50 protein-coding genes (2 of these 50 running past the window's edge) are annotated in these 56,866 nt (G+C 66.1%); 15 read left to right on the forward strand and 35 right to left on the reverse strand.

Going from position 1 to position 56,866, the window contains the following annotated elements; genetic code table 11:
* From M4578_RS13035 to secA, 3 genes are all read right to left on the reverse strand, one after another.
* Positions 1-323 carry the 5' end (the start) of a phosphate ABC transporter substrate-binding/OmpA family protein gene (locus M4578_RS13035; protein WP_258093713.1) on the reverse strand. 1,231 nt of this gene lie to the left of the window's left edge, so only the first 323 of its 1,554 coding nucleotides appear in the window; it begins with the start codon at positions 321-323; the stop codon falls past the left edge of the window.
* A gap of 21 nt (positions 324-344) precedes the next feature.
* Positions 345-1,310, reverse strand: coding sequence for a translocase (locus M4578_RS13040; RefSeq protein WP_258093714.1), 966 nt, complete (start codon positions 1,308-1,310; stop codon positions 345-347).
* A gap of 136 nt (positions 1,311-1,446) precedes the next feature.
* Complete coding sequence (gene secA / locus M4578_RS13045; RefSeq protein ID WP_258093788.1) at positions 1,447-4,185, reverse strand: preprotein translocase subunit SecA; 2,739 nt, start codon at positions 4,183-4,185, stop codon at positions 1,447-1,449.
* A gap of 194 nt (positions 4,186-4,379) precedes the next feature.
* Here secA and M4578_RS13050 point away from each other — a divergent pair, with 194 nt between their 5' ends.
* The 4 genes from M4578_RS13050 to M4578_RS13065 all read left to right on the forward strand — a co-directional run bounded on the left by M4578_RS13050 (position 4,380) and on the right by M4578_RS13065 (position 7,233).
* Positions 4,380-5,228: a peptidylprolyl isomerase gene (locus tag M4578_RS13050; RefSeq protein ID WP_258093715.1), complete on the forward strand. Its 849-nt coding sequence runs from the start codon at positions 4,380-4,382 to the stop codon at positions 5,226-5,228.
* The gene (argJ, locus tag M4578_RS13055; RefSeq protein ID WP_258093716.1) at positions 5,229-6,458 is read left to right on the forward strand and encodes a bifunctional glutamate N-acetyltransferase/amino-acid acetyltransferase ArgJ; all 1,230 of its coding nucleotides are present in this window, start codon (positions 5,229-5,231) and stop codon (positions 6,456-6,458) included.
* Between the two features lie 82 nt (positions 6,459-6,540).
* Positions 6,541-6,942, forward strand: coding sequence for an 8-oxo-dGTP diphosphatase MutT (gene mutT, locus M4578_RS13060; protein WP_258093717.1), 402 nt, complete (start codon positions 6,541-6,543; stop codon positions 6,940-6,942).
* A gap of 162 nt (positions 6,943-7,104) precedes the next feature.
* On the forward strand, positions 7,105-7,233 hold the full coding sequence (locus M4578_RS13065; RefSeq protein WP_258093718.1) for a hypothetical protein: 129 nt from the start codon (positions 7,105-7,107) through the stop codon (positions 7,231-7,233).
* Between the two features lie 101 nt (positions 7,234-7,334).
* On the opposite strand, the gene infB is transcribed toward M4578_RS13065, so the two are convergent.
* The 5 genes from infB to M4578_RS13090 all read right to left on the reverse strand — a co-directional run bounded on the left by infB (position 7,335) and on the right by M4578_RS13090 (position 13,381).
* A complete protein-coding gene (infB, locus tag M4578_RS13070; protein WP_258093719.1) occupies positions 7,335-9,845 on the reverse strand; it encodes a translation initiation factor IF-2 in 2,511 nt (836 codons plus the stop codon).
* Between the two features lie 9 nt (positions 9,846-9,854).
* Positions 9,855-10,526 (reverse strand): RNA-binding protein, encoded by a 672-nt coding sequence (locus tag M4578_RS13075; RefSeq protein WP_258093720.1) that lies wholly within the window; start codon positions 10,524-10,526, stop codon positions 9,855-9,857.
* Positions 10,527-10,530: 4 nt separating this feature from the next.
* Positions 10,531-12,153, reverse strand: coding sequence for a transcription termination factor NusA (nusA, locus tag M4578_RS13080; RefSeq protein WP_258093721.1), 1,623 nt, complete (start codon positions 12,151-12,153; stop codon positions 10,531-10,533).
* A 7-nt stretch (positions 12,154-12,160) separates the two neighbouring features.
* Positions 12,161-12,745: a ribosome maturation factor RimP gene (gene rimP / locus M4578_RS13085; protein WP_258093722.1), complete on the reverse strand. Its 585-nt coding sequence runs from the start codon at positions 12,743-12,745 to the stop codon at positions 12,161-12,163.
* A 240-nt stretch (positions 12,746-12,985) separates the two neighbouring features.
* On the reverse strand, positions 12,986-13,381 hold the full coding sequence (locus M4578_RS13090) for a VOC family protein (RefSeq protein ID WP_258093723.1): 396 nt from the start codon (positions 13,379-13,381) through the stop codon (positions 12,986-12,988).
* Positions 13,382-13,478: 97 nt separating this feature from the next.
* Here M4578_RS13090 and dapD point away from each other — a divergent pair, with 97 nt between their 5' ends.
* The gene (gene dapD, locus M4578_RS13095; protein ID WP_258093724.1) at positions 13,479-14,306 is read left to right on the forward strand and encodes a 2,3,4,5-tetrahydropyridine-2,6-dicarboxylate N-succinyltransferase; all 828 of its coding nucleotides are present in this window, start codon (positions 13,479-13,481) and stop codon (positions 14,304-14,306) included.
* Between the two features lie 135 nt (positions 14,307-14,441).
* Here the strand turns inward: dapD and M4578_RS13100 are convergent, their stop codons facing one another.
* Complete coding sequence (locus M4578_RS13100; RefSeq protein WP_258093725.1) at positions 14,442-15,068, reverse strand: hypothetical protein; 627 nt, start codon at positions 15,066-15,068, stop codon at positions 14,442-14,444.
* A gap of 139 nt (positions 15,069-15,207) precedes the next feature.
* Between M4578_RS13100 and M4578_RS13105 the strand changes: the two genes are divergently transcribed.
* Positions 15,208-15,540 (forward strand): hypothetical protein, encoded by a 333-nt coding sequence (locus M4578_RS13105; protein ID WP_258093726.1) that lies wholly within the window; start codon positions 15,208-15,210, stop codon positions 15,538-15,540.
* A 7-nt stretch (positions 15,541-15,547) separates the two neighbouring features.
* On the opposite strand, the gene M4578_RS13110 is transcribed toward M4578_RS13105, so the two are convergent.
* On the reverse strand, positions 15,548-16,621 hold the full coding sequence (locus M4578_RS13110) for a Hint domain-containing protein (RefSeq protein WP_258093727.1): 1,074 nt from the start codon (positions 16,619-16,621) through the stop codon (positions 15,548-15,550).
* Positions 16,622-16,975: 354 nt separating this feature from the next.
* Between M4578_RS13110 and dapE the strand changes: the two genes are divergently transcribed.
* The 3 genes from dapE (at position 16,976) to rnr (ending at position 21,990) form a co-directional block, all read left to right on the forward strand.
* A complete protein-coding gene (gene dapE, locus M4578_RS13115; RefSeq protein ID WP_258093728.1) occupies positions 16,976-18,124 on the forward strand; it encodes a succinyl-diaminopimelate desuccinylase in 1,149 nt (382 codons plus the stop codon).
* Between the two features lie 102 nt (positions 18,125-18,226).
* Positions 18,227-19,585 carry a dihydrolipoyl dehydrogenase gene (locus M4578_RS13120; protein ID WP_258093729.1) on the forward strand — a complete coding sequence of 453 codons (1,359 nt, stop codon included), beginning with the start codon at positions 18,227-18,229 and terminating at the stop codon, positions 19,583-19,585.
* 98 nt (positions 19,586-19,683) lie between these two features.
* Positions 19,684-21,990: a ribonuclease R gene (rnr, locus tag M4578_RS13125; RefSeq protein ID WP_258093730.1), complete on the forward strand. Its 2,307-nt coding sequence runs from the start codon at positions 19,684-19,686 to the stop codon at positions 21,988-21,990.
* Here rnr and M4578_RS13130 read toward each other — a convergent pair.
* Positions 21,962-22,684, reverse strand: coding sequence for a glutathione S-transferase family protein (locus M4578_RS13130; RefSeq protein ID WP_258093731.1), 723 nt, complete (start codon positions 22,682-22,684; stop codon positions 21,962-21,964). The genes rnr and M4578_RS13130 overlap by 29 nt on opposite strands.
* 87 nt (positions 22,685-22,771) lie before the next feature.
* On the opposite strand from M4578_RS13130, the gene M4578_RS13135 reads away from it, so the two are divergent.
* Together M4578_RS13135 and M4578_RS13140 are read left to right on the forward strand one after the other, a co-directional pair.
* The gene (locus M4578_RS13135) at positions 22,772-23,482 is read left to right on the forward strand and encodes a helix-turn-helix transcriptional regulator (RefSeq protein WP_258093732.1); all 711 of its coding nucleotides are present in this window, start codon (positions 22,772-22,774) and stop codon (positions 23,480-23,482) included.
* A gap of 64 nt (positions 23,483-23,546) precedes the next feature.
* On the forward strand, positions 23,547-24,824 hold the full coding sequence (locus tag M4578_RS13140; protein ID WP_258093733.1) for a lytic murein transglycosylase: 1,278 nt from the start codon (positions 23,547-23,549) through the stop codon (positions 24,822-24,824).
* Between the two features lie 36 nt (positions 24,825-24,860).
* Here the strand turns inward: M4578_RS13140 and M4578_RS13145 are convergent, their stop codons facing one another.
* Positions 24,861-25,100, reverse strand: a complete 240-nt coding sequence (locus tag M4578_RS13145) for an Lrp/AsnC ligand binding domain-containing protein (RefSeq protein WP_258093734.1) — start codon at positions 25,098-25,100, stop codon at positions 24,861-24,863.
* A gap of 123 nt (positions 25,101-25,223) precedes the next feature.
* On the opposite strand from M4578_RS13145, the gene hisB reads away from it, so the two are divergent.
* The gene (gene hisB, locus M4578_RS13150; RefSeq protein ID WP_258093735.1) at positions 25,224-25,811 is read left to right on the forward strand and encodes an imidazoleglycerol-phosphate dehydratase HisB; all 588 of its coding nucleotides are present in this window, start codon (positions 25,224-25,226) and stop codon (positions 25,809-25,811) included.
* Positions 25,812-25,831: 20 nt separating this feature from the next.
* On the opposite strand, the gene M4578_RS13155 is transcribed toward hisB, so the two are convergent.
* The 5 genes from M4578_RS13155 to gpmI all read right to left on the reverse strand — a co-directional run bounded on the left by M4578_RS13155 (position 25,832) and on the right by gpmI (position 30,837).
* The gene (locus tag M4578_RS13155) at positions 25,832-26,314 is read right to left on the reverse strand and encodes a hypothetical protein (protein ID WP_258093736.1); all 483 of its coding nucleotides are present in this window, start codon (positions 26,312-26,314) and stop codon (positions 25,832-25,834) included.
* The gene (locus M4578_RS13160) at positions 26,311-26,793 is read right to left on the reverse strand and encodes an RNA pyrophosphohydrolase (protein WP_258093737.1); all 483 of its coding nucleotides are present in this window, start codon (positions 26,791-26,793) and stop codon (positions 26,311-26,313) included. The genes M4578_RS13155 and M4578_RS13160 overlap by 4 nt, the downstream gene beginning before the upstream one ends.
* Positions 26,794-26,856: 63 nt before the next feature.
* Positions 26,857-28,200, reverse strand: coding sequence for a S41 family peptidase (locus M4578_RS13165; protein WP_258093738.1), 1,344 nt, complete (start codon positions 28,198-28,200; stop codon positions 26,857-26,859).
* A gap of 7 nt (positions 28,201-28,207) precedes the next feature.
* On the reverse strand, positions 28,208-29,323 hold the full coding sequence (locus M4578_RS13170) for a murein hydrolase activator EnvC family protein (RefSeq protein WP_258093739.1): 1,116 nt from the start codon (positions 29,321-29,323) through the stop codon (positions 28,208-28,210).
* Positions 29,320-30,837, reverse strand: a complete 1,518-nt coding sequence (gpmI, locus tag M4578_RS13175) for a 2,3-bisphosphoglycerate-independent phosphoglycerate mutase (RefSeq protein ID WP_258093740.1) — start codon at positions 30,835-30,837, stop codon at positions 29,320-29,322. The genes M4578_RS13170 and gpmI overlap by 4 nt, the downstream gene beginning before the upstream one ends.
* 429 nt (positions 30,838-31,266) lie before the next feature.
* On the opposite strand from gpmI, the gene M4578_RS13180 reads away from it, so the two are divergent.
* A complete protein-coding gene (locus tag M4578_RS13180; RefSeq protein WP_258093741.1) occupies positions 31,267-31,572 on the forward strand; it encodes a hypothetical protein in 306 nt (101 codons plus the stop codon).
* A 9-nt stretch (positions 31,573-31,581) separates the two neighbouring features.
* Here M4578_RS13180 and M4578_RS13185 read toward each other — a convergent pair whose 3' ends face one another.
* From M4578_RS13185 to M4578_RS13195, 3 genes are all read right to left on the reverse strand, one after another.
* Complete coding sequence (locus M4578_RS13185; RefSeq protein ID WP_258093742.1) at positions 31,582-32,238, reverse strand: hypothetical protein; 657 nt, start codon at positions 32,236-32,238, stop codon at positions 31,582-31,584.
* Between the two features lie 18 nt (positions 32,239-32,256).
* Positions 32,257-35,589: a carbamoyl-phosphate synthase large subunit gene (gene carB / locus M4578_RS13190; RefSeq protein ID WP_258093743.1), complete on the reverse strand. Its 3,333-nt coding sequence runs from the start codon at positions 35,587-35,589 to the stop codon at positions 32,257-32,259.
* Between the two features lie 209 nt (positions 35,590-35,798).
* Entirely contained in the window at positions 35,799-37,028 is a 1,230-nt protein-coding gene (locus M4578_RS13195; protein ID WP_258093744.1) for an SAM-dependent methyltransferase, read from the reverse strand.
* Positions 37,029-37,211: 183 nt separating this feature from the next.
* Here M4578_RS13195 and aspS point away from each other — a divergent pair, with 183 nt between their 5' ends.
* On the forward strand, positions 37,212-39,098 hold the full coding sequence (gene aspS, locus M4578_RS13200) for an aspartate--tRNA ligase (RefSeq protein ID WP_258093745.1): 1,887 nt from the start codon (positions 37,212-37,214) through the stop codon (positions 39,096-39,098).
* Between the two features lie 186 nt (positions 39,099-39,284).
* On the opposite strand, the gene cueR is transcribed toward aspS, so the two are convergent.
* The 9 genes from cueR to argH form a co-directional block, all read right to left on the reverse strand.
* Entirely contained in the window at positions 39,285-39,677 is a 393-nt protein-coding gene (gene cueR, locus M4578_RS13205) for a Cu(I)-responsive transcriptional regulator (protein WP_258093746.1), read from the reverse strand.
* Entirely contained in the window at positions 39,674-42,175 is a 2,502-nt protein-coding gene (locus M4578_RS13210; protein ID WP_258093747.1) for a heavy metal translocating P-type ATPase, read from the reverse strand. The genes cueR and M4578_RS13210 overlap by 4 nt, the downstream gene beginning before the upstream one ends.
* Before the next feature lie 48 nt (positions 42,176-42,223).
* Positions 42,224-42,655 (reverse strand): hypothetical protein, encoded by a 432-nt coding sequence (locus M4578_RS13215; protein ID WP_258093748.1) that lies wholly within the window; start codon positions 42,653-42,655, stop codon positions 42,224-42,226.
* Positions 42,656-42,750: 95 nt separating this feature from the next.
* Positions 42,751-43,947 (reverse strand): dual-specificity RNA methyltransferase RlmN, encoded by a 1,197-nt coding sequence (gene rlmN / locus M4578_RS13220; RefSeq protein WP_258093749.1) that lies wholly within the window; start codon positions 43,945-43,947, stop codon positions 42,751-42,753.
* 265 nt (positions 43,948-44,212) lie between these two features.
* Positions 44,213-46,810 carry a TIGR02302 family protein gene (locus M4578_RS13225; protein WP_258093750.1) on the reverse strand — a complete coding sequence of 866 codons (2,598 nt, stop codon included), beginning with the start codon at positions 46,808-46,810 and terminating at the stop codon, positions 44,213-44,215.
* 37 nt (positions 46,811-46,847) lie between these two features.
* Positions 46,848-48,113, reverse strand: coding sequence for a diaminopimelate decarboxylase (gene lysA / locus M4578_RS13230; RefSeq protein ID WP_258093751.1), 1,266 nt, complete (start codon positions 48,111-48,113; stop codon positions 46,848-46,850).
* A 209-nt stretch (positions 48,114-48,322) separates the two neighbouring features.
* A complete protein-coding gene (locus tag M4578_RS13235) occupies positions 48,323-48,640 on the reverse strand; it encodes a DUF2834 domain-containing protein (protein ID WP_258093752.1) in 318 nt (105 codons plus the stop codon).
* Positions 48,637-48,783 (reverse strand): argininosuccinate lyase, encoded by a 147-nt coding sequence (locus M4578_RS13240; RefSeq protein WP_258093753.1) that lies wholly within the window; start codon positions 48,781-48,783, stop codon positions 48,637-48,639. The genes M4578_RS13235 and M4578_RS13240 overlap by 4 nt, the downstream gene beginning before the upstream one ends.
* Entirely contained in the window at positions 48,780-50,171 is a 1,392-nt protein-coding gene (argH, locus tag M4578_RS13245; protein WP_258093754.1) for an argininosuccinate lyase, read from the reverse strand. The genes M4578_RS13240 and argH overlap by 4 nt, the downstream gene beginning before the upstream one ends.
* Before the next feature lie 22 nt (positions 50,172-50,193).
* On the opposite strand from argH, the gene M4578_RS13250 reads away from it, so the two are divergent.
* The gene (locus tag M4578_RS13250) at positions 50,194-50,754 is read left to right on the forward strand and encodes a TlpA family protein disulfide reductase (protein ID WP_258093789.1); all 561 of its coding nucleotides are present in this window, start codon (positions 50,194-50,196) and stop codon (positions 50,752-50,754) included.
* A gap of 102 nt (positions 50,755-50,856) precedes the next feature.
* On the opposite strand, the gene M4578_RS13255 is transcribed toward M4578_RS13250, so the two are convergent.
* The 6 genes from M4578_RS13255 to M4578_RS13280 all read right to left on the reverse strand — a co-directional run.
* Positions 50,857-51,399 (reverse strand): hypothetical protein, encoded by a 543-nt coding sequence (locus tag M4578_RS13255; RefSeq protein WP_258093755.1) that lies wholly within the window; start codon positions 51,397-51,399, stop codon positions 50,857-50,859.
* A 239-nt stretch (positions 51,400-51,638) separates the two neighbouring features.
* Complete coding sequence (locus M4578_RS13260; RefSeq protein WP_258093756.1) at positions 51,639-52,691, reverse strand: cytochrome-c peroxidase; 1,053 nt, start codon at positions 52,689-52,691, stop codon at positions 51,639-51,641.
* 279 nt (positions 52,692-52,970) lie between these two features.
* Positions 52,971-53,900, reverse strand: coding sequence for an extensin-like domain-containing protein (locus tag M4578_RS13265; RefSeq protein ID WP_258093790.1), 930 nt, complete (start codon positions 53,898-53,900; stop codon positions 52,971-52,973).
* 2 nt (positions 53,901-53,902) lie between these two features.
* Entirely contained in the window at positions 53,903-54,814 is a 912-nt protein-coding gene (locus M4578_RS13270) for a prephenate/arogenate dehydrogenase family protein (protein ID WP_258093757.1), read from the reverse strand.
* Positions 54,811-55,896, reverse strand: coding sequence for a histidinol-phosphate transaminase (gene hisC / locus M4578_RS13275; protein WP_274705622.1), 1,086 nt, complete (start codon positions 55,894-55,896; stop codon positions 54,811-54,813). Before hisC ends, M4578_RS13270 begins: the two co-directional genes overlap by 4 nt.
* A gap of 164 nt (positions 55,897-56,060) precedes the next feature.
* Positions 56,061-56,866, reverse strand: the 3' portion of a protein-coding gene (locus M4578_RS13280; RefSeq protein WP_258093758.1) for a homospermidine synthase. It continues 616 nt past the right edge of the window; only the last 806 of its 1,422 coding nucleotides appear in the window; the start codon falls outside the window, past its right edge — the gene reads right to left on this strand; the stop codon is at positions 56,061-56,063.

Raw genomic sequence — 56,866 nt, forward strand, 5'->3', positions numbered from 1 at the left:
GCCGTCAGCCCGTTGCGCAGCGCAAACCCCTCGACCAGCGCCGGCATCAGAACCTCACCGATCGTCGCCGACCCGGAGACCTGCAGCTCGGCCACAAAATCGGTCAGCGACGGGCAACCGACCCCGTCGCACAGCACTCCGGAGCTGTCCACCGTCAGCTCGCCGAAGCGCGTCTCGATACGGTAGAATTCGCCGTCGAAGCCCAGCAGCGTGCCGGTCAGTTCGATCCCGCCGTCGCGCGACCGCAGGGTGATGTCCTGCGCCCAGAGCGGACCCGCCACAAAGAAAAGTGCGGCGAAGACCGCCGCACGGAACGCGCGCATGAAAGACCCCGGTTGATCCTGTCAGTTGCCGGCGATCTTCAGGTCTTCGATCAGGTTTTTCAACACCAGAAAGTCGCCGATGCTGTCGCAGGCCGGCATGTCGAGCGTCAGGTCGCGTGCCCTCAGCCCCGTGTCGCCATGCCGCTCCAGGGTCTGCGCCTCGACGTCGCTGCCGCAATTGGCCTCGGTCACCTCGGCTTCGACCGACACCGCAACCCGGCCACTGCGATGCGTCGTCGCCACAGGGAAGCTGTAGACCTCGGCCATCAGCGGCTCGGGCGCCTCGGCATTGCCCAGCCGCGAGAGGAACCCGCCTTCGCCCCTGGCCGTGCGCTCCATATCGCCGGCGGAGGCCGCCCAGACATGGCCCTCGGTGAAATAGGCCGCGTCGAACTCGCGCGCGTGAAGCTGGAGCCCGGTCTGGCCTTTCCATTGCAACACGACCCGGTCGTAAAACGGCAGCGCAGGCACTTCGGTGCTGGCGGTTCCGCCGGTGCCATTGTCGAAGGCCACGATGAAAAGCGCATGTTCGGACAGCGCCGGAACACGGACCCGCAGCGTGCCGTCGGGCTGGGTGATCTCGGTGAACATCAGCCCGTGGTGATGGATCGTCACACGTTCGGACGCATGGCAGGGCGCGACAATCGACAGATCGACCATCGCCCCGGCATTCGCCATCGCGCTGACGTCGAGCGCGCAGTCGAAGCCGGGCGCCGCATGGTCTTGCGGCATCGGCTCCGCCACCTGCGGCGCGCTGTCAGCGGCGGCCAGCACGACCCGTGCGTCCGGAAGCCCTGCCACGGCCGCCTCGACCGGCAGTCGCGGCGTGAGCGCCGAAGAAGTATCGGTGATGCCGCTCACCACCAACTCGGCAGGCTGCGCCCGCGACGCCTGTGTCGGCACGCTGCCATTCTGCATGACATAGCCGATCGCCAGCGCGGTGAAGATCGTCACCACCGCCAGAAGATATGTTTTGAGACGTGCCATCGCGGCCTCCGCGCAGTTCGATTCATTGCCGACAGGAAACAATCTGAGGGCAAAAAGAGGCGCTGTTGCGGCACAAGCGGGGAGTCATTCTGACGCCGGAGGGCGTCATCGCACCCTCCGAAACAAGATGTAGATGTCAGGCCAGACGGCCGTGGCAATGCTTGAATTTCTTGCCCGAACCGCAGGGGCAGAGATCGTTTCGACTGGGGTTGCCCCAGGTCGCGGGATCGGATTCGTCGAACCCGGCCACCAGCGGTTCTGCCGCACCCGGCGCCGGCGCTGCGGCGGGCGACTCGGGCGCGCCGGGATGGGCGGCGGAAGCGGCCTCGGCCTGCTGGCGAAGCTGCGCCTGCTGCTGCGCGAGCTGCGTCATCATCGCCTGCTGCTCTTCCTCGGTCATCGGGCGGATGCGCGCCAGCTGCTCGGTTACCGTCTCGCGCAGCGATTCCAGCATGGATTCGAAAAGCTGGAATGCCTCGGTCTTGTATTCGTTCAGCGGGTCGCGCTGCGCATAGCCGCGAAAGCCCACAACCGAGCGCAGGTGTTCCAGCGTCAGAAGATGCTCGCGCCATTTGGTGTCGATGGTCTGAAGCAGCACCTGCTTTTCGATCTGCCGCATGGTCTCGGGACCGAAAGCCTCGGCCTTTTCGGCCATATAGGCGTCGGAGGCCTCTTCCATGCGTTCGCGGATGACCTCGGCATCGACGCCCTCTTCCTCGCCCCATTTGATCACCGGCACATCAATGCCAAGCTTTTCGAGCGCCGCGGCATAGAGCCCCTGGGTGTCCCATTGATCCGCATAGGTCTTGGGCGGCACATAGGCATCGACCAGCTCGTCGATCACCTCGTGGCGCATGTCCTGCACGATCTCGGATAGATCCTCGGCTTCCATGATTTCCAGACGCTGCGCAAAGATCACCTTGCGCTGGTCGTTCATCACGTCGTCGAATTTCAGAAGCTGCTTGCGGATGTCGAAGTTGCGCCCCTCGACCTTGGCCTGGGCGCGTTCAAGCGACTTGTTCACCCAGGGGTGAATGATCGCCTCGCCCTCTTTCATACCGAGCTTGGACAGCATCCGGTCGAGCCGCTCCGAGCCGAAGATGCGCATCAGATCGTCTTCGAGCGAGAGGTAGAAGGAGCTGCGCCCCGGGTCGCCCTGACGACCGGACCGACCGCGCAACTGGTTGTCGATGCGGCGGCTCTCGTGGCGCTCGGTGGCCAGCACGAAGAGCCCGCCCGCGTCCTTGACCTTCTGCTCGTCGGCGGCGTGCTCCTCCTCGATCCGTGTCCGGATCTCCTCGGGATCGGCATCGGGGTTCGCGGCGATGGCCTCCATCACCTTGAAATCCACATTGCCGCCGAGCTTGATGTCGGTGCCGCGGCCGGCCATGTTTGTCGCAATGGTGATCGCGCCCAGCTTGCCCGCGTCGGCAACGATCTGCGCCTCCTGCTCGTGCTGGCGCGCGTTCAGCACATTGTGCTTCAGCCCCGCCTGGCTGAGAAGCTGCGACAGCATCTCGGATTTCTCGATCGAGGTGGTGCCCACCAGCACGGGCTGGCCCTTCTCGTGCGCCTCCTTGATCTCGTCGACGATGGCCGCGTATTTCTCCTGCGCGGTGCGGTAGACCTTGTCGTCGTCGTCGATCCGCGCGATGGGCCGGTTGGTCGGCACCTCGACCACGCCCAGCCCGTAGATTTCCATGAATTCCTCGGCCTCGGTGACCGCTGTGCCGGTCATGCCCGACAGTTTATCGTAAAGCCGGAAGTAGTTCTGGAAGGTCACCTGCGCCAGCGTCACGTTCTCGGGCTGGATGTCGCAGCCCTCCTTGGCCTCGATGGCCTGGTGCAGCCCGTCCGACAGCCGCCGGCCCAGCATCATGCGGCCGGTGAACTCGTCGATCAGCACCACCTGCCCGTCGCGGACGATATAGTCCTTGTCGCGGGTATAGAGCTTGTGCGCCCGCAGCCCCTGGTTCACATGGTGCACCACGGTGGTGCTTTCGGGGTCGTAAAGCGACTGGCCCTCGGGGAGAATCCCGCGCGCCAGAAGCATCTCTTCCAGCGCCTCGTTGCCCTCGTCGGTGAAGGTGACGTTGCGGGTCTTCTCGTCGAGCGTATAGGCATCGTCCGACAGTTCGGGGATCAGCTTGTCGATCGCCATATAGAGATCGGAACGGTCCTGCGACGGGCCCGAGATGATCAGCGGCGTCCGCGCCTCGTCGATCAGGATCGAGTCGACCTCATCGACGATTGCGAAGAAATGCCCGCGCTGCATCATCTGCGCGAGCTCGGATTTCATATTGTCGCGCAGATAGTCGAAGCCCAGCTCGTTATTCGTCGCGTAGGTGACATCGGCGGCATAGGCCTGCTTCTTCTCGGCCTCGCCCTGATGCGGATAGACCACGCCGGTGCTGAGCCCCAGCGCACCATAGACCTTGCTCATCCACTCCGCGTCACGCCGTGCGAGGTAATCGTTGACGGTGACGATATGCACGCCCTTGCCGGTCAGCGCGTTGAGATAGGCCGGAAAGGTCGCGACGAGGGTCTTGCCCTCGCCGGTCTTCATTTCCGAGATATTGCCCTGGTGCAGAAAGATCCCGCCCATCAGCTGCGTATCGAAGGCGCGCAGCCCCAGCGCCCGCTTGGCGCCCTCGCGGCAATTGGCAAAGGCCTCGGGCAGCAGGGTGTCGAGGCTCTCGCCCTCGGCGATGCGCGTCTTGAACTCTTCGGTCTTGGCGATCAGCCCGGCATCGTCGAGCTTTTCGAACTCCGGCTCCAGCGCGTTGATCTTGTCGACCAGCGGGCGCGTCGCCTTGATCTTGCGGTCGTTCGGCGTCCCGAACACCTTCCGCGCGATAGTTCCGATACCCAGCATGGCCTGCCCGTTCCTGTCTGACATTGTCGTGTTCTGTCGGTGGCATCCGCTTGCCCGCCTCGAACACAGCCCATATGACACAGGGGAACGACCGGCCTTGCAGAGCCTTTTGGCCATGTAAGGCTAGGGTCACAGAGTGTCAACGCCGCCCTCTGCGGGCGGCTTTCATCAAGGACCGGGAAAGGACCTGACAGATGCCGAAAACCCTCACCAAACTGACCGCGGTGGCCTTTGCGCTGGCAATGGCGCTGCCCGTTCAGGCCGAGGAAACGAGCCTCGACACCGTCGTGGCCACGGTCAACGGGCAGGACATCACGCTGGGCAATATGCTGGTGATCCGTGCGCAGCTTCCCGAGCAGTATCAGCAGCTCGGCGACGATGTGCTCTGGGACGGGATTCTCGATCAGCTCGTGCAGCAAACCGTTCTGTCGCAAGACGAAAAGGCCCAGGAGACCAAGCGCGTGACGCTCTCGCTCGAGAACGAGCGCCGCTCGCTTCTGGCCGCCGAGGTGATCAAATCCGTCGCCGATGCGGCGCTGACCGACGACGCGATCCAGGCCGCCTATGATGCGGAATACATGGGCGCGGAGCTGGGTCAGGAATACAACGCCTCTCACATTCTCGTGGAAACCGAGGACGAGGCCAAGGCGCTGGTCGAAGAGCTGAACGGCGGCGCAGATTTCGCCGAGCTGGCGAAGGAAAAATCCACCGGCCCCTCCGGCCCCAATGGCGGCGAACTGGGCTGGTTCGGCCCCGGCATGATGGTGGCGCCCTTCGAAGAGGCGGTGAAGACGCTGGAGGTCGGCCAGATCTCGGCACCGGTACAGACCCAGTTCGGCTGGCATGTGGTCAAACTCAACGACATGCGCAGCAAAGAGGCTCCGGCTCTTGACAGCGTGCGCGGAGAGATCGAATTGAAGCTGCAGCAAGAGGCCGTTCAGGGCTATATCGACGACAAGCTCGCCGCGGCCGACGTGACCCGCATGGACAAATCCGAGACCGACGTCTCGGTGCTGTCCAACATGCAGCTTCTGGAGGACTAAGTGGCCAAGATCACATCTGTTTCACCCCTCGCGCCCAGCTCTTTCCCGGATCTTCCGGTGATCGGCGGGGTCCGCTTTGCCTCTGTCGCGGCGGGGGTCCGATACGCGGGGCGCACGGATGTGATGCTGGCACTTCTGGCACCGGGCAGCACCGTGGCCGGGGTGTTCACCCGTTCGGCCACCCGCTCGGCCAATGTGCTGGACTGCCAGGCCAAGATCGGCGCCGACAGCGATGCCGGCGCCGCGATCATCGTGAACTCGGGCAATTCCAACGCCTTCACCGGCAAGGCCGGCGACGGCTCGGTCGCGGCGATCTGCGCGGCGGTCGCCAAGGCCGCGGATCTGCCCGAGACGCGCGTCTTTACCAGCTCCACCGGGGTGATCGGCGAACGTCTGCCGCATGACCGCATCATCGCCAAGGTCGGCGAGCTGATGGGCGCGCTGGACGACGCCAAGGCCGCCGAGGCCGCCCGCGCCATCATGACCACCGACACCTTCCCCAAAGGCGCCTGCGCCACCGTGACGCTGCCTGGCGGCACGGTGAAGATCGCGGGCTTCGCCAAGGGCTCGGGCATGATCGCACCGGATATGGCGACGATGCTGGTCTATCTCTTCACCGATGCAAAGATCTCCCGCGCCGACCTTCAGGCGCTGGTGAGCGGCATCAACGCCCGCACCTTCAACTGCATCACCGTAGACAGCGACACCTCGACCTCGGACACGCTGCTGATGGGCGCCACCGGCGCCTCGGGCGTCGCGGTCACGACCGCCGACACCGCCTTTGCCGAGGCATTGGAAGGCGTGTTCCTCGATCTCGCCCACCAGGTGGTGAAGGACGGCGAGGGTGCCACGAAATTCGTCACCGTGAACGTGACCGGCGCCGCCTCCGATGCCGATGCCCGCACCCATGCGCTGGCCATCGCCAACTCGCCGCTGGTCAAGACCGCCATCGCCGGCGAAGATCCGAACTGGGGCCGAATCGTCATGGCAGTGGGCAAATCCGGTGCCGCCGCCGACCGCGACGCGCTGAGCATCCGCTTCGGCGATGTGCTGGTGGCGGAGAACGGCTGGGTCGCGCCCTCCTACAAGGAAGAGGACGGCGCCGCGCTGATGAAGGAACAGGACATCACCATCGGCGTGGACATCGGGCTCGGCACCGGCAAAGCCACCGTCTGGACCTGCGATCTCACCCACGGCTACATCAGCATCAACGCCGATTACCGCTCCTGACCCGGCCTTTCATCTTTCTCCAAATACTCAAAATGGCGAGGGGCCTGCCCCTCGCCTCCCCCCTTTCCGCCAGAGCCGCGCCATGTCCAAGATCGTCCTCGTCTCCGCCGTTGCCCTGATCGACCCCGATGGCCGCGTGCTGCTCGCGCAGCGGCCCGAAGGCAAGAGCATGGCCGGGCTCTGGGAATTTCCCGGCGGCAAGGTCGAACCGGGCGAGTCCCCCGAGGTCGCGCTCATCCGCGAGCTTCAGGAAGAGCTGGGCATCGACACCTGGGAAAGCTGCCTTGCGCCGCTGACCTTCGCCTCGCACAGCTACGAGTCCTTCCATCTTCTGATGCCGCTCTTTGCCTGCCGCAAATGGCAGGGTACGCCGCAATCCAGGGAAGGCCAGGCGCTGAAATGGGTTCACGCGCGCGATCTGCGCGATTACCCCATGCCGCCGGCCGATATTCCCCTGATCCCGATCCTGCGCGATTGGCTCTAAACATCGGAATGTCCAGAAAAAACGTTCCCCACGGGCCGAAATGCTGCGACTGCGAGATAAATTGCCTAACATTGTGACGATTGTGCGGCAAGTTTTTCTGGTTTCGTTAACGATTCGGCAGTATTTAAGAAGCTGTCGCTCACCTTGGGGGAATACGAAACAATGTTGCGCACCATCATCTTGGGCAGCTGTGTCTCGGTTCAGGGAATCTTTGAGAAGAAACTGCCGGACGGCCGTATTTCGGTGCGCGTCGGAACGCAGGTCTACACCGGGACGCCCGTCGCCGCCTGACCTCGGCACTGCCATACGGAAGACCCGCTTCGCCACGCGAAGCAAAAAGGGGAGGCAAACGCCTCCCCTTCTTCTTTTTCCATGTCCCGAACGGGGAAGGATCAGAGCGACCGCTCGATCTCTTCCCGCTCGAAGATCTCGATGACATCGCCGGGGCGGATGTCGTCGTAGTTCTCGAAGGCCATGCCGCATTCCTGACCGGACTGCACCTCGGCCACCTCGTCCTTGAAGCGCTTGAGCGTCTTCAGCGTGCCCTCGTGGATCACCACATCGTCGCGCAGCAGACGCACGCCCGCCGACCGGCGTGCCACGCCTTCGGTGACCAGGCAGCCCGCGACCTTGCCCACACCGGAGACCTTGAAGACCTCCTTGATCTGGGCATAGCCGATGAAGTTCTCGCGGATCTCGGCCGACAGCAGGCCCGAGGCCGCCGCTTTCACGTCGTCCACCAGATCGTAGATCACCGAGTAATAGCGGATCTCCACACCTTTCTGGTTGGCCGCGTTCCGCGCCGGCGCGTTGGCCCGCACGTTGAAGCCGATCACCGGCGCGCCCGAGGCTTCGGCCAGGCCGATATCCGTCTCGGTGATGGCGCCGACGCCCGAATGCAGCACGCGCACGCGCACCTCTTCGTTGCCGATCTTCTCCATCGCCTGAACGATGGCCTCGGCAGAGCCCTGCACATCCGCTTTCACCAGAATCGGCAGCTCGGAGACGTTCTCGTCGTCCTTGGCCTTCTTCATGAGCTGCTCGAGGGTCGTCGCGGCACCGGCGGCAGCGCGCTTCTCCTTGGCGAGATTCTCACGATATTCGGCGATTTCGCGGGCCTGCGCCTCGGTCTCGGTCACGTTCAGAACATCGCCCGCCTCGGGCGTGCCGTTGAGGCCAAGCACCTCGACCGGCACCGACGGACCCGCTTCCTTCACGCGCTCGCCCTTGTCGTTCACCAGCGCACGGACCTTGCCGTACTGCTCGCCCACGACAAAGATGTCGCCCTGCTTCAGCGTGCCGTTCTGGATCAGAACCGTCGCGACCGGGCCACGGCCCACGTCGAGCTGCGCCTCGATCACGGCGCCTTCGGCGGCGCGGTCGGGGTTTGCTTTCAGCTCCAGCAGTTCCGCCTGAAGCGCGATCGCGTCGAGCAGCTCATCGAGACCCTGGCCGGTATGGGCCGAAACCTCGACATCCTGCACCTCGCCCGACATCTGCTCCACGACAACCTCGTGCTGAAGCAGATCGGTGCGCACCTTGGTCGGGTTCGCCGACGGCTTGTCGATCTTGTTGATCGCCACGATCATCGGAACGCCGGCAGCCTTGGCGTGGTTGATGGCCTCGACGGTCTGCGGCATCACCGCGTCATCCGCCGCCACAACCAGCACGACGATGTCCGTCACCTGAGCCCCGCGCGAACGCATCGAGGTAAAGGCGGCGTGGCCCGGCGTGTCGAGGAAGGTCAGCACGTCGCCGTTCTTCGTCGTCACCTGATAGGCGCCGATATGCTGGGTGATGCCGCCGGCTTCGCCCGCGGTCACATTGGCCTGACGGATCTTGTCGAGCAGCGAGGTCTTGCCGTGGTCGACGTGGCCCATGATCGTGATGACCGGGGGACGCGACTTGAGATCTTCCGGCTTGTCTTCTTCGGTCTTGATCACGTCCTCCACGTCCGCGTCGGAGACGCGGGTCACGCGGTGGCCGAATTCCTCGATGATCAACTCGGCGGTGTCGGCGTCGATCGACTGGTTCTGGGTCGCCATGATGCCGTTCTGCATCAGCGCCTTGACCACGTCGGCCACACGCTCGGCCATCCGGTTGGCAAGCTCTGCCACCGTGATCGCCTCGGGAAGCTGCACGTCGCGCACGACCTTTTCGCGGCTCTGGGCGCCGCCCATGGCTTTCTGACGCGCACGCTCCTGCTTGCGCTTCATCGCCGCCATGGATTTCTGACGTCCGCCTTCGCCGCCCAGCGCCTGGTTCAGCGTCAGCTTGCCGGACCGGCGGTTGCCGTCGTCGCGGCCACGGGTCGACCGGCCACGCTCTTCGCGTTCGCGGTCGGCCTTGCGCTGCTGCGGCTGTGCCGCCGCCGCGGGTTTCGCGGTGCTGCGGGCCTGGGCACCGGCGGCTGCTGCGCCGGTCTCGGCCTTGGGAGCTGCTGCAGCGGCCTCGGCCTTCTTCGCGGCCTCGGCGGCTTCGCGGGCCTTGCGCTCTTCTTCCTCGGCTTTCGCCTTGGCGCGCTCTTCGGCCTCGCGCTGCTCGCGCTCTTTCTGTTCCTTTTCGGCGCGCTGGCGCGCACGCTCTTCGGCGCGCGCCTTTTCCTCGGCCTCACGCTGCGCCTGTTCCTCGGCCTCGCGGGCCTTGGCGGCTTGTAACGCCTTGAGACGGCGCTCCATCTCGGCATCGGAGATCCCCGCCGGGCGTTTGCCACCCGACCCGCCAGGCAGGCCGCCCGCGCCCTTGGCGCCGCCCGCACCGGGCTTGGGCACCACAACGCGCTTGCGCTTGGTTTCCACCACGACATTCTTGGTGCGCCCGTGGCTGAAGCTCTGCTTCACCGATCCCGACCGGGGACCGCCGCCACGCACACCCAAAGTCTTTTTGCCGTCGTTATCGCTCATTCAGCTCTCTTATCCTTTCCGGCGACCCCTGCCGCCTCCGGCGGCTTTCGCCGCCCCGGCAGCCCCTGCTGCCGTCTTCGCGTCGGCCCGTCCGACGCGCAGGCCCTTCAACCGTTGGGCTTCCTCTACAACACGTTTCGTGAGTCCACCAGCGCCAAGCGCGGCATGTATCACCTTTTCCCGGCCAAAGGCCAGACCCAGCTCGTCCGCGGTGAGCCAGCCGATATAGCTGCCCCAGGGCGGGGTGGACAGTTTCGACTTCCCGCGCGTCGAGCCATCCTCGGCCTGGATCAGCACATCCGCATCCTCGCGGCCCAGCCAGTCCTTGACCTTTTCATAGCCCGACACCGCCCCGCCCGACTTGCGGGCAAGGCTGATGAGCTCAACCACCCGGCGCGCCAGCATCCGCTCGATGAGCCCGGGAAGATCCTCGGGCACCGTGACCGGCTGCCGCGCCGCCCGGGCAAAGAGCCCCTTGGCCGCCGCCGTCTCGAGCGCCGCCCGGTCGGACGACACCCAGATGCCACGCCCCGGCAGCTTACCCGCGAGATCCGGCACAACCTGGCTTTCCGGCCCGACCACAAAGCGGATCAGACCGGAGGCCGGCTGGCTCTCGCCCGTGACGATGCAGCGCCGCTCCGGCCCGTCGGCCCGGTCCTTATCCTGGCCGCCCCGGCTCATGCGCTCAGACCTCTTCCTCGGCCTCGGTTTCGCCGTCGTCCTCGCCCTCTTCGGCCTCTGCTTCCAGATCGGCGGGGTCAACCCAGCCCAGCAGGACGCGCGCGGTCATGATGAGGTTTTGCGCCTCGGCAAGATCGACATCGAATTTCTCGAGCAGCCCGTCGTCCTTGACGCGCTCGCCGCCGTCGGTCGTCCAGCCGCCGGCGAGTTCCCAGTCGGCGCAGGTGGCGAAATCTTCCAGCGTCTTGATGCCGTCTTCCGCCAGCGCCTCCACCATTTGGGGTGTCAGGCCGTCGAATTCAATGAGGCTGTCCTCGGCGCCCAGCTCGCGGGCGTGTTCCAGCGCCTTGCGGGCCTGCTCTTCGAGGAATTCGCGGGCGCGGGTCTGAAGCTCCTGCGCGGTGCCCTCGTCGACCCCGTCGATGACCAGAAGCTCATCGAGATCCACATAGGCCACTTCCTCGAGATTGGTGAAGCCCTCGGCGACCAGAAGCTGGGCAAAGAACTCATCCAGATCCAGCGTGTCCATGAAGAGCTGCGTGCGCTCCTCGAATTCCTTCTGGCGGCGCTTGGACTCTTCCTCTTCGGTCATGATGTCGATGTCGAGCCCGGTCAGCTGCGATGCCAGACGCACGTTCTGGCCGCGGCGGCCGATGGCCAGCGACAGCTGCTCGTCGGGCACCACCACCTCGATGCGCTCGGCATCCTCGTCGAGCACCACCTTGGAGACCTCGGCGGGCTGGAGCGCGTTCACCAGGAAGGTCGGCACGTCCTCGTTCCACGGGATGATGTCGATCTTTTCGCCCTGAAGCTCGTTCACAACCGCCTGCACGCGGCTGCCGCGCATCCCGACGCAGGCGCCCACCGGGTCGATGGAGCCGTCATAGGAGATGACGGCGATCTTGGCGCGCGAACCGGGGTCGCGGGCCACGGCCTTGATCTCAATGATGCCGTCGTAGATCTCGGGCACTTCCATCTTGAAGAGCTCGGCCATGAATTCCGGCGCGGTGCGCGACAGGAAGATCTGCGGGCCGCGGGCCTCGCGGCGCACGTCCTTGATGTAGCAGCGGATCCGGTCGCCGGGGCGATAGCTTTCGCGGCCGATCTTCTCGTTGCGGCGCAGGATGGCTTCGCCACGGCCCACATCGACGATGACGTTGCCGTATTCCTCGCGCTTGACGGTGCCGTTGATGATGGTGCCGTTGCGGTCCTTGAACTCGTCATACTGACGGTCGCGTTCCGCCTCGCGGACCTTTTGCAGGATCACCTGCTTGGCCGATTGCGCGGCGATCCGGCCCATGTCGACCGGCGGCACCTCTTCGATATACTGGTCGCCCACCTTCGGGTCGGCCATGTACTGCTTGGCCTGTTCGACGGTGAATTCGGCCTGGTAGTTCTCCAGCTCCTCGTCCTCGACCACGGTGCGCACGCGGGTAAAGGTCGCCCGGCCGGTCTTGCGGTCGATCTTCACGCGGATGTCCATCTCCGAGCCGTAGCGGCTCTTGGCGGCACGGGCGAGGCTCTCTTCCATCGCCTCGATCACGAGGCTGGGGTCGATCATCTTCTCGCGCGCCACGGCCTCGGCGGTCTGCAGAAGCTCAAGCTGGTTGGCAGAGGTGATTGCCATGGTCGTCTTACTCCTCCTGAGCGGCCGCGTCGTCGGCCTGGATTTCGTCGAATTGGGTTTCGTCCACGGGCTTGGCCTTGCGGGCGCGCAGCATGTCGCGGATCAGGTCGTCGGTGAGGATCAGCTTGGCATCGCTGAGCCAGTCGAATTGCAGGCCGATGGTCTGTTCCTCGCCACCGTCCTCGATGTTGAGCAGCACCTCGCCGTCTTCCACGCCGGCGAGCACACCGCGCCAGCGCTTGCGGCCGTCGATCATCTCCTGCGTCTCGATCTTGACCTCATAGCCTTCGAAGGTCTCGAAATCCTTGAGCCGGGTCAGCGGCCGGTCGATGCCGGGGCTCGACACCTCGAGCACATAGGCGTCGAGGATCGGATCCTCGACATCGAGCACGGCGGAGACGGCGGTGGAAATCTCGGCGCACTCATCGACCTCGATCCCGCCTTCGGGACGTTCGGCCATGATCTGCAGCGTGGCGGTCTTGCCGCTCATGAGCCGGATGCGCACGAGTTCGAACCCCATGTCCTCGATGACGGGGGTCAGGATCTCGGCGAGGCGCCGGTCGAGGGCGGATTTGGCGATCAGGTCGGTCATGTTGTCCGGGTCCGATGCGTGAAACAAAAAAACGGGCGCGCGGCCCGTCGATCTTTCCCGGTGGAGCTTCGGAGAAGAGCCCGACGCGCCGCTGTTGAGGGGCATATACGCCTCGCGATTCGATTCCGCAAGGGGGGCGTTTTGCCGGGCAGGGGCCGGAAGGCGCGCCCGGCCGCAGGGGCGCGTCCTTTTTGCGTATTTGGAAAGAGAAGAAGGGGGCTGGGGGGATGACGGGACAGTTCAGCCGAACCGGCCCGAACGCTCCAGCACCTCGATCTGATAGCCGTCGGGGTCGGCCACGAAGAAGAACCTCGCCACCACCTCGCCCGCCGGCGCGAACTCCACCAGTTTGCGCGGGTTGAGTCCCTCGGCCTCGAACCGGGCGTGTTCGGCTTCCAGATCCGCGACCGAGACGGCGAAATGGCCGTAGCCGTCGCCCAGATCATAGGGGTCGGTGCGGCCCTTGTTCACCGTCAGCTCCAGCTCGAAGCCGCTTTCAAGGTTCGACAGGTAGATCAGCGTGAACTCGGGGAAGTCCAGCCTGTCGGCGATCTTCAGCCCGAAGGCGGTCTCGTAGAAGGCGACCGAGCGCGCCTCGTCGCGCACGCGGATCATGCTGTGAATGGCTTTGGCCACGGGGTGTCTCCTTGTCCTGCCGCGCCATCGGGATGCGTTGCCGAGGCGCGGGTGGCCCGCTATAGGGCTGGAAACCGGATCGCACGAGGAGAGACAGATGTCCAACGCACAGCTCGAAGCCGCCATCGAAGCCGCCTGGGAGGCGCGCGACACCATCACCCCCTCGACCGGAGGTGAAACCCGCGAAGCCATCGAGGACACGCTGAACGCGCTCGACAGCGGCAAGCTGCGCGTCGCCGAAAAGCAGGACGACGGCAACTGGCATGTGAACCAATGGGCCAAGAAGGCGGTGCTGCTGGGCTTCCGCATCAAGGATATGGAAATCCAGGACAACGGCCCGCAGGGCGGCGGCTGGTGGGACAAGGTCGACAGCAAGTTCAAGGGCTGGGGCGAGAACACCTGGCGGGATGCCGGCTTCCGCGCCGTGCCGAACTGCGTCGTCCGCAAATCGGCCTATATCGCGCCCGGCGTGGTGCTGATGCCGTCCTTCGTGAACCTCGGTGCCTATGTGGACACGGGCACCATGGTCGATACCTGGGCCACCGTGGGCTCCTGCGCGCAGATCGGCAAGGGCGTGCACCTGTCGGGCGGCGTCGGCATCGGCGGCGTGCTGGAACCGCTACAGGCCGGCCCGGTGATCATCGAGGACAACTGCTTTATCGGCGCCCGCTCCGAGGTGGTCGAGGGCTGCATCATCCGCGAAGGCTCGGTGCTGGGCATGGGCGTGTTCATCGGCCAGTCGACCAAGATCGTCGACCGCGAGACCGGCGAAGTGATGTATGGCGAAGTGCCGCCCTATTCGGTGGTGGTCGCGGGCTCGATGCCGTCGAAGAACGGTGTGAGCCTCTACTGCGCGGTGATCGTGAAGCGCGTCGATGAAAAGACCCGTTCCAAGACCGGCATCAACGAGCTGCTGCGCGACTGATCCTCGCAACAGACCCTTGCCTGGCGGCCCGCCCTCCGGTTTCGGAGTGGCGGGCCGTTCCGTCTCTGGCGCATCCCGGCGCCCGGTCCCGGGGAGAAAACCGCAGGCTGGACCCCTTCGAAACGGGGTGGGCCCCTAATCGCAGAACAGGCCCAGAAAGCAGCTCTCGCGAAGCTGGATCTCGGTGACGAAGGGCGCGCCGAAATCCGGCTCCTCGTCGAGAAACACCACCACCGGGATCACATGGCTCGCCTCGCGCCCGTCTTCCGACAGCCGGCCGCTGGTCGAGAGGATCTTTTGCGCTCGGATGCGGAAGACAAAGGAATGCCCCGCCATCGCGGCGCGCACCATCTCTTCCATGCCCTTCATCTGCTCCGCGTCCGGCGCCGCCTCGCGTCCGGTCGTCATCTCGCTGAAATCGAAGCTCACCCGCAGACGGTCGTCGCCGATGCGCTCGAACCGGGCCCCGCGCGTCGGCGCGAAATCCCCCTGATCGAGCCCGTCCGGCGCCTCGGAGTCGAGCAAGCTGTCGATGCTGGCCGACCCGTGCGTCACACAGGTGAAGAGGCTTTCGGTCAGCGTGGTCTCGCCCCCCGGGCAGGCGGCCTCGGCGCTCTTGCCCATCATGTCGAAGAGCTGCCGGGCGAACCGCATCTCGAACCGGCCCTGCATGGTCTCGCCATCGCTGAAATCCATCGAAATATCGGCGTCGAGACACCCCGAGAGCCCAAGGCACAGCATCAGCGCAGGCAGCAATTTCATACGGAAATACCCTCCGAAAACACCGCAATGGTTGCATCTTATGCCAAACCAGACAAGCATAGAGGGTGCGCCCTGACAGCGCGGCTTGACAGCGCCCCGGCCCTGCCCCATCTCGCCCGGAGCCACGGGAGACGGAACCATGTCGGGAAAGAAGCCATCGAAACAGCGGGTCTATACCCTGGTGGTGGAGGTCGGCCGCAAGGTGGGCGACGGGCTGCCCGACGGCGCCACCGGCGCCTCGCTGATGTGTTACGCCTCGGGCGTGGACGAGGCCGAGGCGGTGCGCGAGACCGTGGCGATTCTGAAGCAGGCCGATATGGCGCCGCTCGACGTGACAGGCTACGGCACCGAAGAGGAGCGCCGGGCGCAAGGGCACGAGATCGAAGCGGACGAGGCGGCGCTGATGGCCCGCGCTCTGGAAGAGAACGCGGTGATCGTGGCGCAGGTCACCCCCTTCTTCGGCGACGACTAGGCCCGGTTCAGGCGGCCCGGGCCTCGGCAAGCGTGATCGCCTCGAACGGCCGCAGCACCTGATAACCGGCGCGATGCTGTTCGGGCAGCAGCCCGGCCCGGCACTCCGCCAGAAGCGAGGCCGAAAGCCGGTCGCGGTCGCGGCGCAGCCGCCCGACATAGAGGCTTTCCAGTGCGGCGCCCGCGGCGATGAAGGCATCGTGCGAGGGCAGCAGAAGATTGTGGTAGCGCAGGGTCAGCAGCCCCTCCTCCTGCACCGCCGCAAAGCCGTTCACCAGGCTGAGCGCGGGCACCAGAACCGCCTCGCGGCCAAAGGTATATTCGACCTCGGAGCCGCCGATCACCAGCCGCTGGAACGGCGCCACCACGACATCGCGCTTGAGCCCCAGATAAGGCGCGCGCAGCCGCACGGGGCGGAACGAGCCCAGCGCCGGCACCACCCGGCTGACCCGGTGCAGCACCGGCACCAGCCCGCTGTTCCGCGTATGGACCGTGTCGCCGCAGCGCAGATCCTTGAGGCAGCGATAGCCCCCGGACGTCGCCACCGGCACATTGCCGGTGAGCGAGGGCATCGGCCCCACCGGCTCGATCTCGTCCGACACCGCGAAGAACACCAGATCCGGATCGGTCTGGCAAAGCTGCGGCCGGCGCGTCATCGTGAAGATGTCCTCCAGCACCAGCGGCGGCGGCGGCGGAGTCACCCGCATCGCCACCTTGTCGCTGTCGGGCCGTTCCAGCGCCAGCCGCCCCCAGCGGCGCGTGGAATCCCAGCTGAAGGTCAGGCGCAGCACATCGGTCCGGGCATCGGCGGGATAATCGAGCAGCGTGTGAAACACCTCGGTCCCCTGGCTCATCACCAGCACGATGCTGCCGCCGGGCAACGCCTGTAGCGACAGCGCCCCCGGCCAGGGATGGCTGCGCTCGTAAGACAGCAGGGTCTGCGGCCGGCCCTCCGCCGAGAGCCGCGTTTCGATCAGCAGCGAGCCCCGCGCCAGAAGCTGGTCGCGCGGGCGCAGCGCGGCGTCGAAAACGGCTTCGTCGGTCCAGCGGCGCTCTTCTCCGGCAATGGCGATCCAGCTCATGGCGCCCTCCGCGCCTGCGCAACGGCCAGTCGCCGCCGCAAGACCGCCGATCCTCTGGATGACATGCCCATACCCACCTCGCTTTCCGCGCGGGGCAACTCGGGCGGTTTCGGGACCGGTGCTGGCGACGCGGCCGTACCGCGCCTGCCTGTCGTTCTGTCCTGGGCCTGCCCGCCTGCCATGGCGATTTTTCTTTGTTTCCCCGTTTGATACCACGCCACGGCCATGCCCGTTAAGAGGCCCCGGCGCAACGCGCGACGCCAAACCGGAAAATTTGCGCCATTTTCGCAACATTTGCCCTTCGCCGCGCGGCGCGGTAGCCATCGCATCAGACATTCCGGAGACCGAGACCCGATGACCGCAATCGATGCCGTAACACTGACCGCCGACCTGATCCGCTGCCCTTCGGTGACGCCGGAGGAGGGCGGCGCGCTGGTGCTGCTGCAAGCGCTGCTCGAAGGGGCCGGGTTTTCCTGCACGCGCGTCGATCGCGGCGGGGTCGCCAACCTCTTCGCGCGCTGGGGCGACAAGGGCCATGCCAAAACCTTCGGCTTCAACGGCCACACCGATGTGGTGCCGGTCGGCGACGCGGCAGCCTGGAGCGTCGATCCCTTCGGCGCCGAGATCCGCGACGGGATCATGTACGGGCGCGGCGCCACCGACATGAAATCCGGCGTTGCGGCCTTTGCCGCCGCGGCGGTGGATTTCGTCACCGACACGCCGCCCGACGGCGCGGTGGTGCTGGCGATCACCGGCGACGAAGAGGGCGACGCGGTGGATGGCACCGTGGCGCTGCTCGACTGGATGGCCGCCGAAGGCGAGTGCATGTCGGTCTGCATCGTGGGCGAACCCACCTGCCCCAACGAAATGGGCGACATGATCAAGATCGGACGGCGCGGCTCGATGAACGCCTGGTTCACCGTCACCGGGCGGCAGGGCCATTCCGCCTATCCGCATCTCGCGCTGAACCCGATGCCCGCGATGGCCCGGCTGATGGACCGGCTGGCCTCGCGCAAGCTCGACGCGGGCACCGCGCATTTCGACCCCTCGACGCTGGCGGTGGCGACCATCGACACCGGAAACTCCGCCACCAACGTGATCCCGGCCCAGACGCGCGGCGCGGTGAACATCCGCTTCAACGACACCCATACCGGTGCCGCGCTCAGCGCCTGGCTCAAGGAAGAGGTGGCCCGGGTGGATGCCGAATTCGGCACCACCACCGAGATGAAGATCAAGATTTCCGGAGAGAGCTTTCTCACCCCGCCGGGCGCGCTGTCCGATCTCGTCTCCGGCGCGGTCAAGGCCGAGACCGGACGCCAGCCCGAGCTGTCGACCACCGGCGGCACCTCGGATGCGCGCTTCATCAAGGACCACTGCCCGGTGGTGGAATTCGGCCTGGTGGGCAAGACGCTGCACCAGGTCGATGAAAACGTGCCGGTTGCGCAGATCGGCCAGCTCAAGGCGATCTATACCCGGATCCTGAAAGACTATTTCGCGGGCTGAGGCGCCGGGGCCACCTGTCGCAGTGCGGGGGCCGGCTTTGCGGTTTTCCCCGGCGGCGATTCAGGACAGTCTGCACCGGACCTATCCGAACAGGAGAACACCATGGCCGATCTGACTTGCGACGTGGCGGTGATCGGGGCCGGCTCCGCCGGGATCAACGCCGAACGCACCGCCCGCAAACACGGGGCGACGACGCTGCTCATCGACCCGGAATTCGCCGGCACGACCTGTGCCACCGTTGGCTGCATGCCCTCGAAACTGCTGATCGCCGCCGGGCGCGCCGCCCACAAGGCGCGCCACGCGGACATGTTCGGCGTTCATGCCGGAGAGGTCACCGTCGATGGCCCGGCGGTGATGACGCGGGTGCGCGAGGGGCGCGACCGCTTTGCCGGCGGGGTGCGCGCGGGCTTTGCGCGGCTGCCCGACGGGGTGCGCGTGAAGGCGCGGGCGCAGTTCACGGGCCCCACCACGCTGGAGCTGGACGACGGGCGCAGCGTTTCGGCCCGCGCGGTGGTGATCGCCACCGGCTCCTCGCCCATGGTGCCCGGCCCGTTCCGCGCGTTGGGGGATCTGGCGCTAACCAACGAGACCGTCTTCGAGATGGAGGATCTGCCGGAGAGCCTTGCGGTGATCGGCGCCGGGGTGATCGGGCTGGAACTGGCGCAGGCCATGGCCCGTCTGGGCGTAAGGGTCGCCGTCTTCGACCAGCAGGACCACATGGCGCAGGTGCGCATCGACGCGGTTCACGAGGCGATGAAAGAGGCACTGTCGCGCGAGATGCCGCTGCATCTGGGCACCACGCCGGTGCCCACGGTCGAGAACGGCAAGGTGCGCATCGACTGGGACGGCCAGACCGAGCTGTTCGACAGGGTGCTGGTGGCCACCGGGCGCCCACCCAACCTCAAGGGGCTGAACCTCGAAGCGACGGGGCTGGCCCTGAACGAACGCGGCATGCCCGAGGTCTCCTTCGAGACGATGCAATGCGGCGATGCGCCGATCTTCCTGCCCGGCGACGTCAACGCGCAGCGCCCCGTGCTGCACGAGGCGGCCGACGAGGGGATCATCGCCGGGCGCAACGCGGCGACCTTCCCAAAGGTCACGCCCTCGCCGCGCATGACCCCGCTCACCGTCACCTTCACCGAACCGCCGCTGGTCTCGGTCGGCGCCGGGCCCGACGAAAGCGCCCTTACCGGCTATTCCGATTTCGCCACGCAGGCGCGCGCCCGGGTCGATGGCGAGGCCTTCGGCACCGTCGCGCTTTATGCGGCCTCCGACGGGCGGCTGACGGGCGCGGATCTTTTCTGCCCCGGCGCCGATCACATGGGGCATATGCTGGCCTGGGCGGTGCAGCAGGGGCTGACCGCCTGCGATCTGCTCGACATGCCCTATTACCACCCGACGCTCGAAGAGGGGTTGCGCGACGCGCTGAAGGCGATCTGCAAGGAGACCGCGGCGGGCTGAGCCCGCCGTCGCCCGCCCCCAAGGCGCCGCCTCTCACAAAGGCGGCGATTGCAGAGAATCGCCATGACGGCGCCGCGGGGGCGTGCTAGCTCAGAGCCATGAGCAAACTGCCGACAAAACCGGACATCCTCGACTGGATCGCCGCGAACCCGACCCTCACCTCGAAGCGCGACATCGCCAAGGCCTTCGGGGTCAAGGGCGCCGCGCGGATCGACCTCAAGCGCCTGCTGAAAGAGCTTGAGCACGAGGGGCATCTGGAAAAGCGCCACAAGACCTATCGCGATCCCGACCGGCTGCCGCCGGTGAGCGTGTTGCAGATGAAGGCGCCGGACGAGAACGGCGATCTCTTTGCGCAGCCGCTGGAATGGCATGGCGAGGGGGTGGAGCCGACCGTGCTCTACGTGCCCCGCGCCACCGACCCGGCACTGGGCGAGGGCGACCGGATTCTGGCGCGGCTTCAGGTCGTTCACGAGGCCGATCACAATTACGAAGCGCGGCTGATCCGCCGCATCGGCCTGAGCCCGCGCAAGGTGGTGGGGATCTTCCGCAAGGGCGCCGAGGGCGGGCGCATCCTGCCCATCGACAAGGGCGCCGACAAGGAATGGATCGTGGCGCCCGATGCCACCCATGGTGCCAAGGACGGCGAACTGGTCGAGGCCGAGCAGGCCGGGCCGCGCGCCGCCCGCATGGGGCTGCCGAAAGCCCGCATCGTGCTGCGGCTGGGCGACCCGTCGGAGCCCAAAGCGGTGTCGCTCATCGCCATCCACCAGCACGGCATTCCCGACGATTTCCCGCCCGAGGTGCTGGCCGAGGCGGACGCGATGAAGCCTGCGGGACTCAAGGGCCGGACCGATCTGCGCGAGCTGCCGCTGGTCACCATCGACCCGGCGGATGCCCGCGACCACGACGACGCCTGTTTCGCCGAGCCCGACGAAGACCCGAAAAACGAGGGCGGCCATGTGATCTGGGTCGCCATCGCCGATGTGGCGCATTACGTGACCCCCGGCTCGGCGCTCGACCGCGAGGCGAAGAAGCGCGGGAACTCGTCCTATTTCCCCGACCGCGTGGTGCCGATGCTGCCCGACCGGCTGTCGGGCGATCTCTGCTCGCTGCACGAAGGCGTGCCGCGTGCCTGTCTCGCTGTGCGCATGGTGGTGGATTCCGAGGGCAACAAGAAGTCGCACCGATTTGTGCGCGGGCTCATGCGCTCGCCCGCCTCGCTGAACTACCGCGAGGTGCAGGCGGCCTTCGACGGCGAACCCAATGACAAGACCGGGCCGCTGCTCGACCCGGTGATCAAACCACTTTACACCGCCTATGCCGCGCTGAAAGCCGCGCGCGACCGGCGCCAGCCGCTGGATCTCGACCTGCCAGAGCGCAAGGTGGTGCTGGACGAAGAGGGCAAGGTCACCTCGGTGAACTTCGTCGACCGGCTCGATGCACACCGGCTGATCGAGGAATTCATGATCCTCGCCAATGTCAGCGCCGCCGAAACGCTGATCGCCAAGAAGGTGCCGCTGCTCTTCCGGGTTCACGAAGAGCCGCCCGCCGACAAGCTCGAAAGCCTGCGCGAGACCGCCGATGCCGCCGGGCTGACGTTGGCCAAGGGGCAGGTGCTGAAGACCGCGCATCTCAACAAGCTGCTGCACGACGCGGCAGGGCGCGAAGAGGCGGAGCTGATCAACCTCGCGACGCTGCGCAGCATGACCCAGGCCTATTACTCGCCGAAGAATTTCGGCCATTTCGGACTCGCGCTGCAAAACTACGCGCATTTCACCTCGCCGATCCGGCGTTATTCCGACCTCATCGTGCATCGCGGGCTGATCACCGCGCATGGCTGGGGCGATGACGGGCTTTCCGAGCAGGAAATCGAGCGGCTGGAACAGATCGGGCAGCACATCTCCGACACCGAGCGCCGCAGCATGATGGCCGAGCGCGACACCAACGACCGCTATCTCGCCGCATACTTGAGCGACCGGATCGGCGCGGAATTCGGCGGGCGGATCAGCGGCATCGCCAAGTTCGGGGTGTTCGTGAAGCTCGACGAGACCGGGGCGGACGGGCTGGTGCCGATCCGCAGTCTCGGCAACGAATATTTCCATTTCGACCGCGAGGCGGGCACGCTGATGGGGGCCGATACCGGCATCGTCATCGGACTGGGCCAGCGGGTGCGGGTGAAACTGACCGAGGCGGCGCCGGTGACCGGCGGCATCGGGCTGGAGATCCTCGAGCTGGAGGATGCCGAGCTGCCGCAGGGCCGCGGCACCGGGCGCCCGTCGCGCGGACGCCGGCCCGGCAGCCGGGGCAAACCCGGCGGGCCGCCCCGGCGCAAGGAGGCCAAAGCGAACCGCAAGGACGCGAAGGTCAAGCGCAAGGTCACGCGGCAGCGGGCAACGAAGCGCTGAGATCCGGGTAAAGCGCGTCGCGCCCGCGCGCGACATAGGCCATCAGCCGGCCCCGCGACCGCACGGCACGGCGCAGCGCCGTGTCGGCCGGCAGAGCGTCGAGCAAGCCCAGCATCGGCACCGCCGAACAATCCGCCGCGCAGGGATGGCTGCCGAACAGCCAGTCGCTGTCTCCCAGAAGAGCCTCCAGCGCGTCCAGATCGGCGCCCACCCAGGCCAGCAGATCCGCTTCGCTGAACCGCGCAAGCCCCTGCCATTCCAGCCCCCGGCGGATCTTGCCGCGGAAAACGCCGGGCAGCACCGCCCGCAAAGGCGCCGGCATGCCGCCGAAGATCTCGTCGCGCGTGTGCGGCCATCCCGCGTCATCGACCCAGCGGGCCAGCGTCAGCGACAAGCCGAGGCTGTTCTCGACCGTCCGGATGGTCATATGCGCCATGGCCCGTGCCTCGGGATCGAAGCCCGGGAACATCGGCGCGACCTGACGCTCCAGCCAGCTCAGGATCAGGTTGCTGTCGCCGAGCACGCCATCCGGCGTCTCGAGCGCGGGCAGTTTTCGATAGGGGCCGCGAGGCATGGATTCCCAGCTCGGACGCCACGCACGCCCCGACAATTCCAAAAGGCACATGGCCTTGAGACAATAGGGGCTGTAGCTGGGGGCGCCGCCACCGGGGCGGAAGGTTCTTAGGATCAGCACGGAAAGACACTCCTGTCGGTTTCTGTCACCGAGACGTAAGGGCGCCTGCTGTCAGTTTTCGTCAGGATGTGGCAGGATGTTAAGACCATGTCCCGCACCAGCCGTCTCTTCCAACTCATGCAGGCACTGCGTCGCCTGCCCAGCCCCGCCACCGCCAGCACATTGGCGCAGGAGACGGGTGTGAGCGAACGCACGCTCTACCGCGACATCGAGGCATTGCGTGGCCTTGGCGCGGTGATCGACGGTGCGGCGGGCTATGGCTACACGCTGATCGAGGATCCGCATCTGCCGCCGCTCTCCTTCACCGACGACGAGCTGGAAGCGCTTGTCCTGGGGCTGCGCGAAGTTGCCGCCGTGGGCGATCCGGCGCTGGCGGAGGGGGCGGAAAGCGCGCTGCTGAAGCTGCGGGCACGGCTGCCCGACCGGCAGGCGCAGCAGCTTCGTCACGCGGTGCTGACCGCGCACAGGTTCGATCCGCCGGTGCCCCCTGCGGTCGATACCCGCCAGCTCCGCCGTGCCATGCGCGAGGAACGGGTGATCCGCTTTGCCTATACCGATGCCAAGGGCGCCGCGACCGCGCGGGCGATCAAGCCGCTCTCCATTGTGCTGTTCGACCGCAGCCACTGCCTGCTTGCCTGGTGCCTGATGCGGCGGGACTTCCGGATGTTCCGGCTCGATCGCATGGATCGTCTGGAACTCACCGCCGAAAGCTTCCGCCCCGAGCGGGTTCCGCTTCTGCGCAGCTACATGGAGCGGCTCCGGCAGGAGATGGCGGGAAACCGCGCCTGCGGCGGCTGAGCCCTTCGCAAAGCCCGGCGTTCGGAGTAGACTCGAAGTCGAGGCAACAGGAGGAGCAACCGCCATGAGAATGCGGATCCTGACAGGTATTCTGAGCATCTGGGCTGCGGGCGCATCCGCGCAGGCCACCCCGACCGCCCCCGGGGAATCGCTGCGCCCGAGCGCGCGGCCCTTTCTGTCGACGCAGGGCACCGCGACGCAGGTGCCGCAGGATGTGAAGGGCGCGGCAGGGTTCCGCGACTGGATCGCGGGGTTCCGCAGCCGGGCGCTGGCAAAGGGCATTTCCGCCGCCACCTTCGACGCCGCCTTCCGGGGCGTGTCCTATGATCCGAAGGTCGTGGACCGCGACCGCAACCAGAACGAATTCACCAAGACCGTCTGGGTCTATCTCGACAGCGCCGCCTCGGACGCCCGGATCGCCGCGGGCAAGAAGGCGCTGGCGGAACACCGCGCGCTGCTCGACCGGATCGAGGCGAAATACGGCGTCGACAAGCAGGCGGTTCTGGCGATCTGGGGGCTGGAAAGCGCCTTCGGCACCTATCGCGGCAACGATCCGGTGATCCAGTCGCTGGCGACGCTGGCCTATGACACGCGGCGCGGGGCCTTTTTCGAGGGGCAGTTGCTGGACGCGCTGACCATTCTGCAAAACGGCGATACGGTACCCGCGAATATGAAGGGCTCCTGGGCCGGTGCCATGGGCCACACGCAGTTCATGCCCTCGTCTTTCCTTGCGCTGGCCGAGGACTGGAACGGCGACGGGCGGCGCGACATCTGGTCCGACGATCCCGCCGACGCGCTCGCCTCGGCGGCGAATTACCTCAAGGAAAACGGCTGGCAGCACGGGTTGCCCTGGGGTGTCGAGGTGACGCTGCCCGGGGATTTCGACTATACGCTGGCCGCGCGCGAGATCGAGAAAATGCCCTCGGACTGGGCGGCGCTCGGGGTGGTGGGCACGGATGGCAAGCCGGTGCCCGATCACGGGCCGGCCTCGGTGCTGCTGCCGGGCGGGCATCTGGGCGCGGCTTTCATGATCTTCAAGAATTTCGAGGTGATCGAGCGCTACAACACCGCCGATGCCTATGTGATCGGCGTGGGCCATCTGGGCGACCGGATCATGGGCGGTGGGCCCGTTCAGCACGGCTGGCCGCGCGAGGACCGGGCGCTGACGCTGGACGAACGGAAGGAATTGCAAACGCGGCTGCGCGACGCCGGGTTCGACCCGGAAAAGATCGACGGGCGGATCGGGCCGCTCACCATCAACGCGGTGCGCGGCTATCAGAAGAGCACCGGCGCGGTGCCGGACGGCTATGCCTCGCTGCGGGTGTTGCAGGCGCTGCGGTGACGCGGCGCCCGAAAACCGCCTGACCGGCGCAACCGGTCAGAACGCCTTGAAGGTGAGCGTCGTCAGTGTGCGTTCGATCCCTTTCACATCGGCGAGGTTCTCGTTGATGTAATGGCCGATATCGGCGCCTTCCGGGATGTAGAGCTTGACCAGCAGGTCCCATTCGCCCGAGGTCGAATAAAGCTCGGAATGGATTTCCTTCAGGGCGATGTCCTCGGCAACCCGGTAGGTGGTGCCGGGGGTGCAGCGGATCTGGACGAAAACGCAGGTGGTCATGGCGGTCTCCTTACGCCGGCAAGCTGGCACAGACGCCACGCCCGCACAAGAGACGCCATGCCCCGGCTTGGCGCCGCCCCTCCCCCCGCCTATAAGCGCGCAAGAGCCTCAAGGAGTGAGCCCATGCGCAAGGCCAGCATCAGCCGCAAGACCGCCGAGACCGCGATCGAGGTCGCCATCGACCTCGACGGCACCGGCCTCTACGACAATCAGACCGGCGTGGGCTTTTTCGATCACATGCTGGACCAGCTCTCGCGCCACTCGCTCATCGACATGACGATCCGTGCCAAGGGCGACTACCATATCGACGATCACCACACGGTCGAGGATACCGGCATCGCGCTGGGACAGGCGCTGGTGGCAGCGCTTGGCGACAAGCGCGGCATCCGGCGTTACGGCGCCTGCCTGCTGCCGATGGACGATGCGCTGGTGCGCGCGGCGCTGGATCTTTCGGCGCGGCCCTTTCTGGTGTGGAACGTCGATCTGCCGACGCAGAAGATCGGTACGTTCGATTGCGAATTGGTGCGCGAATTCTTTCAGGCGCTTTCGACCCACGGCGGCATCACCCTGCATGTGGACGCGCTGCACGGGGTGAATTCCCACCACATCGCCGAGGCCGCCTTCAAGGCCGTTGCCCGCGCGCTGCGCGAAGCGGTGGAGCCCGACCCGCGCAAGGGCGATGCGATCCCCTCCACCAAAGGCGCGCTCTGACGAACCGGGCGGGCGGCGGCTCAGTCGCAGCCGCCCTTTGCAAAGCAGCTTGCGACCGTGGCCTTCTGGGCCTCGGTCGGATCGCGGTGCAGGAAGGTCGGGCAGGGGCCCACGATCAGCGCATAGCCATGCGCCTCTTGCTTGAGAAACGCCAGGTAGCGCCCGGGCGTCACGCTCCCGCACCAATGGGCGGAGCAGGTCAGCCGCACCGTCACCGGCCGGTCGAAGGGTTGGATGAAGCCAGCGCCGGCCAGAGCCATGCCGGAAAACCGTGCCTCGAAACTCGCGGGCCGGCCCTGCCCGTCCGCTGCCGGTGGCGGCGCCAGCGCCGGATCGAAATCCAGGGCGCCCTCGACCACCACCCAGTTATCCGGCGAGGCGGCGGCATTGGCGAAATCCTGGGTCACATCCGCCGCCATGCAACTGAGCGCCGATGCCGGCGGGGCGACGGACACCGCCACCAGCGCCAGAAGCGCGGCAAGACCGGCGCCGCGCCGCGTCACAGATGATCCCGGAACGCCGTCAGCACCTTTTCATAGACCGCGCGTTTGAACGGCACGATCTGGGTGACCACCTCCTCGGGTGCCAACCAGCGCCAGGTGGAAAACTCGGGATGCGCGGTGCGGATGTTCACCTGCGCGTCGCTGCCCTGAAAGCGCAGCAGGAACCATTTCTGCTTTTGCCCCTTATAGCGCCCCTTCCAGATATGCGGGACGATGTGATGCGGCAGCTCGTAGGGAAACCAATCCTCGGATTCCGCCTCGACCGTCACCAGATCGGCGGTCACGCCGGTTTCTTCCCACAGCTCGCGCAGCGCGGCGTCGCGCGGCTCCTCGCCCTTGTCGACACCGCCCTGCGGCATCTGCCAGGCGGGTTCTTCGCTGTCGATGCGCTGGCCGACAAAGACATGGTTGTCGGCATTCACCAGCATCACGCCTACACAGGGGCGGTAGGGCAGTTTCGCAATCTCTTCGGGGGTCATGGCCTGATCTTCGAAATGCATCGTATGGAATGAAAAAGGGCGGGGAACCCCCGCCCTTCCGCGTTACTGCTGCTGATCTTTCTCGAGCACGCTCAACCCTTTGAGGATGTCGATCGCATAGGCGAGCTGATAATCCTCGAGGCGCAGCGCGGCCGAGGCCTCGGCCTTGGCGCGGTCTTCCTCGATCTGACGGATTTCCTCTTCGGTGAGGCTGTCATTGTCGAGACGCCCGCGCAGATCGGCCTCGGACCGGCTGAAGGCGTTGGTCGCGGTCTCGTCCTCTTCCCCGTCGGGGCGCGGACGCGGCTGTTCCACCACGATGTCGGGCGAGACGCCCAGTGCCTGGATCGACCGGCCCGACGGCGTGTAGTAACGCGCGGTGGTCAGGCGCATGGCGCCATCGCCGCGCACCGGCATCACGGTCTGGACCGAGCCTTTGCCAAAGCTCTTGGTGCCCACCACGATGGCGCGACGGTGATCCTGAAGCGCCCCCGCCACGATTTCCGAGGCCGAAGCCGAACCGCCGTTGATCAGCACCACCATCGGTTTGCCGCCGGTCAGATCGCCCTCGGTGGCGTTATAGCGCTCGCCGTCAGCGGGGTTGCGGCCGCGGGTCGAGACGATCTCGCCCTTGTCGAGAAACGCATCCGACACCTTGATCGCCTGGGTCAGCAGCCCGCCGGGGTTGTTGCGCAGATCCAGCACGAAGCCGTTCACCTTGTCGATCCCGCCGGCCTCTTCGACGCGCTCGGCAAGCCCTTCGGAAAGGTTCGGGAAGGTCTGGTCGTTGAAGGTGGTGACGCGCAGCACCACGGTATTGCCTTCGAGACGGGTGCGCACGGCGGTGAGCTTGATCGTGTCGCGGATGATCGACACGTCAAACGGCTCTTCCTCGCCTTCGCGCACCACGGTGATGACGATTTCCGAGCCGACCGGCCCGCGCATCTTGTCCACCGCCTCGTCCAGATTCAGCCCAAGCACCGACTCGCCGTCCACATGGGTAATGAAATCGCCCGACTCGATGCCCGCCTCGTCCGCCGGGGTGCCGTCGATGGGCGAGACCACCTTGACGAAGCCGTCTTCCTGCGTGACCTCGATGCCGAGCCCGCCGAACTCGCCGCGCGTCTGCACGCGCATGTCGGCGGCGTCGTCGGGGGCGAGATAGCTGGAATGCGGATCGAGCGAGGTGAGCATGCCGTTGATCGCCGCCTCGATCAGATCGGCCTCGTCCACCTCTTCGACATATTGCGCGCGGATGCGCTCGAAGATGTCGCCGAAAAGATCGAGCTGTTCATAGACGCTGGCTTTCTGCGCGCTTTCCTGCGCCAGCAGCGGGCCGACGAATTGCGTGGTCGCAACCACCCCGGCCACGGTGCCGCCCAGTGCGGCCATCAGAAACTTGTTCATGCCCATCTCATCCCTTGTCGGTTGCGAACCACGAAAGCGGGTCCACCGGTGCATCGCCCTGCCTGACCTCTATATAGAGCGTTTCCGTGCGTCCAGCGCCACCCCCATCAACAGATGGTGACGGATTGTCTCCCTCCCCGCCGCCGCCCATGAGCCCCACGGGGCTGCCTTCGGGCAAAACTTCGCCGGCGCGGCCGTAAACCGTGTCGAGCCCGGCGAGGACAAACAGCAGATCGGGCTGCGGTTCGAGAATCGTCACCAGCCCGTAATCGAGCAGCGGCCCGCTGTAGCGCACCGTGGCGGCGGTGGGCGTGGTGACCAGCGCCTGCGAGCGGGTGGCGATCACGATGCCCGGGCGGGTGACCCCCGCCGCGTCCGTCTCGCCGGCGCGGCGCAGGATCTGGCCCTGCACCGGCAGTTCCAGCACGCCCTTGCGGTCGTCGATGGGCGGCAGGTTGGTGAGCAGCTCGTTGTCGGCGATCTCGGAAAGCCCGCTGGCGAAGCCCTCCAGCGTTTCGGTGGCCGCGATCAGGATCGCCGTCTTCACCGGATCCTCGGTGAAGCGCATGGGCAGGTCGGTCCGGTCCGCCACCGCCTGGGAAAGATCCGTGCGCGCCTGCTGCACCCCGGCGAGCCCCTCCTGAAGCGTCTCCGCCGCGCTCTGTTGCAGCGCCCGCAGCGCGCTCACCTCATCGAGATCCGCACGCAGCCGCTGCGCCTCTGCCGTGAGCCCCGGCGTGACCGAGGCCAGCATCATCCCCGCCCGCGCGGCGCCCACCGGCCCCTGCGGATGCAGCATCGCCGCCGGCGCCGCCCTGCCGCCCATGCTGGACAACACACCCAGAAGCTGCGCGATCTCGCCCTCCTGGCTTTGCAGGCGGCGGGTCAGTTCGGTCTCGCGGATCGCCGCGTCCCGCAGCCCTTCGCGCATCGCAGCGAGCCCGGATTCATACGCCTTGACCGTGCCTGTCAGCGCCCGCACCCGGTCGCGCGCACTGTCGGCAGCGTCGAGCTGCACCGAGGCCGCTTCCAGCGCCTTCGCCGCCGCGCGCGCGGCCTCGGCCGGGTTCTGCGCCGCGGCGGGACCGGCCAGAAGCGTCAGGATCAGCGCCAGCCGCCTCATAGGTCGATGAGGCTCTTCCCGGTCATCTCCTCGGGCTGCGGCAGGTTCATGAGCTGCAAGAGAGTCGGTGCCACATCGGCCAGCCGCCCGTCATGCAGCTTGGCCCCCGCGGGCCCACCGAAAAGGATCACCGGCACAAGATTGGTGGTATGCGCGGTATGCGGACCGTTGGTGGCCTCGTCCCACATCGTCTCGCAATTGCCGTGATCCGCGATCACGATCATCGCGCCGCCGACCTTCTCCAGCTCGGCCACCACCTTGCCGAGCCCGTCATCGACCGCCTCGCAGGCCTTGATCGCCGCGTCGAGATCGCCGGTGTGACCCACCATGTCGGGGTTGGCGAAATTGGTGACAATGAGGTCATAGCCCTTGTCGATGGCCTCGATAAATTTCTCCGCCACCTCGGGCTCGGACATCTCCGGTTGCAGATCGTAGGTCGCCACCTTGGGCGATTTCGGCATGAACCGGTCCTCGCCCTTCTCGGGCGTTTCCTTGCCGCCGTTGAGGAAGAAGGTCACATGCGGGTATTTCTCGGTCTCCGCCAGGCGGAACTGCGTCAGCCCGTGCTTGGCCACCCATTCGCCCAGCGTATTGACGATCTCGCGCTTGGGATAGGCGGTGGCCATATAGGCGTTGTGATCGGTGGAATACTCGACCATGCCGAGCAGCGCGCTCAGCTCGGGTTTGTCGCGTTCAAACCCGTCGAAGCCCGGCTCGCCGATGGCCTTGAGGATCTCGCGCGCCCGGTCGGCGCGGAAGTTGAGGCAAAAGAGCCCGTCACCCGGCTGTATCCCTTGGTAATCGCCGATCACCGTGGGCAGCACGAATTCATCGGTCACGTCTTGCGCATAGCTCTGGGAGACTGCCGTCACCGGGTCGGGCGCGGTCTCGCCTTTGCCGAGGATCATCGCGTCATAGGCCTTTTCCACCCGCTCCCAGCGGTTGTCGCGGTCCATGATGTAGTAGCGACCGATCACCGTGCCGATGCTGGCATTGGCGGGCAGGCTTTCGGTCAGTTCCTTGACGAAACCCTCGCCGGATTTCGGCGCCACATCGCGCCCGTCGGTGATGGCATGCACGATGACCGGCACGCCCAGATCGGTGATCATCTTTACCGCTGCCTTGATATGCTCGATATGCCCGTGCACGCCGCCGTCCGAAACGACGCCCATCAGATGCGCGGTGCCTGCGGCGTCCTTCACTTTCGCGGCGAAATCCCTGATCGCGGCGTTGTCGAAAAAGCTGCCGTCCTCGATGGCAAGGTCGATCTGGCCGAGATCCATCGCCACCACGCGCCCCGCACCGATATTGGTATGGCCCACCTCCGAGTTCCCCATCTGCCCGGTCGGCAGCCCCACATCCGGCCCGAATGTCACCAGCGTGGCATGCGGACAGGTGGCATAAAGCCGGTCCATGGTGGGGGTGTTGGCGAGTTTCGGGGCGTTGTACGCGCTCTCGTCGCGGAGGCCCCATCCGTCGAGGATGGTCAGGACAACGGGTTTCGGCGTGGTCATGGGAAAGGCCCTTCTGAACGGCAGGTCAGGGGCGGTTTAGCAGGTCGGGTGGGGGATGTGGAGGGGCCGCGCTCCCCGCGAGCGCTATCGCCGGTTTCCGTGCCGCACTGGTTAGCGCTGCGCTTTGATCTGCAGAGCGAAGCCGCGCAAGCGCCGGACCGTGGGCTGGCGCTCTGCCCGCTGAACCTCTCGATTTATCCCGGCCAAATCCGAAAGACCTCGACAGGTCGCGCTTACGTCACCAAAGCGCCAGACCGCGGGGACGGTCCGGCGCTTGCGCGGCGGCCTTCGGCCTTGTTCCGCGCCGGGGTAAAGAAAAGCTCGCACACAACAAATTTTTAAAATTTATAGCAAGGCGTCGCCACCGCCTCTTTGAATACGGGAATTCAATCACTATAGTTAAAAGGCGTTTAATGAGGAGACATGTAAATGTCATATACGGAGGAAGAAGTTCGCAACGCCGCGCTTGTTGAGTTAGCCACCTCGATGACAGGCACCCTAACGACAACTGACTTAATTCAAATTCTAACTGATCGAATGCAGCCCACTGGCCACGATGCGCAAATCGCAGACGGTCGCGGGGACACATATTTCTCTCAGAAAGTGAGGAACTTGGTGAGCCATCGACATCAGGCAACCGGGCTACAAGCGAGAGGACTGGCAGACTATCAAGCTGAGCAGGAAAGTTGGACGATCACCGCTGCTGGGCGTATCTATGTGGACGAAATGCCTTAGACGCGCAGCCTAAAAACGTTTCTTGTACCCTACCGGCAACCACTTTAGCTCGGTTGGGCCCAAATGATCTTTATCCCAAACGAACCACGCATATGCGGTAGTGCCGCTTCCCTTTTTCACAGCACCTTTCGGATAAAACGTGATCCGCTCGCTAAAAACCCAGAGTCTAGCGGGCGGCGTCTCTCGAAAGATGCGCTCTTGCCGACCACCGCCCTCCAGAAAGGCCAACCTAAGCAAAAGAGCGAACTTGGAACCCGCACTTCTAAGCCCTGAGTGAACGAAATCTTCCGCGCTGTGAAACGGCGGGTTTGTGACGATATTGGGAACCGATCTGGAGGCAGATATAAAATCAATACCAGATTCTCCGTACCCGCGATCATAAAGGTCAGAGCTTATTACCTGGTTGCCTGTGCGTTGAAGAACATCCGACATTGCTCCATCTCCGCAGGCACACTCCCAAATATCCCCTGCAAACTTCTCATTCTCAATGAGAGCATGGGTTGCCCAAGGGGGCGTCGGGTAGAAGTCCGCCCCATCCAGGTCAGCCACACGCTTCATTGTCGGCTGAGGCGCCGTCACAAAATGCTGTGTCATATCTGCTCGCTGTTTTTCCTTATTTAATCCTGAAGCGCAGAATAATTGCAACAGCCTCGTGAATCTTTTCAAAAACAGTCGCTTACAGTCTCACCCCTGCAACGACTTCACCACCAGCTCCCCCTCCTCACGCGCCTTCATGGCCAGCGCCGCCGCATGGGCGCCCGCAGCGGTCGTGTAATAGGGGATCTTGTCATAAAGCGCGACCGAGCGGATCTCGCGGGAATCTTCCACCGCCGCAGCGCCCTCGGTGGTGTTCAGCACAAGCTGGATGCCGCCGTCCTTCATCAGGTCCACCACGTTCGGGCGGCCCTCATAGACCTTCTTGACCACCTCGCAGCTCAGCCCCGCGCCCGCGAAGAAGGCCGCCGTGCCGCGCGTCGCGATCAGCTTGAAGCCCAGATCCGACAGCACACGCGCCGCCTCGGTCATCTCGGGGGTCTTGTCGTCGTCCTTGATCGAGAAGAACACCGCGCCCTCGGTCGGCAGATGCGTGCCGGCGCCCAACTGCGCTTTCAAAAACGCGCGCGGGAAGGAGCGGTCCCAGCCCATGACTTCGCCGGTGGAGCGCATCTCCGGCCCGAGGATCGTGTCGACGCCGGGGAAGCGGGCAAAGGGCAGCACCGCCTCTTTCACCGAATACCAGGGCATGTTCGGGTCGGCGAGGGTCATCGGGTCGGCAATGGGCAGGTCGGTGTCGTAATCCGCATCCGCCGGATAGCCCGCGCGCAGCGGGAAGGCGGAGAGCTTTTCGCCCGCCATGATCCGCGCGGCGATGGAGGCGATGGCCGAATCCGTCGCCTTGGCCACGAAGGGCACGGTGCGCGAGGCGCGGGGGTTGACCTCGATGAGATAGATCTCGCCCGCCTTGATGGCGAATTGCACATTCATCAGGCCCACAACATGCAGGGCCTTGGCCAGCGCCTCGGTCTGGGCCTTGATCTCGTCGATCACCTCGGCGGAAAGCGAATAGGGCGGCAGCGAGCAGGCTGAATCGCCCGAGTGCACCCCGGCCTCTTCGATATGCTGCATGATGCCCGCCACATGCACCGCCTCGCCGTCGCAAAGCGCGTCCACGTCCAGTTCCACCGCGCCGGAGAGGTAGCTGTCGAGCAGCACCGGGCTGTCGCCCGAGACCACGACGGCCTCCTTGATGTAGCGTTCCAGATGCGCCATGTCGCGCACGATCTCCATCGCGCGACCGCCCAGCACGTAGGAGGGGCGGATCACCAGCGGGAAGCCGATCTCCTCGGCGATGGCCAGCGCCTGCGCGTCGGTCGAGGCGATGCCGTTGCGCGGCTGCTTGAGGCCAAGCTGGTTGACCAGCGCCTGGAACCGCTCGCGGTCTTCGGCAAGGTCGATGGCGTCGGGCGTGGTGCCGAGGATCGGGATGCCCTCGGCCTCCAGCGCGTTCGCCAGCTTCAGCGGGGTCTGGCCGCCGAACTGCACGATCACACCGTGCAGCGTGCCGTTGGACTGCTCGACGCGCAGGATCTCCATCACGCTCTCGAAGGTCAGCGGCTCGAAATACAGACGGTCCGAGGTGTCGTAATCGGTCGACACGGTCTCGGGGTTGCAGTTGACCATGATGGTTTCATAGCCCGCGTCGGTCAGCGCGAAACAGGCGTGGCAGCAGCAATAGTCGAACTCGATGCCCTGGCCGATCCGGTTGGGACCGCCGCCGAGGATGACGACCTTTTTCTTGTCCGAGGGGCGCGCCTCGCATTCCACCTCGCCCATCATCGGCATCTCGTAGGTGGAATACATATAGGGGGTCTGCGCCTCGAACTCGGCGGCGCAGGTGTCGATGCGCTTGAAGACGGCGGTGACACCCAGCGCGATGCGGCGCTTGCGCACGTCCTTTTCCGAGAAGCCGGTCAGTTTCGACAGGCGGGCATCGGTGAAGCCCAGCATCTTGAGCGCGCGCATGCCCTCTTCGTTCTGCGGGAGACCGTTCGCGCGCACCTCTTCCTCGGCCTCGACGATCTCGCGGATCCGGGCGAGGAACCAGGGATCGAACATGGTGACGCCGTGGATCTCGTCATCGGAGAGCCCGTGGCGCATTGCCTGGGCGATGGTGCGCATGCGGTCGGGGGTCTGCTGGGAGATCGCCTTGATCACCGCGCTTTTCTCGGGCGCGCCCTCGATCTCCACCTCGTCAAAGCCGGTCAGACCGGATTCCATCGAGGCCAGCGCCTTTTGCAGCGACTCGTGGATGGTGCGGCCGATGGCCATGGCCTCGCCCACCGATTTCATCGCGGTGGTGAGATAGGGCTCGGAGCCGGGGAATTTCTCGAAGGCGAATTTCGGGATCTTGGTGACGACATAGTCGATGGTCGGTTCAAACGACGCCGGCGTCACCTTCGTGATGTCATTGTCGAGCTCGTCGAGCGTGTAGCCCACCGCCAGCTTTGCCGCGATCTTGGCAATCGGGAAGCCAGTCGCCTTGGAGGCCAGCGCCGAGCTCCGCGACACGCGCGGGTTCATCTCGATCACCACCATGCGGCCGTTTTCCGGGTTCACCGCCCATTGCACGTTCGACCCGCCGGTCTCGACGCCGATCTCGCGCAGCACGGCAATCGAGCCGTTGCGCATGATCTGGTATTCCTTGTCGGTCAGCGTCAGCGCCGGGGCCACGGTGATCGAGTCGCCGGTGTGCACGCCCATCGGATCGACGTTCTCGATGGAACAGACGATGATCGCGTTGTCCGCCTTGTCGCGGACGACCTCCATTTCATATTCTTTCCAGCCCAGCAGCGACTCGTCGACCAGGATCTGGTTCACCGGCGAGGCATCCATGCCCGAGCGGCAATAGTGGATATAATCCTCGCGGTTATAGGCCACGCCGCCGCCGGTGCCGCCGAGGGTAAAGGCGGGGCGGATGATCGCGGGCAGGCCGATGTCGTCCAGCGCGTCGAGTGCGATCTTCACGCCCGCGTCCAGATCCGCCTTGCCGTTGGCTTTCTTCGGCGCGGTCACGATGGTGGCGCGGGGGTTTTCCAGCCCGATGCGGTCCATCGCCTCGCGGAACAGCGCCCGGTCCTCGGCCATCTCGATGGCGTCGCGCTTGGCGCCGATCATCTCGACGCCGAATTTCTCCAGCACGCCCATCTCTTCCAGCTTCAGCGAGGTGTTGAGGCCGGTCTGCCCGCCCATGGTGGGCAGCAGCGCGTCGGGGCATTCTTTCTCGATGATCTTGGCGACGATCTCGGGGGTGATCGGCTCGATATAGGTGGCGTCGGCTAGCTCCGGGTCGGTCATGATCGTGGCGGGGTTGGAGTTCACCAGGATCACACGGTAACCCTCTTCCCGCAGCGCCTTGCAGGCCTGGGCGCCGGAGTAGTCGAATTCGCAGGCCTGGCCAATGATGATGGGCCCTGCGCCGATGATCATGATGGATTTGATATCGGTTCTCTTGGGCATCTCTCGACCTCTGTCTTGGCGCGAACGGCGGGCATGGAGCAGCAGGCGGGGGAGTCGCCTGCTGCCCGCAAATTGTCGTGCGTTATAGACAAGCGCGATGCCCGCGCAACCCCAATCCGACTGTTGCGCGCGACGGCGGCGGCCAAGAATTTTCGGACGAAAATTCTTGGCTCCGGGGAAGCCGGTGAAGAAAGATCCTTGCGCGGCGCCTATTGCGCCGCGTGCAACAGGTGCCCGTGGCGGTGCTGATAGAGGTAATCCCGCGTGACAGGCACCGCATATTGCTTGTGCGAGAGTTGCAGATGGAAGACGCCCTGCCGGGTTTCCTCGAAACTGGCCTCGCAGGCGACAAGGTAAAAGCGCCACATCCGCACGAAGCGGTCGTCATACATCTCGCGCACCTCGGGCAGCGCCGCGTCGAAACGCTGGCGCCAGTGGTTCAGCGTCGGACCGTAATGGCCGCGCAGCACCTCGACATCGGCGCACCACATCCCCGACCGTTCGACCGCCGCCGACACTTCGGAGAGGCTGGGGATGTACCCGCCGGGGAAGATATACTTGTCGATCCAGGCCGAGGTGGCCCCGGCCGGGGCCACATGGCCGATGGTGTGGATCAGCGAGATACCGTCGGCATCGAGAATGTCGCCAACCTTGGCGAAATATTCTCCCAGATGCGGATAGCCCACATGTTCCAGCATGCCGACGCTGACGATGCGGTCGAAACTCTCCTCGATCTTGCGGTAATCGAGCAGTCGGAACGTCACCCTATCCGCCAGCCCCGCCGCCTCGGCGCGTTTCCGCGCCGTCGCGAGCTGGTTCTCGGACAGGGTCACGCCAGTAACCCGGGCGCCGTAATCGCGTGCCAGCGTCAGCGCCATGCCGCCCCAGCCGCAGCCGATATCCAGCACCCGCATGCCGCGCTCGATATGCAGCTTGTCGGCGATATGCGCCTTCTTGGCGCGCTGCGCATCCTCGAGGCTCATCTTGGGATCTGTGAAATAGGCGCAAGAATACTGCATGTCGGCGTCAAGGAAGAGCCGGTAGAGATCGTCGGAAATATCGTAGTGATGCTGCACATTCCGCGCCGAGCGCAGCGGGTTGTTGCGTTGCGCCACACCCCGCATCCAGCTTCGCAGCGCGTGCGCCGCGTTGAACCAGGCGGGCATCCGCCCCCGCTCCTGATTGCGCACAAGCAGCGCCACAAAATCATAGAGCTTTTCGGGCGGCAGGTCGATCCGCCCGTCCATATAGCCTTCGCCTAGCGCCAGGACCGGACGCAGCGCCAGCTCTTTGACAATGCCGTCATCCTTCAGCGTCACATCGGCTTCGAGCCCGTCTCCCGGCCCGTAGCTGCTTTGCGACCCGTCCGGCCAGGTGATCCCCAGCCGTCCCGTCACGATCAGACGCCGAAGCATTTTGTCCATCACGGCGTTCCACATCGTCACACCTCCCGTGACCTGTCCTGCCAGAATCGACTCAAAACCTTCGGAATCGTAAAAACGTCCTCAAACCCTACCTCATACGGGCTTTCTCGCCAAATCGGCGGAGCCGTCCCTTGACTTCCGCGCCCGTCCCTAGTGTATCGGCGCCTAGTTTTTCCGCACGCATCGGGACCAGAGATCATGCACGCCTATCGCACGCACACCTGCGCCGCGCTGACCAAGGAGAATGTCGGCGACACCGTCCGCCTGTCGGGCTGGGTTCACCGCATCCGCGATCACGGTGGCATTCTCTTCATCGACCTGCGCGACCATTACGGCGTGACCCAGGTGCTTTGCGACCCGGATTCGCCGGTGTTCAAGGAGATGGAGACGGTCCGCAGCGAGTGGTGCATCCGCATCGACGGCACGGTCAAGGCGCGCGACGAGGCGCTGGTGAACCCCAAGCTGCCCACCGGCGAGATCGAGGTCTTCGTCCGCGATCTGGAAGTGCTGGGCGCCGCCGGCGAGCTGCCGCTGATGGTCTTCGGCGATCAGGAATATCCCGAGGAAACCCGCCTGCGCTACCGCTACCTCGACCTGCGCCGCGAGGCGATGCAGAAGAACATGACGCTGCGCTCCGACGTGGTGGCCTCGATGCGCCGCCGCATGTGGGACAGGGGCTTCCGCGAATATCAGACGCCGATCATCACCGCGTCGTCGCCCGAAGGCGCGCGCGACTTCCTGGTGCCCTCGCGTCTGCATCCGGGCACGTTCTATGCGCTGCCGCAGGCGCCGCAGCAGTTCAAGCAGCTCATCATGGTGTCGGGCTACGACAAGTATTTCCAGATCGCGCCCTGCTTCCGTGACGAGGATCCCCGCGCCGACCGCTCGCCCACCGATTTCTACCAGCTCGACCTGGAAATGAGCTTTGTCACCCAGCAGGACGTGTTCGACACGGTCTCGCCGGTGATCGCGGGCGTGTTCGAGGAGTTCGGTGAAGGCGCAAAGGTGGACGATCCGGCAAGCTGGCCGCAGATCCCCTATCGCGAGGCGGCGCTGAAATACGGCACCGACAAGCCCGACCTGCGCAACCCGATCGAGATGCAGGATGTGTCCGAACATTTCCGCGGCTCGGGCTTTGCGATCTTCGCCAAGCTGCTGGAGCAGGACGGCACCGAGATCCGCGCCATCCCCGCGCCCACCGGCGGCTCGCGCAAGTTCTGCGACCGGATGAACGCCTTCGCCCAGAAAGAGGGTCTGCCCGGCATGGGCTATATCTTCTGGCGGAAGAGCGACAACAGCGTTTCGGACGAGAAAATCGCCCAGCTCGAAAACGAAATGCGGCAGTTCCTGAAAATGGAAAACGCCGAGGAGTTTCAGAAGCGTTTCGACGAATGGGCCGGCTATGCCGAACCCGCCGGCCCGCTGGCCAAGAACATCGGCCCCGAGCGCACCGAGGCGATTCGCCGGCAGCTCGGCCTCGGCGTCGGCGACGCGGCCTTCTTCCTCGGCGGCAAGGCGGCCAGCTTCCAGCGCGTCGCGGGCAAGGCGCGCGACGTGATCGGCGAAGAGCTGGGGCTCACCGAGAAGAACCGCTTCGCCTTTGCCTGGATCGTGGATTTCCCGATCTACGAGCAGGATGAGGAAAGCGGCGAAATCGACTTCGAGCACAACCCGTTCTCGATGCCCCAGGGCGGCATGGCGGCGCTGGACGGCGATCCGCTGAACGTGCTGGGCTATCAGTACGATCTGGCCTGCAACGGTTACGAGCTGGTCTCGGGCGCGATCCGGAACCACAAGCCCGAGATCATGCTGAAAGCCTTCGAGCTGGCGGGCTATGGCGAGGACGAGGTGAAAAAACGCTTTGCCGGGCTCTACACCGCGTTCCAGTATGGCGCCCCGCCGCACGGCGGTTGCGCCGCCGGGATCGACCGGATCGTGATGCTGCTGGCCGACGAGGCCAATATCCGCGAGGTCATCATGTTCCCGATGAACCAGCGCGCCGAAGACCTGATGATGGGCGCGCCCTCCGAGCCAAGCTCGGATCAGCTCATGGAACTGTCGCTGCGGGTGATCCCGCAGGAGTGAGGAAAAGGCGCCTTCGGGCGCCTTTTTTTTATGCCCCGCGCGACCTGTCGGCGACGTCCGGACCGTAACTGCCAACACGCGCAACGAAAGGCGCTCTGCGCCTTGGCTCCGGGCCAAGGGCGCGGCGCCTCATCCTCGCCGCCCGGCCCCTGTAGGGTGGGCAATTCTGCCCACCGCCCCGGCGCCTCACTCCTCCTCCGACGCCAGATCCCTCAGGATCGGGCAATCCGGCCGGTGATCGCCGTGGCAGGCCTCCACCAGCCGTGCCAGCGTGTCGTGCATCTGCCGCAACTGCTCGATCTTCTCCTCGATCCGGTGCAGATGCTCGGTGGCCAGCGTCTTGACGTCGGCGCTGGCCCGATGGTCGTCCTCGTAAAGCCCCAGCAGCGTGCGGCAATCCTCGATGGTGAAGCCCAGCGCCCGGGCGCGGGCGAGAAAGGCCAGCTTGTGCAGATCCTGCTCGCCGAAGGCCCGGTAGCCGTTGGCGCTCCGCTTCGGTCTCACAAGGCCGATGTCCTCGTAATAGCGGATGGTCTTGGCCGGAAGACCGGCCCGTTCGGCGACTTGTCCGATATTCATGCGCTGCTCCCCGCTGCGGTGGCCAGCATGGCGTTGGCGTCAAGCCTATCAGCTTTCGCCGCCGGTTGCAGCACCGGCGACAGCCGCCGCAGCCGCAGCGCGTTCGACAGCACGAAGACCGAGGACAGCGCCATCGCCCCCGCCGCCAGCATCGGCGACAGCAGCAGACCGAAGGCCGGATAGAGCGCCCCGGCGGCCACCGGGATCAGCGCGACGTTGTAGCCGAAGGCCCAGAACAGGTTCTGCCGGATATTGCGCAGCACCGCGCGGCTGACATGGAACGCCTCGACCACCCCCGACAGCTCGCCCGAGACCAGCACCACATCGGCGCTTTCGATGGCGACATCGGTGCCGGTGCCGATGGCGATGCCCACCTCGGCCTCGGCCAGCGCCGGCGCATCGTTGATGCCGTCGCCGACAAAGGCGACCGGCCCGAAACGCTCGCGCAGCGCCTTGACCGCCGTTAGCTTGCCCTCGGGCAGCACCTCGGCCTCGACATGGTCGATGCCCAGTTCACCCGCGATGGCCCGCGCCGTGGCGCGCGTGTCGCCGGTGATCATCGCCACCTTGATGCCCTGCGCATGCAGCGCCTGCACCGCCGCGCGGGCGCCCGGTTTCACCCGGTCGGCCACGGCGAAGAGCCCGGCGATCTCGCCGTCGATGGCCACCAGAACCGGCGTCTGCCCGGCCCCGGCGATCTCGTCATGCGCCCCGGCCAACGCGCCCAGCGCCACACCCTCGCGCTCCATCAGCCGTTTCGCGCCGACCAGCAGCGCCCGGCCCTCGACCGTGGCGCGCAGCCCGTGGCCCGCGATGGCCTCGCTCGCCTCCGGCTGGCTCAGCGCCCCCTCGGCGCCTTTCTCCAGCGCCCGCGCAATCGGATGCTCCGAGCCCTGCTCGGCGCTCGCCGCGAGCCGCAGCACCTCGGCCACATCCCGGCCCGGTGCCGCTTCCGAGCGCACCAGCGCCGGTTTGCCCTCGGTCAGCGTGCCGGTCTTGTCGAAGGCCACCACCTTGCTCGCCTCAAGCGTCTGCAGCGCATCTCCCTTGCGGAACAGCACCCCCAGCTCGGCGGCGCGGCCCGTGCCCACCATGATCGAGGTCGGCGTCGCCAGCCCCATGGCGCAGGGGCAGGCGATGATCAGCACCGAGACGCCCGCCACCAGCGCATAGGTCAGCGCGGGCGAGGGGCCGAAGATCATCCAGACGAGGAAGGTCAGCGCCGCCGCCGCCATCACGGCGGGCACGAACCAGACCACCACCTTGTCGGCCAGCGCCTGAATCGGCAGTTTCGCGCCCTGCGCGTCCTCGACCATGGAAATGATCCGCGCCAGCATCGTGTCGGCGCCCACGGCGGTGGCCCGGAAACTGAGCGCGCCCTGACCGTTCACAGTGCCGCCCACAACCGTGTCGCCGGGGCCCTTGCCCACCGGCACCGGCTCGCCGGTGATCATGCTCTCGTCGATATAGCTCGTCCCGGTCAGCAGCTCGCCGTCCACCGCGATGCGCTCGCCGGGGCGCACATGCACCACATCGCCCAGCGCCACCTCCTCGATGGGCAGTTCCACCACCACGCCGTCGCGGTCGACCCGCGCCGTGGCCGGGCGCAGCCCCACCAGCCGCTTGATCGCGGCGCCGGTGCGGCCCTTGGCGCGCGCCTCAAGGAACCGGCCCAGCAGGATCAGCGTCACGATCACACCCGCCGCCTCGAAATAGACCGCGCGCGTGCCCTCGGGCAGCAGGCCCGGCAGGAACAGCGCCACCGTGGAATAGGCCCAGGCCGCCAGCGTGCCCAGCGCCACCAGCGAGTTCATGTCCGGCGCGCCCTTGAAGAGCAACGGCAACCCGATCTGGTAGAAGCGGCGGCCCGGCCCGGCCAGCACGGCGGTGATCAGCACGAACTGCAACACCCAGGAGGCCGTCATGCCAATGCTGTTGCTGATGAACGCATGGAAGCCGGGAATGACATGCCCGCCCATCTCGATCACGAAAACCGGCAGGGTCAGCGCCGCCGCCAGGATCAGATCACGCTTCAGGGCATTATGCTCGGCGGCCTTCTGCGCCTCGCGCTCGGCGCTGTCGTCGCCCGCGGGCCGCGCCTTGTAGCCCGCCGCGCTCACCGCCCGTGCCAGCTCTGCCCCCTCCACGCTGCCCGCCAGAACCTTCACCTCGGCGGTCTCGCTGGCAAGGTTCACGCGGGCCGAAAGCACCCCCGGAACCGCATCCAGCGCCTTTTCCACGCGGTTCACGCAGGAGGCGCAGCTCATCCCCTCGATGGCGAGCTTCACAGAGGCCTCGCGCGCCGGATAGCCCGCCTGTTTCAGCGCGTCCCGCAGCGCCTCGATTCCCGCCGAGCCCTCGACCCGCGCCATCTTGCTGGCGAGGTTGACGCTCGCCTCATCGACCCCCGGCACCGCGGCCAGCGCCTTTTGCGCGCGGCCCGCACAGCCACCGCAATTCAGCTTGGTCACCTCGAAACGAATGCTCTCGCCAGCCATCTCTCAGACTCCTTCCGTCTGTGTCTGGCCGGAACATAGTGCTTCCAGTCACTGGAAGGTCAAGGGGCAGCGCAGCCTATCCCGGCATTCTTCGCAAAGCAGCGGCAGGCCCATGCGCTCGCCCGCCGCTACCAGCGGCAGGATCGCCTGAGGCGTCACCAGGGTCGCGGCCTCCGCCAGCGCCAGATCGCGGTCCTGCTCTGCGGCAAGCAGCACGAAACGGGCCAGGCTGCGCTCGTCGTCGCTCACCCCCTGCGCGCCGGGGGGCAGGATCAGCGGGGCGTGCCAGCCGTGTTGCCGCAGCAGCGCCAGAAGCCGGGCAAAGCCGTCGAGACAATAGCGCGCCCGTGCGGGCCCCAGCACATCGGCTAGCGCGGCCTCCAGACGGTCGGGCCGTTCGTGCTGGCGCAGCATCTGCACGACGCGCCATTCGGGCACCCGCATCGCGGGGCCTGTCGCTTCGACATATGCGTGACGCATGGGGGCACTCCAGCCATCGACCTTTCGGGACGCCGGGCTCACCCGCGCTCGGGCTGGCTGGACAGGTTTAAACCTGACTTATTTTATCGGATAAATCAAGCCGCCCCGCCGAGCCCGGTTTCGGCGGCGATCTGGGCGCGCGATTTGCGGGCCCGTTCGGTGGCGGATTTGAGCTGCCCGCAGGCCGCCATGATGTCCTCGCCGCGCGGCGTGCGGATCGGCGAGGCATAGCCCGCCTTGTGCACGATGTCGGCAAAGCGCTCGATCCGCTCCCAGTCCGAGCGCTGATAGGGCGCGCCGGGCCATTCGTTGAAGGGGATGAGGTTGATCTTGGCCGGAATGCCCTTGATCAGATTGACCAGACGGCGCGCATCGGCGTCGCTGTCGTTCACATCCTTCAGCATCACATATTCAAAGGTGATGCGTTCCGAATTCGACAGGCGCGGATACTCGCGCAGCGCGTTCAGCAGCTCTTCGATGTTCCAGCGCTTGTTGATCGGCACCAGCTTGTTGCGCACCTCGTCGGTGGTGGCGTGGAAGCTGACCGCCATCAGACAGCCGATCTCCTCGGCGCAGCGGGCGATCTCCGGCACCACACCGGAGGTCGAGAGCGTGATTCGGCGGCGCGACAGGGCGATGCCCTCGCCATCCATGGCGATCTTCATCGCGTCGCGCACATTGTCGAAATTGTAAAGCGGCTCGCCCATGCCCATCAGCACGATGTTCGACAGCAGGCGCGGCCCGTTCTCGCCGGTGCCGGTGCCCGGCGCGGGCCATTCGTCCAGATCGTCGCGCGCCAGCATGATCTGGCCGACGATCTCTCCTGCGGTCAGGTTGCGCACCAGCTTCTGCGTGCCGGTGTGGCAGAAGGAACAGGTCAGCGTGCAGCCCACCTGCGACGAGATGCACAAAGTGCCCCGGTCGGTTTCGGGGATATAGACCACCTCCACCTCATGCCCGCCGGCGATGCGCACGAGATATTTCCGCGTGCCGTCGGCTGAGACCTGTTTCGAGACGATCTCGGGCAGCGCAATCTCGAAATGCGCGTCGAGCCTGGCGCGGTAATCCTTGGCGAGATTGGTCATCTCGGCAAAGTCACGCACGCCCCAGTGATAGAGCCACTGCCAGATCTGGTTGACCCGCATCTTCGCCTGCTTCTCGGGCGTGCCGATCTCGATCAGCGCCGCGCGCAGCCCGTCGCGGGTGAGACCCACGAGGTTCACCTTGCCGCCTTCCGGCAGCTTGCGGGGAATCGTCACCACGTCCTGCGTGATCGGCGCATCTGCGGCCATTTCGGTCGTCCTTTGGCTGAGGAAGCCTGCTCCATACAGGATTCGTCCCGAAAAACAAAGGGGCGGCAAGGGCTGGTTTCAAGAGCCGAACCGGATCGCCCGGCCTCCAGCGAATTTTGCGTATTTGGAAAGAGAAGAAACACCAAGAAACAAGCGTCCCTGTACTCTTCTTCTCTTTTCAAAATACGCCGGCCGGAGACGTGGGCCCGCGCCACATTCAGGCAAGCGCACGGCCCGTAGGGTGGGCAATCTGCCCACCGCGCCCCTAGAACCGCTCCAGCAACCGCTCCAGATACTCGAGCTCGGCCTCCGGACGCTCGCCCTCGCCGGTGCGGCGGCGGATCTCGTCGAGCAGTTCGCGCGCCCGGCGATAGACGTCCTCGCCCTGCACCATGTTCTCGTCGGTGCCGATCTGGCCGTTGGCGCCGGCGTTGCGCCCCAGCGGGTCGCGCTGCTGACCGGGGTTGCCGCCCTGCGCCTGCCCCTGCTGGCCCTGGTTCTGTTGCTGCTGTTGCGCCATCGCCTCGCCGAGACTGCGCATCCCCTCGCGCAGCGCCTCCATAGCCTGGCTCTGCTGGTCGATGGCACCGGCCAGGTCGTCTTGCCGCAAGGCGTCCTCGGCCCCGTCCATCGCCTCCTCGGCGCGGCGCAGCGCATCGCGCGCCGCCTCTCCGGGTTCCGTTCCGCCGCCGGGCAGGTTCTGGCGCTGGCGGTTCAGCTCGCCGCGCAGCGCCTGCTGGCGGTCGGCGAGGCTCTCTTCCAGCGACTGCTGCTGTCCGCCCTGCCCCTGCTGGCCCTGTTCGGTCCCCTGACCCTGGCCCTGCTGCTGACCCTGACCGTCACGCCCGTCCTGGCCATCGCGGCCCTGGCCCTGCTGACCTTGCTGCTGGCCCTGTTGGCCTTGCTGACCCTGCGGCCCCTGCTGGCCGGGGTTGAACTGCTCCTGCAACTGCCGGAACGCATCGTCCGACAGGCCCTGCTGCTCGCGCAGCGTCTCGCCCAGCCCTTCCATCGCCTGCTCTCCCGGCGACTGGCCCTGCTGGCCCTGGGTGACCTGCATGTTCTCCATGAGCTGCTGAAGCTGCTCCAGCGCCTCCTGCGCCTCGGCCATGCGGCCCTGTTCCATCAGTTCCTGGATCCGGTCCATCATGCGCTGGAGATCGTTCTGGCTCATCTCCATCATATCCTGGGACTGCGCCATCTCGGGAGTCTGCTCGCCCTGCTGCTGCGCCTGGCGCGAGAGCTGCCGCAGATAGTCGTCGGTCGCCTCGCGCAGCTCCTGCATCAGCTCGGCGATCTCCTGATCCGAAGCGCCGTTCTTCATCGCCTCGCTCAGCCGCTCCTGCGCCCGCTGCAGCCGTTCCATCGCCGAGGCCAGATCGCCCTCTTCCAGAATCAGCGCCAGCTCCCACATCGCCCGGGCGATCTCGTCCTGCTGCGCGTCGCTCATCCCGGCGCCGGCGCCCTCCATCCGGCGCAGGATCGTGCGCAACCGCAGATAGGGCACCGCCGAGCGGAACACATCGTCGGGCCGGTGGCTGATCGCCCGCAGGATCCGCGCGACCTCGGGCACATTGTCCCGCGTCCAGAGCAGCGCCCGGCGCTGCTCGATGATCGCCGCCGCCATCGGGTCGAAGAAGCGCCGCCCGGGCAGGGTGATCACCTCGAGATCGCCGGTGCCGCGCTGTCCCGCCTCGTCCTCGACGCTCAGGTCCAGCCGCACCGGCAGGTTGGCCCAGGGGTGTTCCGAGAAATTCTCCACCAGCGTTTCGGTGAACTCCGCCCGGTCGCCGGCGATGGGCATCGGCAGCGGCACCTCGATGGGATCGCGCGGTTCCGGCTCGGCGGCGAGCAGATAGCTGCGGTCGGCCTCGTCCAGCGCCAGCGTGATCCGCGCGCGCCCCGCGACCACGCCGTAATCGTCCGACGCGGTGAAGGGGATCTGCGCATCGCCCTCATAGCTCGATTCGATCTCGCCCTCACGCGCCACCACCGGCGGCGCATCGACCTGCATGCTGACCTCCCAGGCCCGCCCGCCCGGCCCGTCGATGGCAAGCCGACCGGAGCGCACGACCTCGAAATCCTGCGCGGTTTCCTGCGCCGCCTCCGGCGGCAGGCTACGGCCCGAGACATCCTCGGCGACACTCAGCGCGCCGACCTCGCCATACATGCGCAGGGTGATCTGGGCGCCTTCGGGCACGTCGATGCCGGGCGCGGTGATGTCGTTGAGATAAACCGACGGGAGGCGCGTGTAGCCCGGCGGCTCCATCCAGCCTTCCCAGGCCGGACCCGAGGCCAGATCCACACCGGTCGGCCCCATGGCCGTCACCGAGGACACCCGCAGGAACGAGCCGAAGACCAGCGCCACGGCAAAGACCAGCAGCGCCACATAGCGCAGCGCAAACGGATCCGCCTTCGCCACCCGCAGGTCCGGCTCCACCGGGCGCGCCTGCGCCAGCCGGGCCCGCATCCGCGCCTGATGCGCCTGCCACACCGCCTGCGAGCCCATATCCGCCGCGCCGATCGCCTGATCGTCCAGCGCCGCCTGGATCGGATTGCCCCGCATCGTCGAATCGAGCCGTGCCAGCGCCTCGTCGCGCCGCGGCATGTGCAGCATCCGCGCGCCGCGCCACAACGCCCAGAGCAGCGCCAGCGCAAACCCGGCGCCCGCGCCCCAGACCCATTCCACGGCAACCAGATCCTGCACCCCGAGCATCAGCAGCCCCAGCGCCGCCAGCAGCAGCGACCAGAGCGGCCAGAAGGCACGGGTGATCCGCTCCGCCGCCATCCCCCAAAGGGTCAGGCGCAGCGGCCACTTGATCGGTGTCAGGATGTCCGGGGGCGGTGTCCCCTTGTCGGCCATGCGGGTCTCCTGCGGTCTCGGCCGCAGGAGGGATGCCCTACAGCCATGCAGGCAGGCTATCGCGGTTTATGATCTCGTCAAAGCTCGGTCTCGCGCGAATGACAGCGAATTGATCGTCTTTCACCAGAACCTCGGGGATCAATGCCCGCGTATTATACTCGCTCGACATCACCGCCCCATAGGCCCCGGCCGAGCGGAAGGCCACAAGTTCGCCTTCGCCCACCGCGGGCATCATGCGCCCCTTGGCGAAGGTGTCGCCGCTCTCGCAGACCGGTCCGACGATGTCGTAAGGTGCCTGCTCCGCCGCCGGTTGCGGCTCCACGACCGGCACGATGTCGTGATGCGCCTCGTACATGGCGGGCCGGATCAGATCGTTCATCGCGGCGTCGAGGATCAGGAAATTCCGCCCCTCGCCCTCTTTCACATAGATCACCCGGCTCACCAGAATACCGGCATTCCCGGCAATCAGCCGCCCCGGCTCGATCTCGATCTCGCAGCCCAGATGCCCCAGCTCGCGCTCGATGAGCTGGCCGTATTCCACCGGCAGCGGCGGCGCCTCGTTGCTGCGCGTATAGGGGATGCCCAGACCGCCCCCCAGATCCAGCCGCACGATCTCGTGCCCCTCCGCGCGCAGCGCCTGCGTCAGCTCCGCCACCTTGCGATAGGCCAGCGCAAAGGGTTCGAGCTCGGTGAGCTGCGAGCCGATATGCACGTCGATCCCCACCACCTTCAGCCCGGGCAGCGCCGCCGCCTCCGCATAGACGCCCCGCGCCTTGGCAATCGGAATGCCGAACTTGTTCTCGCTCTTGCCGGTGGCGATCTTGGCATGGGTCTTGGCGTCCACATCCGGGTTCACCCGCACGGTGACCGGCACCTCCACGCCCATCGACGTCGCGATCTCGGAAATCGCCCGCATCTCCGGCTCGCTCTCGATGTTGAACTGCCGCACCCCGCCTTCCAGCGCCATGCGGATCTCCTCTCGGGTCTTGCCGACCCCCGAGAACACGATCTTGTCGCCCGGCACGCCCGCCGCCTTGGCCCGCGCGTATTCCCCGCCCGAAACCACATCCATGCCCGCACCGGCCTCGGCCAGCGTCTTCAGGATCGCCTGGTTCGACGCCGCCTTCATCGCATAGCAGACCAGATGCGGCCCCCAGGCCAGCGCCTCGTCGAAAAGCCGGTAATGCCGCAGCAGCGTCGCGGTGGAATAGACATAGACCGGCGTGCCCACGGCGGCGGCGATCTCCGCCACCGGCACATCCTCGGCAAAAAGCTGCCCGTCACGATAGAGAAAATGATCCAAGCCCGCCTCCTGCGCTGACCGCGCCGCCATAGCGCAAGCCCATGACCCGCGCCACCCCCTGCCCTTCTTCTCTTGGACAAATACGCAAACCCGCCCGTGCCACAGGCACCGCGCCGGCAAAACGCGTCACGACGACCACAGGCCCGAGCCGGCGGCCAAAGGCCGGCGGCGAGACGACCCGCGCGCGCCAAAAGGCGCGCTCCGCGAGATCAGACCGGCCGCGAGCGGAACCAGAGATAAAGCGGCAGCCCGCAGCTCACACCGATGAGACAGGTGGCGGGAATCGCCCAGAGCGCCCCCCAGTTCCGCCGCACCGCCACTTCCGCCAGGATCCACAGCACCAGAACCAGCGCGGAAATCAGCAGATCCCAGGTCAGCCCGGTCACCGCGGCATTCCCGAACCAGGCATCGACCATGCCGCGCAGCGACCAGCCGGTCTGCGACAGCCAGGTGACCAGCCAGATCATCGGATGCACCGCCCCCCAAAGCGCCAGCGCCAGCCACAGATGCCGCAGCCGCAGGCTCATCGCTTGGCGATCCCGACCTCGGCGGTGCCGGTCACGCTCACGCTGAACCCGGTCTCTGCGGCCGGCTCCGGACGCACCGGATCGCCATCCGCGCCGCAGCCCGCCAGCAGCGCCACCACCGTCAAAAGCAAAAACGGTCTCATGCCAGGATCTCCTTCCAGCGCATCACCTGCTCGCGCACCCGCGTGGGCGCCGTGCCGCCATAGCTCAACCGGCTCGCCACCGAGTTGTGCACACCCAGAACATCGTAGATCCCCTCGGTGATCGAGGCACTCACAGATTGCATCTCGTCCAGAGACAGATCCGGCAGGTCGCAGCCCTTTTTCTCGGCCATCGCCACCAGCGTCCCGGTGACGTGATGCGCCTCGCGGAAGGGCAGCCCGGTCTCGCGCACCAGCCAGTCGGCCAGATCGGTGGCGGTCGAGAACCCCGCCGAGGCCGCCGCCTCCAGCGCCGCCACATTGGCCTGCATGTCCTTGACCATGCCCTCCATCGCCGCCAGCGCCAGCATCAGGTTGTCGGCGGCGTCAAAGACCTGCTCCTTGTCTTCCTGCATGTCCTTGGAATAGGCCAGCGGCAGCCCTTTCATCACCGTCATCAGCGCCACATTGGCGCCGAAGATCCGGCCGATCTTGGCACGGATCAGCTCGGCGGCGTCGGGGTTCTTTTTCTGCGGCATGATCGAGGAGCCGGTGGAAAAGCGGTCCGACAGCGCCACGAAACGGAACTGCGCCGAAGACCAGATCACCAGCTCCTCGGCAAAGCGCGACAGGTGCATGGCACAGATGCTGGCCACGCTCAGGAATTCCAGCGCGAAATCGCGGTCGCTCACCGCGTCGAGCGAGTTGGCGGCGGGTCGGGCAAAGCCCAGCGCCTCCGCGGTCATGTGCCGGTCGATGGCAAAGCCGGTGCCCGCCAGCGCCGCCGCGCCCAGCGGGCTTTCGTTCATCCGCGCCCGCGCGTCGCGGCAGCGCGAGAGATCGCGGCCGAACATCTCGACATAGGCCATCATGTGATGGCCCCAGGTCACCGGCTGCGCGGTCTGCAGATGGGTAAAGCCCGGCATCACCCAATCGGCGCCGGCCTCTGCCTGATCCACAAGCGCGCGCAGAAGCGCCAGCAGACCGCCCTCCATCGCGTCGAACTGATCGCGCACCCAGAGTTTGAAATCCGTCGCCACCTGATCGTTGCGCGACCGTGCCGTGTGCAGCCGCCCCGCCGGCTCGCCGACGATCTCCTTCAGCCGCGCCTCGACATTCATGTGAATGTCCTCCAGCGCGGTGGAAAAGGCGAAGGTCCCGCTGTCGATCTCTGACAGTACCGTGAGCAGACCTTCCCGAATGGTCTCGGCATCGCTATCACTGATGATGCCCGTGGCCGCCAGCATGGCGGCATGGGCCCTCGAGCCGGCGATATCCTGCGCCGCGAGCCGCTTGTCGAACCCGATCGAGGCGTTGATCGCCTCCATGATCGCGTCCGGCCCTGCGGCAAAGCGGCCGCCCCACATCTGGTTCGAGGAGTTATCCGACATGATCGACCTTTCCGGAGGAACAATGAGAAATCTGGCGCTTGCGCTCCTCTATACCGCCACTGCGGCGCTTGCAAATCCGGCACAGGCCGACACCGCCGCCGCCGAGGCCGCCCGTACCGGCGAGATGCGCAAGCTCGGCTTCCATGCCTCCCCGAAACCCGTCGGGAGCAACGATTTCGTCACCTTCGACGGCGCGCCGCTCAACCTGGCCGACTGGAAGGGAAAATGGGTTCTGGTGAACTTCTGGGCGACCTGGTGCGCCCCCTGCAAGAAAGAGATGCCGACGCTCTCGGCGCTACAGCAGTCCATGGGCGGCGAGAGTTTCGAGGTGCTCACCATCGCCACCGGCCGCAACCCGCCGCCCGCGATGCAGGAATTCTTCGAGGAAGAGGGCATCGACAACCTGCCGCTGCACCGCGATCCCGGCGCCGCGCTGGGGCGGCAGATGGGCGTTCTGGCGCTGCCCGTCACCGTGATCCTGAATCCCGAAGGCGAAGAGGTCGCGCGGCTGATGGGCGAGGCCGACTGGGGCTCGGAAAGCGCCCTCGCGGTGCTGTCGGCCCTCATCGGCCCCGAGGGCTGAGGCAGACCCGAGACGAAAAACGGGGCGGGTCTGACCCCGCCCCGCGCACTCGTTAAAACAACACAGCCGTCCGGCCCCACCGGTTTCCGCCGGGCCGGGCGCTCAGCGCAGCGCGATCAGGATACGCCGCGAGCGGGTCTTCTTTCCGCTGCGGTGGTCCTTGCGCCAGCCCTTCCGGGCGACGCCGAAACGATCCAGCTCCAGCGCACCCGTGGCCACCAGCCCATCGAGCCCCCATTCCTTCCACGCCAGCCCCAGCGCGGTTTCCTGAGTCACCCGTTCGCGGGATTCGCGGAACCCGTCGGAATGAACGATGACATAGCTGCACATCCCGAGGGTGCGGGCACAACGATACGGCACATAGCGCGTCACCTGCCCTTCGGCAGAGACGCCGCGCACCGTTTCGCCCCGGTCATTTGTGAAGTAGCTGCCCACATAGACCAGGGTCTCGCCCTTTCCCTCGTAGGTGTCGAACCGGAACAGCCCCGCGTCACGGCCTCTGGCCACATGGCTCAGAAAGCGCCCGCCCTCCTCCTCCATCACCATCAGCGATCCAGGCGCCATGCGCGCGGTCTGCCAAGCGATCTCGGCTGGAAGCGGCGTGGCGGTCAGACCGGCCAGCAAGGCAAGGATTTGGGCGCGCATCCGCATACGGCTCCGGTTCAGCGGCCCCCACCGCTAACCGACCCTTTGCGAAAACCCCGGCAAGACGCAAGCACGCGCCGCAATTCCGCCACAAACCGCAGCGGCCGACGGACAATGCCGCCGGCCGCCTTGAAACTTCACACTCAAACCGAACAATCGCGCCCTGAAATTGCCTCAATCGAAGCGATCAGGCGCGCGCTCCCGAGCAGGACGATTCGCCTGCCCGGAAACCCGGAAACTCATTCCGCCAGAACCTCGCCCGAGGGGCGCGGAGTTGCAGCGGTTTCGGCGGGCAGGATGGGATAGACCACATCCGGCACCTCGCCGGTCAGCGCATCGAGGAAGGCCACGATGTTATCGACCTCTTCGCCGCTCAGCTCGGCACCGAGCTGCGAGCTGGCCATGATCTCGACGGCGGTCCGCAGATCCCACACCTTGCCGGAATGGAAATAGGGCGCGGTCACCGCGATGTTGCGCAGCGGCGCGGCGCGGAAGACATATTCGTCATCCACCGTTTCGGTCACCGCAAAGCGGCCCTTGTCGCCTTCGGGCAAAACATCGGCGCCCGGCTTCTCGATCAGCCCGAACGGATAATAGCTGTGGCCGCCGACATTGATGCCGTTGTGGCAGGACGCACAGCCCGCGTCGATGAAGGTCTGCAACCCGGCAATCTGCTGCTCGCTCATCGCCGCATCGTTGCCGTTCAGCCAGGCGTCGAAAGGCGCGGGGGTCAACAGCGTGGCCTCATAGGCCTCGATCGCCTTGGCGAAATTGTCGAAGGTGACCGGGTCGGCCTCCTGCGGGAACGAGGCCCGGAACCACGTCTGATATTGCGGCATCGAGTTCAGCGTGGCGATGACGTTCTCCGGCGTGTTGGCCATTTCGACCCCCGCCTGCACCGGCCCCTTGGCCTGCTCGGCAAGGTCGGCGGCACGGCCATCCCAGAACTGCGCCTCGTTGAACACGGCGTTCAGCACCGTGGGCGCGTTGCGCGGCCCTTTCTGCCAGCCGTGACCGATGGAGGTTTCGAGGTTGTCGTCGCCGCCGGTCGCGAGGTTGTGGCATGAGTTGCACGAAAACACCCCCGAGGCGGACATGCGCGGATCGAAGAACAGCGCCTTGCCCAGCGCGATCTTCTCGTCGGTGATCGGGTTGTCGCTGACGGCGGGAGTCGTCGAGGGCAGCGGCGAAAAGAGATCGAGCGCGTCAGCGCGCAGATCCTGCGCGGCGGCGGTCTGGGCACCGAGGATAAGAGCGAGAGCCGTGACCGAAAGCGTCTGTTTGGGGAACATGCTTGTCTCCGTTGGGTCCGATGGGCGTCGCGCGTGTCGTTTTAGAATTGTTATAGATCGGGACCTCGCGAATCCTTGATCCACCGCAAGCCCGGGGTCGCAGAATAGCGCGTAGAGGGCCCCGAGCGCCGGAGAGCACCCCCAGAAAAACTCATTTTTGTTAAATTACATCAAATTATTAACGATCCATCTCGACCGTTTCCAAAGCCCTTCCGGAAGGCAAAGGCAGGTCTTGCGGCCTCCTGTGACGTGACGGAAGACGGACAGAAATTTGTGGGATCAGCGACAGTAGGATCCGCTGCGGTAGCGCGCGGTATCAAAGTGGAAATGGTCTTCGTGATAGCCATCGGAGCCCGGGCCCAGAACCGTCCCGAAGGTGCCGCAGGCAGCGCTGTGCATCTTGCGCAGGGCGCGGCCCTTGCCGCCCTGTCCCCAGTCCCGCAGCACGCTCATTTCGCTGCCGTCCCTCAGCCGGATCGCCGCGATGTCGATGGCACGGCCCTTGCCGTGCTCGCTGACCTTGGCGCCGGGCTGGTTGTTGCGCGTGCGGCAGGCGTAATGCGCCGCGACCCGCAGCCCGGACACCCCGCCGCCCTGGGTGCCGACCGCCGGCTTCACCGCGCGGTTGACCCATTGCTTGAGCGCCTTGGCGGTGGTGCAGTCCATCACCGCCTGCTGGCTGAGCGCCACCCCCGAAACCGAGCGCAGCCTGACCGCGTCGCTGACGCCGCAGGCCGCGATCTTTCCGGGCACATAGCCGATGGCCTCACCCTGAAGATCCACATCGCCGCAAACCGCGCCGCGCGCCCGTTCGCGGCGCTTGGCCATCACCCGCTCGACCATGGACTCCGGCCGCAGCAACGGGCGCAGCGACAGGCCGATGGCCTGCGGCGACCGCGCTGCGAATGCCTGCGACCGGGCAATCGACAGCGCCGCCTCTTCGGGCACGAACCCGGGCACGCCCGCCGCTTTCAGTTCCTGTGCGAGATTCCGGTGCAGCAGCGCTTCAAGCGCCGCAGGCCGTGCGACGGGTCGGCGCTGCGTGACAAGTGCCGGGCTCTCTTCCGGGTCAAGGGCGGCCTGCTCGGGCCCCGGCGGCACGATCGCTTCGAGAAGGCGCAGAGGCGGGCGCGGTGACGTTTCGGGCGCACCGGCGAGACTCTGGGTCGCAAGGACCGCCGCCAGTACCAAACCCCACATCACTCGCATCGTCACTCTGCCTTCTTGATCCGTCCGAAATCCGGGGCATCGGTGTCTTGCCCCGCCTGCAGGATACCACGACGGATTTCCCGTGTGTGGGTGAAATAATCGAACAGCGTATCACCATCGCCGGTGCGGATCGCCCGTTGCAGCGCGAACAGCTCTTCGGTGAAGCGCCCGAGGATCTCCAGCGCGGCGTCCTTGTTGGTCAGGAAGACGTCGCGCCACATGGTCGGGTCGGAGGCCGCGATCCGGGTGAAGTCGCGGAAACCGGCGGCGGAGAACTTGATCACTTCCTGGTCCGAAACGCGGCGCAGATCGTCCGCCACACCCACCATCGTATAGGCGATAAGATGGGGAACGTGGCTCACGACCGCGCAGACCAGATCGTGGTGTTCGACCTCCATGCGCTCGGTATTGGCGCCCAGCGCCCGCCAGAACGCTTCCAGCCGTTCGGTCGCCTCTTCGCGCGCGCCATGGGGTACGATCAGGCACCAGCGGTTGTCGTAGAGCTGCGCAAACCCCGCCTCGGGGCCGGAATGCTCGGTGCCGGCCATGGGGTGGGCGGGCACGAAATCGACGCCTTCCGGGATATGCGGCCCCACCGCCTCGATCACCGCCTTTTTCACCGAGCCCACATCGGTCACGGTGCAGCCTGGTTTCAGATGCGGCGCGATGGCCTCGGCCACCCGGCCCATGGCACCCACCGGCACGGCAAGCACCACCAGATCGGCATCCTTCACCGCCTCTTCGGCGCTGTCGCAAACGGTGTCGCAAAGCCCGATGCGGCGCGCGGTGTCGCGGGTTTCCGCGCTGCGCGCATAGCCGGTGACATGCGCTTCCATGCCCGCGCGTTTCATCGCCCAGAACATCGACGAGGCGATCAGCCCCAGCCCGATCAGCGCAACCCGTTGGTAGCTCATCGCTCTCCCGCCTTGAACAGACCGATGCAATGCGCCACGCGGCGGCAGGAGGCCTCGTCCCCCACGGTGATGCGCAGCGCGGCGGGCAGCTTGTAGCCGGTCACCCGGCGCACCAGAATGCCCTGCGACTGAAGATAGGTGTCGCAGGCGCCGGCCTCGTCGGCATCGCCAAACCGCGCCAGCACGAAATTCGCGGTGGAGGCGTCGGAGGGCACACCGTGTTCGGCCAGCGCCTCGGCGAGCCAGGCCCGCAGGCGGCTGTTTTCCTCGCGGCTCTTTTCCACATAGGCAGTGTCGCGGATCGCCGCCTCGGCGGCGGCCAGCGCCACGGTGGACAGGTTGAAGGGCTGGCGGATGCGGGTCAGCACGTCGATGATTTCTTTCGGCCCGTAGCCCCAGCCGACGCGCATGCCGCCCAGCCCGTAGAGCTTGGAGAAGGTGCGGGTCATGAAGACATTGTCCCGCGCCTCGACCAGACGGGCACCACCGTCGTAGCCCTCGACATATTCCGCATAGGCACCGTCGAGTACGAGGATCGCCTGCGGCGGAATGTTGGCCGCCAGGCGCTCGATCTCGGCCATGCCGATCATCGTGCCGGTTGGGTTGTTGGGATTGGCGATGAAGACGAGCCTGGTGCGTTCGTTGCAGGCGGCGAGGATGTGGTCCACGCAGACCACGCGCTCGCGCTCGGCGACCTCGATGGGCGTCGCGCCGACCGCATGGGCCAGCAGGCGATACATGGCAAAGCCGTGTTCGGTGTGGATCACCTCGTCGCCGGGGCCCGCATAGGCCTGGCAGAGAAACTGTAGCACCTCGTCGGAACCCACGCCGCAGATGATCCGCCCGGCAGCGAGGCCGTGCACCCCGGCGATTGCCTCGCGCAGCGCCGCATGGTCGGTGGAGGGGTAGCGATGCATCTCATGCACCGCGCGGCGCACCGCTTCCTGCGCCGCGGGGGACGGGCCGAACGGGTTCTCGTTCGAGCTGAGCTTGATGACGTTGGACACGCCCTCGACGTTCGACTTCCCGCCCACATAGAGCGCGATTTCCATGATGCCGGGCTGCGGTTCGATACCAGCCATGATGCCACCCTCAAAAATGTGCCGGGCCGTTCTAGCTTGCGGGCGCGGCCAAGACCAGCCTTGTCCGGCGCAAGGCCGGGATGCGAGAAAATTCGGACGAATTTTCTCCGGTCGATGTCCTGCTCTAAGGATTTTCGTGACGAAAATCCTTAGAGCGCGGGCCGTCAGGTCGCCAGAACGTTGCGGAAGGCCCAGGGCTCGCTCTCGTCGATGTCCTCGGGGAAATGTTCCCAGCGGTCCTGCAACGGCGTCCAGTCGGTGTAATGCGCCTCGACCGGGCCGAGATAGGGTTTCTGCACCTCGAGACAGCGGGCATGATCCATCTCGTCGGTCTCGACGATCCCGGCCTCGGGGTTCTCCAGCGCCCAGACCATGCCCGCAAGCACGGCGCTCGTGACCTGAAGCCCGGTGGCGTTCTGATAAGGCGCCAGATCGCGGGTCTCGTCATTGGACAGGCGCGAGCCATACCAGAGCGCGTTCTTCTCGTGCCCGTAAAGCAGCACACCCAGCTCGTCGATGCCCTCGACGATCTCGTCCACGTCGAGAATGTGATGCTGCGTCTGCTGCCGGCCCGATCCGAACATCTCGTGCAGGCTGAGTACCGCGTCGTCGCAGGGGTGATAGGCGTAGTGGCAGGTGGGCCGGAACTCAGGCCCGCTGGCAGGACCCACGGTGTAGTAATCCGAGATCGAAATCGCCTCGTTATGGGTCACCAGGAAGCCGAACTGCGGACCCGGGGTCGGGCACCAGGTGTGCACGCGGGTGATGGCGCCGGGACGCTCCAGCCAGATCCCCGCCTGACAGCCGCTGTCGTAGCTGTGGCCGTTCTCCGGGAACCAGCGCTCATGCGTGCCCCAGCCCAGTTCGGCGGGCTGGAACCCCTCGGCGATGAACCCCTCGACCGACCAGGTGTTCACGAAGACATTGCGCGGACGCGGCTGGCGGCGAGCCTGGGTATCGCGCTCGGCGA

The organism is Salipiger pentaromativorans, from assembly GCF_024721115.1.
GTDB classification, from domain to species: Bacteria; Pseudomonadota; Alphaproteobacteria; order Rhodobacterales; family Rhodobacteraceae; genus Salipiger; species Salipiger pentaromativorans.

What these genes read in the sequence shown, in the direction of transcription:
- M4578_RS13040 (WP_258093714.1), bottom strand. Translation starts at nt 1,310, where the DNA reads ATGGCACGTCTCAAAACATATCTTCTGGCGGTGGTGACGATCTTCACC.
- secA (WP_258093788.1), bottom strand. Translation starts at nt 4,185, where the DNA reads ATGCTGGGTATCGGAACTATCGCGCGGAAGGTGTTCGGGACGCCGAAC.
- M4578_RS13050 (WP_258093715.1), top strand. Translation starts at nt 4,380, where the DNA reads ATGCCGAAAACCCTCACCAAACTGACCGCGGTGGCCTTTGCGCTGGCA.
- mutT (WP_258093717.1), top strand. Translation starts at nt 6,541, where the DNA reads ATGTCCAAGATCGTCCTCGTCTCCGCCGTTGCCCTGATCGACCCCGAT.
- M4578_RS13065 (WP_258093718.1), top strand. Translation starts at nt 7,105, where the DNA reads ATGTTGCGCACCATCATCTTGGGCAGCTGTGTCTCGGTTCAGGGAATC.
- infB (WP_258093719.1), bottom strand. Translation starts at nt 9,845, where the DNA reads ATGAGCGATAACGACGGCAAAAAGACTTTGGGTGTGCGTGGCGGCGGT.
- M4578_RS13075 (WP_258093720.1), bottom strand. Translation starts at nt 10,526, where the DNA reads ATGAGCCGGGGCGGCCAGGATAAGGACCGGGCCGACGGGCCGGAGCGG.
- nusA (WP_258093721.1), bottom strand. Translation starts at nt 12,153, where the DNA reads ATGGCAATCACCTCTGCCAACCAGCTTGAGCTTCTGCAGACCGCCGAG.
- rimP (WP_258093722.1), bottom strand. Translation starts at nt 12,745, where the DNA reads ATGACCGACCTGATCGCCAAATCCGCCCTCGACCGGCGCCTCGCCGAG.
- dapD (WP_258093724.1), top strand. Translation starts at nt 13,479, where the DNA reads ATGTCCAACGCACAGCTCGAAGCCGCCATCGAAGCCGCCTGGGAGGCG.
- M4578_RS13100 (WP_258093725.1), bottom strand. Translation starts at nt 15,068, where the DNA reads ATGAAATTGCTGCCTGCGCTGATGCTGTGCCTTGGGCTCTCGGGGTGT.
- M4578_RS13105 (WP_258093726.1), top strand. Translation starts at nt 15,208, where the DNA reads ATGTCGGGAAAGAAGCCATCGAAACAGCGGGTCTATACCCTGGTGGTG.
- M4578_RS13110 (WP_258093727.1), bottom strand. Translation starts at nt 16,621, where the DNA reads ATGAGCTGGATCGCCATTGCCGGAGAAGAGCGCCGCTGGACCGACGAA.
- dapE (WP_258093728.1), top strand. Translation starts at nt 16,976, where the DNA reads ATGACCGCAATCGATGCCGTAACACTGACCGCCGACCTGATCCGCTGC.
- M4578_RS13120 (WP_258093729.1), top strand. Translation starts at nt 18,227, where the DNA reads ATGGCCGATCTGACTTGCGACGTGGCGGTGATCGGGGCCGGCTCCGCC.
- rnr (WP_258093730.1), top strand. Translation starts at nt 19,684, where the DNA reads ATGAGCAAACTGCCGACAAAACCGGACATCCTCGACTGGATCGCCGCG.
- M4578_RS13135 (WP_258093732.1), top strand. Translation starts at nt 22,772, where the DNA reads ATGTCCCGCACCAGCCGTCTCTTCCAACTCATGCAGGCACTGCGTCGC.
- M4578_RS13140 (WP_258093733.1), top strand. Translation starts at nt 23,547, where the DNA reads ATGAGAATGCGGATCCTGACAGGTATTCTGAGCATCTGGGCTGCGGGC.
- M4578_RS13145 (WP_258093734.1), bottom strand. Translation starts at nt 25,100, where the DNA reads ATGACCACCTGCGTTTTCGTCCAGATCCGCTGCACCCCCGGCACCACC.
- hisB (WP_258093735.1), top strand. Translation starts at nt 25,224, where the DNA reads ATGCGCAAGGCCAGCATCAGCCGCAAGACCGCCGAGACCGCGATCGAG.
- M4578_RS13160 (WP_258093737.1), bottom strand. Translation starts at nt 26,793, where the DNA reads ATGACCCCCGAAGAGATTGCGAAACTGCCCTACCGCCCCTGTGTAGGC.
- M4578_RS13165 (WP_258093738.1), bottom strand. Translation starts at nt 28,200, where the DNA reads ATGAACAAGTTTCTGATGGCCGCACTGGGCGGCACCGTGGCCGGGGTG.
- M4578_RS13170 (WP_258093739.1), bottom strand. Translation starts at nt 29,323, where the DNA reads ATGAGGCGGCTGGCGCTGATCCTGACGCTTCTGGCCGGTCCCGCCGCG.
- gpmI (WP_258093740.1), bottom strand. Translation starts at nt 30,837, where the DNA reads ATGACCACGCCGAAACCCGTTGTCCTGACCATCCTCGACGGATGGGGC.
- M4578_RS13180 (WP_258093741.1), top strand. Translation starts at nt 31,267, where the DNA reads ATGTCATATACGGAGGAAGAAGTTCGCAACGCCGCGCTTGTTGAGTTA.
- carB (WP_258093743.1), bottom strand. Translation starts at nt 35,589, where the DNA reads ATGCCCAAGAGAACCGATATCAAATCCATCATGATCATCGGCGCAGGG.
- M4578_RS13195 (WP_258093744.1), bottom strand. Translation starts at nt 37,028, where the DNA reads ATGTGGAACGCCGTGATGGACAAAATGCTTCGGCGTCTGATCGTGACG.
- aspS (WP_258093745.1), top strand. Translation starts at nt 37,212, where the DNA reads ATGCACGCCTATCGCACGCACACCTGCGCCGCGCTGACCAAGGAGAAT.
- cueR (WP_258093746.1), bottom strand. Translation starts at nt 39,677, where the DNA reads ATGAATATCGGACAAGTCGCCGAACGGGCCGGTCTTCCGGCCAAGACC.
- M4578_RS13210 (WP_258093747.1), bottom strand. Translation starts at nt 42,175, where the DNA reads ATGGCTGGCGAGAGCATTCGTTTCGAGGTGACCAAGCTGAATTGCGGT.
- M4578_RS13215 (WP_258093748.1), bottom strand. Translation starts at nt 42,655, where the DNA reads ATGCGTCACGCATATGTCGAAGCGACAGGCCCCGCGATGCGGGTGCCC.
- rlmN (WP_258093749.1), bottom strand. Translation starts at nt 43,947, where the DNA reads ATGGCCGCAGATGCGCCGATCACGCAGGACGTGGTGACGATTCCCCGC.
- M4578_RS13225 (WP_258093750.1), bottom strand. Translation starts at nt 46,810, where the DNA reads ATGGCCGACAAGGGGACACCGCCCCCGGACATCCTGACACCGATCAAG.
- M4578_RS13235 (WP_258093752.1), bottom strand. Translation starts at nt 48,640, where the DNA reads ATGAGCCTGCGGCTGCGGCATCTGTGGCTGGCGCTGGCGCTTTGGGGG.
- M4578_RS13240 (WP_258093753.1), bottom strand. Translation starts at nt 48,783, where the DNA reads ATGAGACCGTTTTTGCTTTTGACGGTGGTGGCGCTGCTGGCGGGCTGC.
- argH (WP_258093754.1), bottom strand. Translation starts at nt 50,171, where the DNA reads ATGTCGGATAACTCCTCGAACCAGATGTGGGGCGGCCGCTTTGCCGCA.
- M4578_RS13250 (WP_258093789.1), top strand. Translation starts at nt 50,194, where the DNA reads ATGAGAAATCTGGCGCTTGCGCTCCTCTATACCGCCACTGCGGCGCTT.
- M4578_RS13255 (WP_258093755.1), bottom strand. Translation starts at nt 51,399, where the DNA reads ATGCGCGCCCAAATCCTTGCCTTGCTGGCCGGTCTGACCGCCACGCCG.
- M4578_RS13260 (WP_258093756.1), bottom strand. Translation starts at nt 52,691, where the DNA reads ATGTTCCCCAAACAGACGCTTTCGGTCACGGCTCTCGCTCTTATCCTC.
- M4578_RS13265 (WP_258093790.1), bottom strand. Translation starts at nt 53,900, where the DNA reads ATGCGAGTGATGTGGGGTTTGGTACTGGCGGCGGTCCTTGCGACCCAG.
- M4578_RS13270 (WP_258093757.1), bottom strand. Translation starts at nt 54,814, where the DNA reads ATGAGCTACCAACGGGTTGCGCTGATCGGGCTGGGGCTGATCGCCTCG.
- hisC (WP_274705622.1), bottom strand. Translation starts at nt 55,896, where the DNA reads ATGGCTGGTATCGAACCGCAGCCCGGCATCATGGAAATCGCGCTCTAT.